Origin of the sequence: Allobosea robiniae (assembly GCF_900102525.1) — a bacterium.
GTDB classification, from domain to species: domain Bacteria; phylum Pseudomonadota; class Alphaproteobacteria; order Rhizobiales; family Beijerinckiaceae; genus Allobosea; species Allobosea robiniae.
In genome coordinates, this window is sequence record NZ_FNBZ01000005.1 from 1 (window position 1) to 55,436 (window position 55,436).

Below are 55,436 nucleotides of genomic sequence, written 5' to 3' on the forward strand. Positions count from 1 at the left end.
CAGGCCAACGGCATCGACGAGATGAGCCAGGCGGTGGCGCATCTCGACGAGATGACCCAGCAGAACGCGGCTCTCTCCGAACAGAGCGCGGCCTCCGCCAACGCGCTCTCCGGCCGGATCGAGCAGCTCAACGAACTGGTCGCGACCTTCAAGACCGATCAGGGCCAGACCTCGGCGTCGCGCGCGCCTGTCCCTGCACGCCCGGCAGCCTCGGAGCCGGACCGGTTGCGCCAGCTCGCCGAAGCGGCCTTCCAGCAATCGCGACGCCCCGCCCCTGCCGAGACCGTGAAGCGCGCGGCCAATGCCCGCAACGGCAGCACAGGCTGGGAGGAGTTCTAGCTCCTCCCGACCCATCCTGCTTCCGCGCGCTTCCCGGTTCGCGTCAGGAAGCGTTGCGTTCCAGGGTAGCCGACAGCTCGGGCTTTACATTCAGCGTCTGGAAGACCACGCAATAGCGCTCGGTGAGCTTGAGCAGCGTATCGAGCTTCTCCTGCGGCGCATCGGTCTCGACGTCGAAGGAGAGGCGGATTGCCTTGAAGCCGACGGCCGCGTCCCTGGCGACACCGAGCGTGCCGCGGAAATCGAGATCACCCTCGGCGCGGACCACGCCCTTCCTGAGATCGATCTCGAGCGCGGTCGCGACCGCCTTCAGCGTCACGCCGGCGCAGGCGACCAGCGCCTCCAGCAGCATGTCGCCGGAGCAGAGCTCGGCGCCGGAGCCGCCCGTGGCCGGATGGAGGCCTGCGAGCGCGATGGCACGGCCGGTCTCGACCTTGCAGGCGATGTGCTGGTCGTCGAGCTCGCCATGGGCCTTCAGCGTAATGACCGCCGCCTCGGGGTTGGTCCGGTATTCATCCTTGAGGGGGGCCTGCAAGGCACGCAGTGCGGTGATGTCCATGGAATTCGAGCCTCTCGTTCGTCCTGAAGATCGCTTATGCGGCTGATAGGCTGAAAGCAGGGCTGCGTGCCAGCCCGGCCGATGCGATCCGGTCCGGCTACCACCACATGCCCGCGGTCTCGGCCGCCTTCTCCTGATGCGGGGCCTCGTCGCGCAGCGAGCGGTCGAGCGCGCGCAGGGCCTCGCGCTTCGCCGCCTCGAAGGCCGGCGAGAGCCGGTCGCGCGGACGGGCGAGCGGGTTGTCGAGCTCGTCGAAGATGCGACCGGGCTTGGGCTGCATCACGATGATGCGGTCGGCCAGCGTCACGGCTTCCTCGACATCATGCGTGACCATGACGACCGTCGGTCGGCTTTCCTGCCAGAGCGCCAGCAAATGGCCGTGCAGGCTCGCCCGCGTCGTCGCGTCGAGCGCCGAGAAGGGCTCGTCCATCAGCAGGAGCTTCGGCCGGGTCACGAGGGCGCGCGCGATGGCGACGCGCTGTTGCTGGCCGCCGGACAATTCGCGCGGCCAGCGCTTCTCATGGCCTGCGAGGCCGACGCGGACGAGCGCATTGGTCACCAGCCCTTCCCGCTCGAAGGCGGAGAGATGCGACAGGCCGAAGCCGACATTCTCGGCAACGCTGAGCCAGGGGAAGAGCCGCGGCTCCTGGAAGATGACGCCGACATCGGCGCGCGGCTCGGCGATCGCCTCGCCGTCGAGGCGGATCGCGCCCTCGCTCGGCCGGTCGAGGCCGGCAATGAGGCGCAGCAAGGTGGTCTTGCCGCAGCCGGAGCCGCCGAGCAGCGCGACGATCTCGCCGCGCCCGACATCGAGCGCGATCGATGCCAGCGCATGCGTGCCGTCGGCATAGGTTTTGGACAGCCGGTCGAAACTCAGCACGGGGTTCAGCCTTCAGAGCTTGTCGCGCGCCGTATCCTGCCAGGCGAGGAAGGGCCGCGTGATGGCGACGAGCAGGCCGTCCGCCAGCTTGCCGAGCACGGCGAAGCTGATGATGGCCGCGATGATGGAGTCGGGGCGGCCGAGCTGCTGGCCGTCCACGAGCAGATAGCCCAGCCCCTCGCTCGCCCCCATGATCTCGGCCGCGACCACGAACATGAAGCCGAGGCCGAGGCCGGAGCGCAGCGCGACGATCCAGTCCGGCAGGATCGCCGGCAGGAGCACGCGCCTGACCATGGCGAGGCGCGAGAGGCGGAAGACGCGGCCGACCTCGACGATCTTGCGGTCGATGCCCTGGATCGCCGCGGCGACACCGAGATAGACCGGGAAGAAGACACCGGCCGCGATCAGCGCCACCTTCGAAGCCTCGAAGATGCCGAACCAGAGGATGAAGAGCGGCACCCAGGCGATCGAGGGGATCGCGCGCAGCGCCTGCAAGGTCGGATCGAGCAGGCTGCGGGCGACGGGCAGCGCGCCCGTCACTGCACCGAACACCGTGCCGGCGAGCGCGCCGAGGCCGAAGCCCGCCCCCACCCGCCAGAGCGTCGCCCCGGCATGGGTCAGGAGTTCGCCCGAGGCGGCGAGGCCCCAGAGCGTGCGCCCGACGACGCTCGGCGGCGGCATCAGGCGCCCGTTGGCGATCCCGGCAGCGACGAGCCATTCCCAGAGGATGGCCAGCACGATCGGCAGGACGAAGCCGGCGATCGCGAGCCCGTAGGAGCGGTGCGGGGCGGCAGGACGCCGCTCCGGCTCGTCCAGGGCATTTGCGATCTCCAGGACGCTCATCGCCTTGGGCTTATGCCGTCAGTTGGTCGCCGCGAAGCGCCGGTCGAGCAGCGCGTCGACCGCGGCCTTCACATCGGTCGAGGCCGGCAGCACGCCGGCATCCTTCAGCGCGATCCCGGCGGCGGTGATGCCGTCGATCTGGGCCTGGCCGATGCTGGAATGGGTCAGCTCCGTACGGGTGAGCTGACGCTCGATTACGGCGTCGGAGAGCTTGGTGGCGTCAACCAGCACCTTCTTGACCTCGGCCGGATTGGCGAGCGCATAGGCGCGCGCTTCCTCGTAGGCCGCCAGCACCTTCTTCACCAAAGCCGGGTTCTCGTTGGCGAAGGCCTCGCGGACATTGAGGATGCCCCAGGTGTTGTCCTCGGGCTTGCGGTAGAACAGCCTGGCGCCGCTCTCGACCTCGGCCGCGGCCATCATCGGGTCGAGCCCGGCCCAGGCATCGACATCGCCGCGCTCCAGCGCGAGGCGGCCGTCGGCATGCTGGAGCAGGACGAGCTTGACGTCCTTCTCGGTCAGCTTGGCATCGGCCAGCGCGCGAACCAGGAAGATGTGCGGGTCGGTGCCGCGCGTGACGGCGACGCGCTTGCCCTTGAGGTCGGCGACCTTGGTGATCTCGCTCTTGGCGCCGGTGACCAGCGCCGTCCATTCCGGGCGGGAATAGACATAGATCGACTTGATCGGGTTGCCATTGATCTTGCCGATCAACGCAGCGGCGCCGGCGGTCGAGCCGAAATCGATCGAGCCGGCATTGAGGAATTCGAGCGCCTTGTTCGATCCGGCGGACAGGACCCAGCGCACCTTGATGCCGTCGGCTTCGAGCGCCTTCTCGAGGATCCCGCGTTCCTTCAGCAGGAGGCTGACGGGATTATAGGTCGCGTAGTCGAGCCGGATTTCCTTGGGCGCCTGCGCGAAGGCGGGCGCGGCAAGGCCGGCGGCAGCGATGAAGGCCAGTGCGAGGCGACGGGTGATGCTGGTCATGGGGCTTATCCCTCTGTCGATGGTGCGAGGGATCGGGACGGGTGGCGTCCCTGGCCCCACGCTTTAGCTGCACTTGTTTCGCGCCCGCAAGCTGGTGGCTCAAATCGGCGCGTATCCGACCTTTAGGTCCAATCGTTCTGTTTGTCAAACAACACGGAATGAAGCGTTCTTTTCTTTATTTCACATTTTCTAGACGTTTAATTTTGCTCTCTCCCTGCCCTCGCCGCCATGTTACGAAAGGCGACGTCCGCCGCAACGGAGCTTTCGTGACCACGCCTCCCGCAAAGCCTGTCCTGTCGCTCGCCGAGATGCTGCAGAGTCCCGAGGCCGAAATCGTGCGGCTGTTCGAGACGGTCAACCGGCGCGACAAGGCCAGGATGCGGCAGCTTCTGATCGCCGGACTCCGGGAGGTGCTCGACGCAGGGCATGCCTCGGCCCGGGCGATCCTGGCCGGCCCGCGTGGCGGGCTAGCCTGCGCACGCCGGCTCTCGGCCGTGATGGATGCGGTGGTGCGCGGGCTGCACAGCGCCGCGACCAGCTATTTCTACCCGGCCGACAACCCCTCGCAATCGGAGCGGATCGCGGTCGTCGCCGTCGGCGGCTACGGGCGCGGCACGCTGGCGCCGGGCTCGGATGTCGACCTGCTCTTCCTGTTTCCGCACAAGCAGACGGCCTGGGGCGAGAGTGTGGTCGAATCCATGCTCTACCCGCTCTGGGACCTGAAGCTGAAGACCGGCCATTCCGTGCGCTCGATCGACGATTGCGTGCGCGAGGCCCGCGCCGACATGACGATCCGCACCGCCCTGCTGGAAGCACGCTTCCTGGTCGGCGACCGCCCGCTGTTCGACGAGATGGTCCGCCGCTTCGATGCCGAGGTGGTCGAGGGCACGGCCCCGGCCTTCACCGAGGCCAAGCTCGCCGAGCGCGAGCTCAGGGTGCAGCGGGCCGGCGCCTCGCGCTATCTGGTCGAGCCCAACGTCAAGGACGGCAAGGGGGGCCTGCGCGACCTCAACACGCTGTTCTGGATCGCCAAATACGCCTATCGCGTCCATGACGTGCGCGAGCTCGTCGAGGCCGGGCTGTTCGACGAGCAGGAGTTGCAGATGTTCCAGCGCTCGGAGGAATTCCTCTGGCGCGTGCGCTGCTGGCTGCATTTCATCACCGGCCGGGCCGAGGAGAGGTTGTCCTTCGACCTGCAGCGGCAGGTCGCGGCTGCGATCGGCTATGCCGGACGCAGCGGGCAGGCTCCGGTCGAGCGCTTCATGAAGGCCTACTTCCTGATCGCCAAGGATGTCGGCGACCTCACGGCCATCGTCTGCGCCGCGCTGGAGGCGCGCCAGCAGAAGCCGCGCGCGACGCTGTCGAAGCTGCTCGGCACCTTCGCCAAGCGCAAGCGCGAGCGTTCGCTCGGCCATACCGACTTCAAACTGACGAACCAGCGCCTCGATGTCGTCGACGACAGCGCCTTCGAGCGCGATCCGGTCAACCTGCTCCGGCTCTATGCCATCGCCAGCCGCGAGGATCTCGCCATCCATCCGGATGCCAGCCGGCTGGTGACGCAATCGCTGCGGCTGGTCACGCCCGGCCTGCGCAACGACCCCGAAGCCAACCGCATCTTCCTGGAGATCGTGACCGGCCGGCGCTCGCCCGAGGTGGTGCTGCGGCGCATGAACGAATCCGGTTTGCTCGGCCGGTTCGTCCCGGATTTCGGCCGCATCGTCGCGATGATGCAGTTCAACATGTACCACCACTATACGGTGGACGAGCATCTGATCCGGGCCATGGGCGTGCTGGCCGAGATCGATGCCGGCGCGCTCGAGGCCGAGCATCCGCTCTCCAACGAGATCATGCCGGCGATCTCCAACCGGCGCGCGCTCTATGTCGCGCTTTTGCTGCACGATATCGCCAAGGGCCGTCCCGAGGACCACTCGATCGCCGGCGCTCGGATCGCACGCAAGCTCGGCCCGCGCTTCGGGCTGACCAGCGCACAGACGGAGACCGTCGCCTGGCTGGTCGAGCACCATCTCGACATGTCGACGGTGGCGCAGAGCCGCGACCTCGGCGACCCCAAGACGATCGAGAGCTTCGCCGCCACCGTGCAGACGCTGGAGCGGTTGAAGCTCCTGCTGATCCTCACCGTCGCCGATATCAAGGCGGTCGGGCCCGGCGTCTGGAACGGCTGGAAAGGGCAGTTGCTGCGCACGCTCTACTACGAAACCGAGCTCGTGCTCACCGGCGGGCATTCGGCCGTCGAGCGCAAGGCGCGGGTCGCCATGAAGCAGGACGAATTGCGCCGGCGCCTGTCCGACTGGAACACCGAGGAGCGCGATGCCTATGTCGCGCGGCACTACCCCGCCTACTGGATCAAGGTCGATCCGGAGCAGCAGGAGAAGCATGCGCGCTTCCTGCGCGAGGCGGAGGCCGCCGGGCGGACCACCGCGACCATCGTCGAGACCGACCAGTTCCGCGGGGTGACCGAGCTGACCGTTCTGGCACCCGACCATCCGCGCCTGCTCGCCATCGTCACCGGCGCCTGCGCCGCGGCCGGCGGCAATATCGTCGACGCGCAGATCTTCACCACCAGCGACGGGCTGGTGCTCGACACGATCTCGGTCTCGCGCGCCTTCGACCGCGACGACGACGAATTGCGCCGGGCCGAACGCATCGCCGCCGCGATCGAACGGGCGCTGAAGGGCGAGATCAAGATCGCCGATCTCGTGGCGCAGCGGCGCGCCCCGCCGCCGCGCGGGCAGACCTTCCAGGTCGAGCCCGAAGTCGTGATCGACAACGTGCTCTCGGCCCGCCACACCGTGCTCGAAGTGTCCGGCCTCGACCGGCCGGGCCTGCTCTACGATCTCACCACCGCGATCGGGAAGCTCAACCTCAACATCGCCTCGGCCCATATCGCGACCTTCGGCGAGAAGGCGGTCGACGTGTTCTACGTCACCGACCTGACCCATGCGAAGATCGTCTCGACCGGCCGGCAGCTGACGATCCGCAAGGCCCTCATCGACGTCTTCAAGTTCGAGGCGGAGAAGCCGAGCCCGACCAAGGCGAAAGTGCCGGCCCGCGCTTGATTTAAACGACCATAAGGCCGATATCCGGCACGAACGCGGCTGCGGCCCCGCAAGGGGCGGCGCAGCCAAGTCTTTATTTGCCGCATTTTCGCTGACGCGGACCTTCGGTTCTTCACGCGAACCGGCATCCACTTCGCTCGAAAATGCTGAGAAAGGGACGTGACGATAAAATGACGCAGAACCCTGCGACGGAAGACCCCAACCTCGAAGCCGGCGCGGACGCGCCCGAGCAGGCGGCCAACGCCGAGGCAGGCCTCGACGCGCAGCTCGCCAAGCTCCAGGCCGAACGCGACGATCTCAAGGACAAGCTGCTGCGCACGCTCGCCGAGATGGAGAACCTGCGCCGACGCACCGAGCGCGAGATCGCCGATGCGAAAACCTATGCCGTGACCAGCTTCGCCCGCGACATGCTCGGCTCCTCCGACAATCTCCGCCGGGCGCTGGAAAGCCTGCCCGCCGATGCCTTGAAAGCGGCCGATGCTGCCGTCAAGACGCTGCATGAAGGCGTCGAATTGACCGAGCGCGAACTGCTCAAGACGCTGGAGCGTCACGGCGTGCGCCGCATCGACCCGCTGGCTGAGAAATTCGACCCCAACCTGCACCAGGCGATGTTCGAGGCGCCCGATGCCGCGATCGCCAAGGGGCTCGTCTCGAAGGTCGTGCAGATCGGCTACAAGATCGGCGAGCGCGTGCTGCGCCCCGCGCTGGTCGGCGTCTCCGCGGGGGCGCCCAAGGCGGACGCGTCGGCCGACGAAACCAGCCCGCACTGACGCCGTGTTCGAGGCCGCCGGCGTCGCCATCTTCGCGCTGACCGGTGCCCTCGTCGCCGCCCGCAAGGGCATGGACCCGTTCGGCTTCATCCTGCTGGCGACCGTCACAGGCGTCGGCGGCGGAACCTTGCGCGATGTCCTGCTCGGGCGCGGCATCTTCTGGGTGCGCGATCCCAGCGACGTCATCGTCTGCACCGTGGTCGCTCTCGGTTGCTGGGCCCTCGCCTATCTCAAGCCCGGCGTCCTCGAAGGCTGGGCCGGCCGCAAGCTGCTGATCTGGGCCGATGCCGCCGGCCTCTCGCTCTTCGCCGTCATCGGTACGCTCAAGGGCCTCGACGCGGCCGTGCCCGTGCTCTCGGCGATCGCGCTCGGCGCGATGACCGGGACCTTCGGCGGCATCCTGCGCGACATCCTCGCCGGCGACCGGCCGATGGTGCTGTGGAGCCGCGATTTCTACGTCACCGCCGCAACCGCCGGAGCCGGCACCACGGCCCTGCTCACCGGCCTCGGCCTGCCCGGCCCGATTGTGATGCTCGGCGGGTTCGCAGCCTGCTTCGGCCTGCGGGCGGGCTCGCTGCTGTTCGGCTGGTCGTTCCCCAGTCTGCCCGGCAAGCCGGCCGATTAGGGCTTCGGCTTCGTCACCCGCCGCAGTGTCAGGTTGATCCGCCCGCCCTCGGGCAGCAGCGTCGACGATCCCGTCAGGATGCGGTCGATGCCGTGATAGGCGAGCCGCGCCTCGCCACCAAAGATCAGGACATCGCCCGACGCCAGCTTGAGCGAGGTGGTCTTGCCGCCGCGCGTCGTGCCGCCGATGCGGAAGAGCGCGGCATCGCCGAGCGAAACCGACAGGACCGGAGCGTCGAAATCCTGCTCGTCGCGGTCCTGATGCAGGCCCATCTTGGCGCCCGCCGCGTAGAAATTGACGAGGCAGGCCTCGGGTGGATGCGGATAGCCGGCCAGCTCCGCCCAGAGATCGAGAAGCGGCGCCGGCATCAACGGCCAGGGCTCGCCCGTCTCGGGGTGCTCCGGCTGGTAGCGATAGCCACTGATATCCGAGACCCAGCCGAGCGAGCCGCAATTGGTCATGCGGACCGAGAAGGGCTTGCCGGTCTTCGGCATGCGCGGCTGGAAGAACGGCGCCTTCCGCGCCACGGCGCGCAACTCCGCCACCAGGGCGGCCTGCTCCTCCGGCGCCAGCCTCCCCGGCCAGTGGACGACGCCCGGTGCGACGGTGACGCGGGTCATCGTCAGAGCGCGTCGAGGCCGAGCACGTCGGCCATGGAATAGAGCCGCGCTTCACGCCCCCTGCCCCAGAGCGCGGCCTTGACCGCGCCCTGTGCGAAGAGGCTGCGATCCTCCGCGACATGGGCGAGTTCGAGCCGCTCGCCGGCGCCGGCGAAGATCACCTTGTGATCGCCGACGACCGTGCCACCACGCAAGGCAGCAAAGCCGATCGTGCCGGCCTGGCGTGCGCCGGTGATGCCGTCGCGACCGGCGACGCGTTGCTGTGCGAGATCGACCGCGCGCCCTTCCGCCGCCGCCTCGCCAAGCAGGACGGCCGTGCCGGAGGGGGCATCGACCTTCATGCGGTGATGCATCTCGACGATCTCGATGTCCCAGTCGGTGCCGAGCGTCGCGGCGACCTTGCGCACCAGCGCCGCCAGCAGGTTGACGCCGAGGCTCATATTGCCGGAGCGGATGATCGGCGTGCGCTTCGCAGCCTCGGCCAGCTCAGCCAGATGCGTGGGCTCAAGCCCGGTCGTGCCGACGACATGCAGGATGCCGGCATCGGCGGCGAGCTTGGCAAAGGCGACCGTCGCGTCCGGCGCCGTGAAATCGAGCACGCCATCGGCGGATGCGAAAGCTGCGGCGGCGTCGCTCGTCACCTTGATGCCGGATGCCGGCAGACCGGCGAGAATCCCAGCATCCTCGCCGAGCGCGGCAGAGCCCGGTCGCTCGATCGCGGCAACAAGCGTGCAGCCGTCGGCCTGATCGATGGCGCGAATGAGCATCCGGCCCATCCGCCCGGCGGCACCGACGACGACGAGACGCATATCACTCATGGAAGGCGGGCTCCGGGCTGGTTCTGCGACGAAAGCAGATGCCTTCGCCAGTAGCGCAATAGGCCCGGCTCCGCCAGCGGCCCACCCGAAAGCCGCGCATAGCAAAACGGCTGGGTTGCCCCGGCCGTTTCGTATTCTCACGCTGTCGGCGCTCAGGCCGCCTGCTGGATGCCCGAGAGCTTCCAGGCGGCGCCGCGCTCGCGCAGGAAGGTCCAGTATTCGCTGACCTCCTGGGTCTGCGTTGCGCTGCCCTCGACGACATTGCCGGACTTGCGGTCATAAAGCGCGTTGATCAGGCTGAAGCGCATCGCCACCGTCGCGTAATCGGCGTTGCCCTCGTGCCAGGCCTGCGACAGGTCGCCCTGCAGCAGCTTGACGTCGGAGACGCGGTCGACCACGCCGCGGCGGGCGTTGTCGCTGAGATCCTCGTCGAAATAGCCGAACATCTCGGGTGTCGTCCGCTGGCGCAGGCCGGCCTCATCCTCGTTGGAATAGGCGGTGTTGACCTCGCCGAGCAGGCGCTCGAAGGCGTTGAAATCCTCGCCCGAAAGCTCGATCGGCTGCGGCTGCACCGCCGCAGCAGCGGCACCACCGCCGAAGCCGCCCATGCGGGCGGCAGGCTGCTGCTGCGGGGCGTCATAACCCTGGCGGGCATAGGGCGCGCCCGCGCTGGCGAGCTGCGGCTCGGAACGGCGGCGGAAGAAGCGGATGGCGAGCATCACGATGCCGGCGATCAGCGCGAGCTGCAGCAGGAAGCCGAGCACGCCGGCGAGCGAAGCCAGACCGCCGAAGAAGCCGGAGCCCGACAACATGCCGAACAGACCGGCGCCGAGCAGGCCGGCACCGATGCCCATCATCATGTTGCGCGCGAAGGACGGGCGGGCCGCCTGAGCAGCCGCACCGGCGGCCGAGGGGCCAGCCATCGACGGCGACGCCGGCGAGGACGGGGCCGAGCGCTGGAAAGTCTGGGCGCCGCCCGGCGTCGTATTCGTCGACGGCGGCGCGCTATTGGTGAACGACCCACGGCTGCCCGAGCTGCGGCCGCCGCCCGGACGGGCTTCGGCAACGAGCGGCACGAGCAACAGGGCCCCGGCAACCAGGGCGACGGCACGTCCACGATGGGCAAGCGAAATCAGAGACATTGTTCCTCCCGGAGCCCCCCAATGGGCCCACCGCTGCCCAATATGGAGAGAGCCCGCATTCCACGCAAGGCCCGATCCGGCTAACAGACTGAAATTCCTGACTATTTCAAATCGGTACATAATTATTCGTTGCGATCGGGCCGATATGGTAAACTCCTGAGCCGCCTCGCCATGCGAGGCGCAGGGAGAGAGCCATGACCGGATCCGGACCGAGGCCTCACCGACATCGCGTGCTGAGCTGCATGCTCGCGCTCGCCGTGCTGTTCCTGTTCAGCGAAGCGGCAGCCGCCGGCGAGCCGGCCGTCGCGCTGGACAAGCCGCGCCTGGCCCAGGCGCCGGAGCCGCTCTGTTTCTGCTGGAACGACGGCCGCAAGATCGCTGAAGGGTCGATGTCCTGCATCAGGACTACGCAGGGGCGCCGCGTCGCGACCTGCGGACGGGTGGTCAACATGATGTCCTGGCAACTGACGGAAACCGCCTGCCCGGAGAGCTGAACGCTCCCGCCTGAGGCCTGAGCCCAAACAGAAACGCCGCCGGGACTTCTTCCCGGCGGCGTTGTTGTCATTGCTCTTGTGGTCCTAGCGACTTCGAGACTGACCCGTTGTCAGAACGCTCCCAGAACGATCGCCATCATGAAAACGAAGGCCGCACCCATGATCAATCGGTCGAGACGTAGCGTGACACTCATCACACCCTCCTGTGTCATTGACCTGTCGTGGAGGCTATCAGAACTGACGAAGGCCGCAAGGGGGCAGCATCGTGGCGGGGCCGGGACGGAGGGTACAACATCCTTAATCAGGGGTTAAACCATTGATTAGATTTGGGGATATTCCTGACTGCGAAATTTCGTCGCGAGTCTGCTCCAACGCGGCGCCACAGCTTCGCCACGGTTCGACCTCGGGGCCCATGGCCTGATCTTGGCGACATCTGGGAGATGGTTCGAGACGGCGAAATCCGCCCTGGTTAAGGCCGGGAACGGTGCATTAAGGCGCGATTCACCACGGCGCCAAAGTTAATCCGCCTGTGGCGGCCGGAGCGCAGTCGGTTGAGAAACCGTTCACCAAGCGGTTCGCATTTGAATGGTCATGCGACGCGCTCATCTCGCCCTCATCGCACTCGGCATCGCCGGCGCAGCCGGCCTGGCGGGCTGCGGCAAATTCCAGAAGCCGCAGCGCGCCGCCTGGCGCGACCAGGCGGAAGCCGCCTGCATGGCCTCCCGGCAGGTCCAGATCTCGTCCTATGTCAGCCTGCGCGGCAAGGCGATCGACGGGCCGGGAACCTGCGGCATGCAGCAACCGCTGAAGGTCTCGGCCTTCTCGAATGGCGGCATCGGCCTGACCAGCTCGGCCACCCTCTCCTGCCCGGTCGTCGCGACCACCGACAAATGGCTGGCCGAAGTGGTGCAGCCGGCGGCGATGAACGTGCTCGGCGCCCAGGTCGTCGAATTGCGCGCCGGCTCCTATTCCTGCCGGGCGATGAACAACGGCACCAGAACAACGCGCACCTCGGAGCATGCCTTCGGCAACGCTGTCGACGTCTTCTCCTTCCGGCTCAACGACAACCGCGTGATCACGGTGAAGGATGGCTGGCGCGGCTCCCCCGAGGAGCAGAATTTCCTGCGCGAGGTCTTCGTCGGTGCCTGCCAGCATTTCTCGACGGTGCTCGGCCCCGGCGCCGACCCGCTGCATTACGACCATTTCCATATCGACCTGGCGCGGCACTCGAAAGGCCGGCACATCTGCAAGCCGGTGATCAAATACACGCCGAACTACAATCTGCAGCCGCCGGACCCGGCGCGGCCCTACGCCTCGTCCCAGTCGCAGCCGCGTGACATGGCGCCGGCGGCCGGCACCATGGTCGCCGACGGCAGGCTGCTCCGGCAGCCCAGCGATGGCTTGCGGCCGCCCGGCGCGGTGCAGGGCGGCTACCCGGTCGCGAACTATGGCCGAGGCCAGGCCCAGAGCCTCGATGCGCAGCAGCGCTTCCTGGAGCAGTACGACACGCGCCAGCGGCAGGGGCACTTCCAGCCGCAGCCGCTGCCCAGCGAGAATGCCGGGCCGCTGTCACTGCCGGGCGCGGTGCCGCCGACGGAAGAGGCGGTTCTCGGCGACGAGGGCGGCACGGGCGTCGTCGACATGGAAGGCGAGGACCAGGCCCAGCCGATGATCACGCCGCAGCACGACCCCTTCGCCTACAGCTCCGGGCGCGTGCCGCCGCGGCGCTAGATCGCCATGCGTCCTATCGGGCGCAAAGTGGCGATCTAGCCCATTGCCTAGCATCAGGTTGCTCCGAAAAGTGGGTTCCACTTTTCGGTCCGATGCTGAGCCCCACGTTCAGCGCGAGACCAGCACCTGCCGGCATTCCGGCGGCAGGGCATCGAGCGACATCGGCGGCTTCGGCTTGGGTTTCGGTCCCGGCCTCGGCTTCGGCGGGTTGAAGATGGCCTTGTGCTGGCGCTCGATCCAGCCGCTGAGTTCGGCGCCGCAGCCATCGCCGAAATTCGGAGGTTCCTGGCCCTGGCAACTCGCCATGCCGGCCGGACAGGCCAGCCGGATATGGAAATGGTAGTTGTGGCCCCAGATCGGGCGCACCTTGTCCAGCCAGCTCTTGTCGGCGCCGGCCTCGCGGCAGAGCGCGACCTTGAGCGCCGGGTTGACGAAGATGCGCTCGACCTTCGGCTCGGCCGCCACCGTGCGGATCAGCCTCGTATGGGCCGGGGTCCAATGGCGTGGATCGACATCGCGCCAATCGGAGCGAGCCATGTTGACCGCCGACATGTTCTCGCGCTGCTCGCGGTCGAGCCGGCCCCGCGGCATCGGCGTCAGCCAGACATCGGCATCGAGCCCGATCTGGTGCGAGGCATGGCCGGTCAGCATCGGCCCGCCGCGCGGCTGCGACATGTCGCCGACGAGCAGCCCCGCCCAGCCGGTGATGCGCGGCACGTCGCGCGCCAGCTTCTCCAGATAGTCGATCAGGGCGGGATGGCCCCAGTTGCGATTGCGGTTGAGCCGCATGACCTGCCAGCTTGGCCCATCGACCGGCAGGGCTTCGGCGCCGGCGAGGCAGCCGCGCGCATAGGAGCCGATCGCTCGTGCCTGCATGCTCGCCGGCGCGGTCTTCTGGCCGAAGAGCGTGCGGGCGGCATCGGGCCAGGCGGCGATGTTGGCGGCGCGGTTCTTCGCCTCCTGATCCGCCGTCGACTGGGCGAGTGCTGCAACCGGCAGGAAGGCAAGTGGAACGAGGAGGGCTGCGATTCGGGAGATGGCGCGCATATCCTGAGAATCACCGCGACCAGCCATCGCGGTCAAGCGCCATGGCTGGACAAGCGGCGCGGCGAATTGCAGCCTTGCGCATCGGCGCCGCAGAGCACCTTTCAGGGAGGATACCGATGACGGCCAGGATCGACCGCCGCAGCATTCTTGCCGGCGCAGGCGCCCTTCTCGCAGCACCGACCGCAGGCCTCGGCCAGCAACCCTGGCCGCAGGGACGGGTCCTCAAGCTCGTCGTGCCGTTTCCGCCGGCGGGCGCGACCGATGTGCTGGCGCGCCTCGTGGCCGACAAGCTCGGCCGGACCTGGGGGACCAATATCGTGGTCGAAAACCGTCCGGGCGCCGGCGGCAATATCGGCACGGATGCCGTCGCCAAGGCCGAGCCGACCGGCGACACCTTCCTGATCGTCTCGGTGGGCATGGCGACCAACCAGTATCTCTACCAGAAGCTGACCTACGACCCCGCCAGGGACCTGACGCCGATCACCATGGTCGCGATGGTGCCCAATCTGCTGGTGGTCAACAAGACGGTGCCGGCGAACACTGTCGCCGAGCTGATCGCCTATGCGAAGGCCAATCCCGGCAAGCTCACCTATGGCTCCTCCGGCATCGGCACCTCGGTGCATCTCTGCGGCGAACTGTTCCAGAAGCTGACCGGCACCAAGATGGTGCATGTGCCCTATCGCGGCACGGCGCAGGCGACGCAGGACCTGATCGGCGGGCGCATCGACCTGATCTTCGACAATATCCCGCAGGCGCTGCCCCATGTCCGTGCCGGCTCGATCCGCGGCTTCGGCATCACCACGGCAAAGCGCTCGCCGACGGCGCCGGAATTCGCGCCGATCGCCGATACCGTGCCGGGTTTCGACGTCTCCTCGTGGTTCGCGCTGTTCGCGCCTGCGAAGACACCGCCGGCCGTCATCGCCAAGATCCAGGCCGACACCAAAGCGGGGATTGCCGACCCGGCCGTGCGGGCGAAGATGGATGCGCTCGCCGCGGAACCCGTCGGCAACAGCCCGGACGAGCTTGGTGCGTTCCTGCAGGCCGAGATGAAGCGCTGGGGCGACCTGATCAAGGAGGTCGGCCTCAAGGTGGAATGATCCGGAGCCGCCCGGGCGGAACCGAGGCTTCGCGGCCGGCGTTTCCCGCTAGACCTCGCCCGAAACGGGCGCTGCTTTACGGGAGTTCGCCATGTCCACCCTTCTCATCATCGTGCTGCTGATCGTGCTTCTCGGCGGCGGCGGCTATTACGGCCATCGCAGCTATGGAACGGCCGGGCTCGGCGGCGTGCTCGGCCTCGTCCTCGTGATCGTCCTGATCCTGTGGCTGCTCGGCGCCATCGGCGGCGCGCGCATCGCCTGACGCCTCGACCGGCGTGCGCCGCGATCAGCTCGCGGCGCGGCTCTCCCAGACCGCGACAGCCGCGGCCAGATCCTCGAGCGCGACGCCGACGGATTTGAACAGGGTGATGCCGCCGCCCTCGACCGGGCCGGCGATCCGGCCGTGGCAGAGATCGGCCAGCGTACCCGCCACCTTGTCGGCGCTGTAGCTGCCCTCGGCGATGGCGACGGCGACGTCGCCACCCTCGTCGATCGCCTTGCTGGAATCGACGATGACGCGGGCACGGTGCAGCGCATCGGCATCGGCCTCGCGCATCTGCATGGTGAAGCCGCCGATCAGGTCGAGATGCGCCTCACGCTTCAGCCAGTGGCCGTGGATCAGCGGTTCGGTCGCATTGGTCGCGCAGGAGATGATGTCGGCCGTGCGGGCCTCGCCTTCGAGATCAGCGGTGGCGCGGGCCTCGATGCCCTCCTTCGCCAGTTCGGCGACGGTCGCCTCGGCGGCTTCGGGCCGCCGCGCCCAGATCGCGATCTCGGTCAGCGGCCGGACGGAGCGATGCGCCTTGATGATGAAGGGCGCGAGCGCGCCGGCCCCGACCATCAGCATGCGGCTGGCCTCGGGGTTGGACATGTAGCGCGAGGCCAGGGCCGAGGCCGCCGCCGTGCGCCAAGTCGTCAGGCGATTGCCATCCATCACCGCGAGCGGCTTGCCGGTCGCACCGTCCATCAGCAGGTAGGCGCCCATGACGCCCGGCAGGTTGCGCTTGCCGTTGCCGAAGAAGACCGAGACGATCTTGGTGCCGATATAGGGATTGGCGACATCCGGCCCGCTCCAGGCCGGCATGGTCAGCAGGATCGCATCGGTCTCATCCGGACGCTGGATCGCATACTGGCCGCGCTTGGGCGCGATGACCTCGCTGCGGAAGGCGTCGTCGAGAAGGTCGATCAGGCCGGGATAGCTCAGGGCCGCATCGATCTCGGCCACGTCGAAAAGTCGCATCAATTCCGTCCGTTGGTCAGTGCCGGCAACGCCGAGTCGGGCACGGCCGAACGCAGCGCCTGGGTTTCGGAGCGCAATGCCTCCGCCTCACGGCGGTTGCGGCGCGCCGCCTTGCGGTGCTTGCCCTGCGCGACCCAGGAGGCCAGGCCGCCGACCAGAACGCCGACGGCGATCGCCGCGAGCACCACGGCGAAGAGCGGTAGCTCGAAGGAGAACACGGGTAAGTCGCGGCTGAACGGATCGAGCGAGACGCGCACAGTGCCGCGGTTGGCGACCGAAAACAGCACGATCACCAGCGCGACGGGAACCAGCACCAGCGCCTTGAAGAAGGCCTTCATCACAATCTCCGTGTGGCCGCGGGACCGGCGCCTCAGCTCAATCCTTGCCGTTGAGGCGCAGCCGCAGCTCCTTGCCCGTCTTGAAGACGGGGACGAACTTCTCTTCGACCTCCACCGCGTCGCCCGTGCGGGGGTTGCGACCGATGCGGGCCGAGCGGCCCTTGCGCGAGAAGGCGCCGAAGCCGCGCAATTCAACCCGGTCGCCCCGGGCCAGCGCCTTCACCACCTCGTCCAAAATGGCCGAGACGATGTTCTCGATATCGCGTTGGTAGAGATGGGTGTTGCGGTCGGCGATCCGCTGAACGAGTTCGGATTTAATCATCGCTGGGGCATAACCATTTGTATCAAAATCACTTTTCAGCGGCAGGCTGCCAGAGCGCCAAGGGCGCGTCAAGCCGCAAGCCAAGTGGTTGGTCCGCTGCGCGCGCGATCGTCGTGGCGAGCGCATCGAGGCCGGCGCCACGCGCCATCGCCTCGGCGAGGCTCCACAGGCCGAAGGAGGAGGATTCGCTGCGGCGGCGCCAGTCGCGGACCTTCAGGTCCTTGGCGACGCTTTTCTCGCGCTCCATCCAGGCGATCGCCTCCGGCTCGCCGCCGATCTGGTCGATGAGCTTCAGCCCCACCGCCTGGCGGCCGGAATGCACCCGCCCGTCGGAGACCGAAGCCACTTCGCCCTCGGCGAGATGGCGGCGATCACGCACCATGTCCTTGAACCAGGTGTAGTTGTCGTTGACGACACGCTGCAGCGCCTCACGCGCCTCGGGCGAGGTCGGCTCGAAGCCATTCGGCGCCGCCTTGAGCGGGCTCGACTTGACCGTTTCGACCTTGACCCCGACCGTATCCAGCAGGTTCGACACGTTGGGGAACTGGAAGAGCACGCCGATCGAACCGACCAGCGAGGTCTGCCGGGCGACGATACGGTCCGCCCCCATCGCCGCGATATAGCCGCCCGACGCCGCGAGGCCGTCGACGACCGCGACCATCGGCTTCTTCGCCGCGAGCTGGCGCAAGGCCGTATGCACCGCCTCGGAGCCGGAGGTGGTGCCTCCGGGACTGTCGACGCGGAGCACGACGGCCGAGACCGCCTTGCTGTCCTCGACCGACTTGATCAGGTCGAGCGTGCGGCGATCGCCGGAGATGAAGCCGGAGATGGTGATGCGCGCGATATGGGCGCTCGACAGGCCGGCCGGACCATCGCCCTTCCAGGCGAAACCGCCGACCACCGCGGCGACGATCACGCCGAGCACGGCGAGCACACGCCAGAGCGTCAATTTGCGGCGCAGGCTGCGGCGGTCTGCGAGCAGATCGGCATCGGACGACATCGGTTACTCCTGGAGCATGTTCGGTCCGAACATGCTCAGCTTTTTGATTTCGCGCGAATTCTTTTCGTTCGACCGGTTCCGGCCGAACGGAAAGCGCGCGGCGGCTGCGGGTCCGTGATGTAGACCTGCTGGCCCGGACGGGCAAGGCGGGAGGCGCTGCGTCAGGCCGCGACCGAGGCGCGCGCCCGGTCGAGCGCGAGCAGCGCAAGCCCGCTGGCGACCGAGCGGAAAGCATCGCCGATATGCACCTTTCCGGCACCGAAGCGGCGGTCGAACAGGCTGCGCACCGCCGGAACGTAGGAGGTGCCCCCGGTCATGAACACCGCCTCGATGCGGTCGCCGCCGAGCCCGGCCTCGGCCAGCGCGCGGTCGAGCGCGGCTTCGATGGCGCCGACATCGTCGGCGATCCAGCGCTCGAAATCGGTCCGGCGGATCGGCTTCTCGATGGTGACCCCCACCTGGCTGAAGCTCAGCGTGGTCGCCTCGTTGTCGGAGAGCGCGACCTTGGCGGCGGAGACGGCGCGGTAGAGCTCGTAGCCGAGGTCGTATTCGATCACCGTCAGCAGATCCTCGAGCTTGCCGGGCTCGACCGCCTCGCGGATCAGGGCGTTCAGCTCGGCCATGGTCTCCCGGCTCTTCATCAGCGAGAGCTTGTGCCATTGCGCGAAGGCGGCGTGATAATGCGCCGGGACAGGCAGCAGCTTGTCGAAGGAGCGGTATTCCGTGCCCTTGCCGAGTGCCGGCGAAACCGCATGCTCGATGATGCGGTAGTCGAAGGTGTCGCCGGCGACGCCGACACCGGCATGAGAGAGCGGGATCGCCTCCAGGCTGCCATTGCGGCCGGGCTCGAAGCGCATCACCGAGAAGTCGCTGGTGCCGCCGCCGAAATCGGCGACCAGCATGGTCTGCGGCTCCTTCAGGTCGCGCGCATACCAATAGGCGGCGCCGAGCGGCTCATAGGCGAAATCGACCTGGGCCATCCCGGCCTTGCCGTAGGAAGCCTTCAGGCGGCCGACCGCCAGTTCCTCGTCCGGGCGCTCGCCGGCGAAGACGACCGGGCGGCCGGAGACCAGCGGCAGCGCCTCGCGGTCGGCGAGCCCCTCGGAGAGGTCCGACAGGAAGACGCCGATCAAGTCCTCCAGCCGGAAGAGCTTGCCGAAGAGCCGGGTCTCCTGGAAGGCGCGGCTGGAAAGATGGGTCTTGAGCGATTGCAGGAAGCGATGCTCGGTCGTCATGCCCAGGGCCATGTCGAGTGCATCGGGGCCGCTGACATGGGTGATGCGGGTCTGCGGCGGGCGGCCCTCGCGCCAGAACATCAACGCCGAGCGATAGGCATCGACCGCGCCCTGCTTCGTGGCGAAGGAGCGCGTCATGACCGATCCGTCAGCGCCAGCCAGCGCGACGACGCTGTTGGTGGTGCCGAAGTCGATGCCGATGGCGGCGGGGGTCATGGCGGGCTCCTTTCACGGGACAGACGAGCCCTCACCCGAAGCGCCGCGGGGCGACGCCTCGGGTGAGGGCTGGGTAAAATCAGCCGAAACAAAAGCCCGCGCGGATCGCTCCGCGCGGGCTGTCTTGGATGTCCGGCCGCTTCACGCGGCCGAAACCTCACTTCTTGTCGGTGGCCTTCTTGAGCGCGGCGCCCAGGATGTCGCCGAGCGAGGCACCGGAATCGGCGGAGCCGTACTGGGCCATCGCTTCCTTCTCCTCAGCCATTTCCAGGGCCTTGACCGAGACCTGGATCTTGCGGGCCTTCTTGTCGAAGAGCACGACGCGGGCGTCGATGCGCTCGCCGGCCGCGAAGCGCTCGGGGCGCTGCTCGGAGCGATCGCGGGCCAGCTCGGCGCGCTTGATGAAGGTCATCATGTCGGTGTCGGCGATCTTCACGTCGAGACCGGACTCCTTCACCTCGACCACCTCACAGGTGACGATCTGGCCCTTCTTGAACTCGCCGGCATCCACGAAGGGATCGCCGCCGAGCTGCTTCAGGCCGAGCGAGATACGCTCCTTCTCGACGTCCACATCGAGAACGATCGCCTGCAGGACGTCGCCCTTCTTGTATTCCTCGATGACCTGCTCGCCCGGACGGTTCCAGTCGAGATCGGAGAGATGGATCATGCCGTCGATATCGCCTTCGAGACCCAGGAACAGGCCGAACTCGGTCTTGTTCTTGACCTCACCCTCGACCGTCGAGCCCGCCGGGTGCTGCTCCGCGAAGAGCTCCCACGGGTTGCGCAGGGTCTGCTTGAGGCCGAGCGAGATGCGACGCTTGACCGGATCGACCTCGAGGATCGCGACGTCGACTTCCTGCGAGGTCGAGACGATCTTGCCGGGGTGGACGTTCTTCTTGGTCCAGGACATCTCGGAGACGTGGATCAGGCCTTCGATGCCCGGCTCCACCTCGACGAACGCGCCGTAATCCGTGATGTTGGTCACGCGGCCCTTGAGACGGGTGCCGACCGGGTAACGCTCGGCGATGCCATCCCACGGATCGGCCAGCAGCTGCTTGATGCCGAGCGAGATGCGGTGCGTGTCCTGGTTGATCTTGATGATCTTGACCTTGACCGTCTGGCCGATGGTCACGACCTCCGACGGGTGGTTCACGCGGCGCCACGCCATGTCGGTGACGTGCAGCAGGCCGTCAATGCCGCCGAGATCGACGAACGCACCGTATTCGGTGATGTTCTTGACGACGCCGTCGATGACCTGGCCCTCTTCGAGCGAGGCGACGAGCTCGGAACGAGCCTCGGCGCGGGTCTCTTCGAGGACGGTACGGCGCGACACGACGATGTTGCCGCGGCGGCGATCCATCTTGAGGATCTCGAAGGGCTGCGGCTGGCCCATCAGCGGGCCGACGTCGCGGATCGGACGGATATCGACCTGCGAACGCGGCAGGAAGGCCACGGCGCCGTCGAGATCGACGGTGTAGCCGCCCTTGACGGTGTTGAAGATCATGCCGCTGACCTTCTCGCGGGCCTCGAAGGCCTTCTCGAGCTTGACCCAGCTCTCTTCGCGGCGAGCCTTGTCGCGCGAGATGACGGCTTCGCCGAGCGCGTTCTCGATCCGGTCCAGATAGACCTCGACCTCGTCGCCGACGTTCAGTTCCTGCTCACGGCCGGGGCCGGTGAATTCCTTGAGCGCGACGCGTCCTTCGGTCTTCAGACCGACGTCGATGATCGCCATATCCTTCTCGATGGCGACGACCTTGCCCTTGATGACGGAGCCTTCGAGGGCATCGTTCTTGCCGAAGGATTCCTCGAGCAGGGCGGCGAAATCCTCGCGACCCGCGCTGTAGCTTTCAACTGCTGACATGTAATCTCCTGGGAGCCGGCCGCGTATCCCGCGGGTGTCCGGCCTTAAGCGCCGTGGTTGGTGCTGCGTTCCGGATCGCGGCCGTCGGCACCTCCTCTCGGAGGTTTCCGCCTCCCCGTCAGGCGGGGTTGGCGGAGGCGCCAGGACCAGCGGCTCGATCCGTATCCGGACGACCTGCTTCAAACACGAAACGGGAGCAGGTCTTGCAGACCGCCCCCGGCGCATGATCGATCACGGCCCTTCGGACAGGGGCGATGTAATGCAAACCGGCCTTCAGGGCAAGGTCGAAACCAAGCCCCGAGACGCCAGTTCGATCAGGGACGCAGCAGCTTATAGCGCTTGTGCGTCAGGCAACTGTCGACGACCAGCGCATAATCGGACGAAGCCTTCTCGACCGCGGCCGCGCCGCTTTCCGCGGTCGCCCCGCCGACGGACTGCACCGCGTTGGCGGCGCTAGCCAGCACATGGGCCTGTCGAAATCCCGGCACCGGGATGTAGCTCGCCAACGTACCGGCGACCGCGATGGCGGTGCCGGTCTGCTGTTGCTGCGTCGCGCGCTTGATCGCAGCCAGTTGCGGCGCCGCCTGCTGGCGACAGGCGGTCAGATCACGCTGATAGCGGTCGGGATTGACACGATGCATGTCGACGAGCGGCTCGTAGACGGAGGTACCCGGATCCTCCATGGGCACGGTTGCGCCCGCAGCGCTGGAAGCCAGCTGCGGCCCCTGCCCCTCCGGTGGCAAGGCGGGCGCTGCCGGCAAGGCAGCCGCTACCGGCTCAGGCCCTTCCGATTGCACCGTCTGATTGCAAGCACCCACGTTCAGCGCCAGCAGCGCCGCCACAAAAACCCTCATTGCCCCATCCCCTGCTCTTTCGGATATCTTTATTCTTGAGTGTCGCGCGACCCGCCTTTCGCCACGACAGCGCTCAAGACAGAACATAACGTTACGTCACATTCAATATCCTGCCGAGCCGCTTCCCCAACACCGCCCGCCATGCCAGTCTGCGGGCAGGTTTCACGGCATTTCGCGGGAGCATTCCATGGGCTGGGCCATTCTGGGACTGATCGTCGTTCTCGTCGTCTACCTGATCATGACCTATAACGGGCTCGTCGCGATGCGGCAGCGCGTGAACCAGGCCTTCGCCGATATCGACGTCCAGCTGAAGCAGCGCCACGACCTGATCCCGAACCTGGTCGAGACGGTGAAGGGCTATGCGACGCACGAGAAGTCGACGCTCGATGCGGTGATCGCCGCCCGCAACGCGGCACAGGGCGCGACCGGCGTGCATGACAAGGCCGCGGCCGAGCAGCAGCTCTCCGGGGCAGTCGGCCGGCTGCTCGCATTGGGCGAGGCCTATCCCGACCTCAAGGCCAGCGCCAATTTCCAGCAGTTGCAGGTCGATCTCGGCAATGTCGAGGACAAGCTGGCGGCGGCGCGGCGCTTCTTCAACAATGCGGTCGGCGAGTTCAACGCGGCGATCCAGGCCTTCCCGGCGGTGCTGTTCGCGCCGCAGATGGGCTTTACCCAGCGCGAGTTCTTCGATGTCGGCCCGGAAACCCGCGCCCAGATCGAAGTTGCGCCCAGCGTGAAGTTCTGACGGCGGCAAGACGTTCACGGCAACGGGAGCGGCTGCGATGGCCGAGGCCTTCGGGCTCTATACCCACCAGCGCAACAACCGGATCAGGTCCAACCTCCTGATCGTCGGGCTTTTCCTGCTGGTCTATCTCACCGCCTGGGGTCTGCTGCTCGTCGCCTTCGGTTATGGCGGCGTGCCGCGCGGGCGCACCGCCTTCGGCGAGGCCGGCCGCATCTTCCGCTCGTGGTTCCCTTTCATCACCGCGGCGACGATGCTCTGGGTCTTCGTCGGCTTCCGCATGAATGTCGCGATGATCAACGCCGTGACGGGGTCGACGGGTCTCGCGCGCGAAGACAACCCGAAGCTCTACCGGATGCTGGAAAACCTCTGCATCTCGCGCGGGCTGCCGATGCCGAAGCTTGCCATCGTCGAAAGCGAGGCACTCAACGCCTTCGCCAGCGGCGTCAACGACAAGCAGTTCACCGTCAGCGTCACGACCGGGCTTCTCGCCCAGCTCAACGATGCCGAGGTCGAGGCGGTGCTCGCGCATGAGCTGACCCATATCCGCAACGGCGACGTCCGGCTGATGGTGATCGCGGTGGTGATCGCCGGCGTGATCTCCTTCATCGGCGAAATCGTCTTCCGCGGCTTCGGTCGCAGCCGGGTCAGGGTCTCATCGGACGATGCGAAGAAGGGCAACGGCCTTGCCATCATCATCGGCATCGCGGTGATCGCGATCTCGTGGTTCCTGGCGGTGCTGATCCGGCTGTCGCTGTCGCGCTCGCGCGAGTACCTCGCCGACGCGGGGGCGGTCGAACTGACCAAGAACCCGGATGCGATGATCTCCGCCCTGCTCAAGATCTCCGGCCGGGCCGATATCGAGGGGGTGCCGTCGGGCGTGATGGACATGTGCTTCGAGAACGACCCCGACGATTTCGCCGACCTGTTCTCGACCCACCCTTCGGTCACCAAGCGCGTGCAGGCGCTGGTCGAGACCGCCGGCGGGCGGATGCCGGCGATGCCGCCGCACCCGCCGAAGATCGGCGAGCGTCAGGACCTGCCGACCATGGTCGAGGAAACCGCGGCGCGCGGGCCATGGGCGCGGCCGCCGCAGGCGCCTGGCTCGCACTAGAACTCAGGCGACGAGCTTGGCCGGATCGATCTCGAAGACCAGCGGATAGAAGGTGCTCCAGCGGCTCCAGCGCTGCGTTCCGGCCTCGCCGACCGCCCAGAGCCTGCCATCGGGCGCGAAGCCGAGATCCTCGATGCCGCCGGGAGCGGGGTAGCGCGCAAGCACGGCCCCCGTGGCGGGGTCGAGTTGCGACAGGAAGGCCGGCCGGTTGCCGGAGCTCTGGGAAATCCAGACCTTGCCCGCCTTGTCGAAGGTTGCGCCCTGCGAAAGGAGCGGCAGCGGCAGGATGGCCCGGCTATCCGCAAGACCGATCGGCGTCTCGCCGCCGGCAAGGACGCGATCGATGGGAACCGCATGCAGGTTCGGTGCGCCTTCGCGGCGATAGGGCCCGAACCAGAGCGCATCGCCCGACGTCGTCAGGAAGGAAGGCCCCATCGACTTGTCGACGCGCATCTCCTTCAGCGGCACGCATTCGCCGCTGCGACAGGATTCCTTGAAATCGAGAGCCAGGAGCCGCCCGGAATTGGCGACGAACAGCGTATCCCGCGCTGTGGCGAGCCCACCGGGATGGCCATAGGTTGCCGGCAGCGCAAAGCTGCCGAGCAGGCGCCCGTCCCGGCGCGAGAGCCGGAACAGCCGCGCGGGGCCGTTGTCCTGGTCGCGCTCGGTGCTGCGATAGGCGGCGATCAGGACCTCGTCGCCGAAGACGGTGAGCCCCTGCGGCACGTAGCCTTCGTTGAGGCCGGGCGACCAGTAGCGCCGGCCGATCGCGGCCGCGTTGGGCACGGCGGTCAATTCACGAGCGTCATAGGTCGGCGCCTCGCCGGGCAAGGTGGGGCGCGCCCGCGCGCCCGAGGCCAGGCACAGGCCGGCGCCCGCCATCAGCATGTGGCGCCGGTTCACGATCATCGCCTCAACGCCCTTCCGTCGCCCATTCTAGAGCTTCCTCCAGACGGTCGTCGCCCCAGAACAGTTCGCCGTCGCCGGCGACGAAGAAGGGCGCGCCGAAGATGCCGATCGACTTGGCATATTCGATCTCGGCACGCAGGCGGCCCTTGACCTCCTCGCTGCGCGAGAGCGGGATCGCGACATTGGGATCGCTGCCCGCCTCTTTCAGCGCGGCGCTCAGCACGGCTTCCTCGGCCATGTTGCGGCCTTCGCAGAAATGCGCCTGGAACAGCGCCTTCGAGAAGGCAGGCGTCCAGCCGCCGTCGCGGCCGGCGAGTGCCAGCCGCGCCGCCGTCAGCGAATTCTGGGGAAAATTCTCCGGCTTGACGATGGCGACGCCCTGCCGCCGGCCGCGCCGGGCGGTATCGCGCCACATATAGCGGCCCTTGCTGGGATAGAGCGCGAAGGGCGAGGTGTTCCAGCCCTGCGCCGCGAAGATCGGCCCGAGCAGGAAGGGCCGCCAGCGCAAGGTGACGCCGGCCTCCTCGGCCAGCTTCTCGATTCTCAGGGCGCTCAGGCAGGAATAGGGCGACGCGAACTCATACCAGAAGTCCAGAACGGGACGATTCGGCATTCAGCCTCCGAACAGGTCGTCATGTCGTGTCGCGCCCGATCGAGCCTGCGCCCTTCGTAACGCGACCGCAAGCGCCGCGAATGAGCGCCTGTGGAATGGAAGGACGACGCGCTCGCCCGCATCGATCCATCAGCGGACGACGCGGGATCGATCAGAAGGTTCCGATTGCTTCGCCCCGAACGCTGGGATAGTGCGCCATTGCGTCCGAAACGCGGCCCATGGGGGCTGCCAGAAGGAAAATGAACAGATGGCTGACAGCAGCGTGAAAAAGGTCGTCCTCGCCTATTCCGGCGGTCTCGACACCTCGATCATCCTCAAATGGCTGCAGACCACCTATCGATGCGAGGTCGTGACCTTCACCGCCGATCTCGGCCAGGGCGAGGAGCTCGGGCCGGCGCGCGACAAGGCGCTGCTGCTCGGCATCAAGCCGGAGAACATCTATATCGAGGACCTGCGCGAGGAATTCGTGCGCGACTACGTCTTCCCGATGTTCCGCGCCAATGCCGCCTATGAGGGTGTCTATCTGCTCGGCACCTCGATCGCGCGGCCGCTGATCGCCAAGAAGCTGATCGAGATCGCGGAGGCGACTGGCGCCGACGCCGTCTCCCATGGTGCGACCGGCAAGGGCAACGACCAGGTCCGCTTCGAGCTCACCGCCTATGCGCTCAAGCCCGACGTGGTGGTGATCGCGCCATGGCGCGAATGGGACCTGCGCTCGCGCGAGCAGCTCATCGCCTTCGCCGAGCAGCACCAGATCCCGATCGCCAAGAACAAGCGCGGCGAGGCGCCCTTCTCCGTCGACGCCAACCTGCTGCACGCCTCCTCGGAAGGCCGCGTGCTGGAGGACCCGGCGGTCGAGGTTCCCGATTACGTCTATTCGCGCACGATCTCGCCGGAAGATGCGCCCGACAAGCCGACGATCATCACCATCGGCTTCGAGAAGGGCGACGCGGTTTCGATCGACGGCGAGAAGCTCTCGCCGGCGACGCTGCTCGCCAAGCTCAACGATCTCGGCCGCGACAACGGCATCGGCCGGCTCGACCTCGTCGAGAACCGCTTCGTCGGCATGAAGTCTCGCGGCATGTACGAGACGCCCGGCGGCACGATCCTGCATGCGGCGCATCGCGCCATCGAGTCGATCACGCTCGACCGCGGCGCGGCCCATCTCAAGGACCAGATCATGCCGCAATATGCCGAGCTGATCTATAACGGCTTCTGGTTCTCGCCGGAGCGCGAGATGCTGCAGGCGCTGATCGACAAGAGCCAGGAGTTCGTCACCGGCGACGTGCGCCTCAAGCTCTACAAGGGCGGCGTCCATGTCATCGGCCGATCGAGCGACTATTCGCTCTACGACCAGGACCTCGTCACCTTCGAGGAAGGCGCGGTCGCCTACGACCATCGCGACGCGGCCGGCTTCATCAAGCTCAATGCGCTTCGCCTGCGTACGCTCGGCCAGCGCAAGAAGAAGCTGGGTCTCTGAATCATCTGCCCACGCCGCATCTGACCATTTGCGGCGTGGGCGACACCCAACCAAGAGCAGGTTTCGACCGAGCGAGCCGACCGTCGCGATCGACACGCGAAGCCACCGGCACTCGGAACTTTGCTACTGGATGACGCTGCGAAGCATCATCCAATGATAGGATAAATTACCTATTTTGCCGTGAGCGGTCGCAGTCGGCGGGCCGACACGCAAAAGCGCTTTGTCCGGGATATGGATAAATGAGCCCGGCGGCGGCTGCGGATATTCCGACCGCCCGTGGCTGTCGGGTTTGGGCGGTGCCCATTGCGAGATCCAGGTGGCTCGCGCGTTCGTCGTCCACACCCACGGCTTCTTGCGCTCCCTCACGATCCAGCGGCTGTCAAAATCGAAGGTCTCCGCCACCAGCCCCGTACCGGCGAACAAATTCAGGAAAGCCTGCTGGAAGTAGATTCCGGAGCTGTAGCTCGCAACGCCAATCCGTTGCAGCTTGTGAGGCTGGCGAGGTCCGGTAATGGGAAGGCGCGCGGCCATCTCGCGATGCGTTGCCGTCACGATGGCGCTCAGGGTCTCGACCGGGCGAGTGGAAAACATGTTCCAGGCGGATTCGGGATCCCTGGCGGGGTCGGGCATGAAGGGCACGATCAACAATGTCGGCCGCACTGCGGCCATCTGGGTCCCGATCGTCGGAAGATAGCGCCATATCTTGTTCCATCCGCCCGCGAAGCGAGGGTAATCGCCGACCGTGGCGACAACGACCTTTCCTTGCGTCGGGGTCGGGTGGATGAAAATCTGTGCCTGGGTGAAATCACTGGTCAGCGGCGAGGCCGCGACCCCAACCCAATAATTGCGCCCATCCTTCTCGATCCGAAACCGGAATGGGTAGAAGACACCGACCACAGGAACCTGCATGGCCGGCATTCCCGGGATAAACGGCGCCAGCACCATCTTCTTTTCCACGACAGGCACGGCTGCATCGGGGTTCATCTGCTCGACGAGCATGCCATGGATCAACTCCGGATTCGTGCCGCCAGGGCCGACGGGCAGCGGGCCCGATGGCGCGCCCGCAAGCGCATCCAGCTTCCCCAGCGTCTTGCCGTTGGGATCGACAACACTGTCGACCTTCGGTATTTCGCCGGTCGGTTGCCAGCGCTGCTGAAACTGCTTGATCGCCGCGACCAAAGCGGAAGGCGGCGCATAACGCCGACCCGGCGAAGGCTTGGACCAGGCGCCGCTCTGCCCCCCATCCGACGGCCCGATCCGATCCAGCAGGTCGATAATCTTGCGCTGATCGTCAGGGGCGCTTAGCACGGCCACGCCGTTACGCCGTCCAACCGGCCCGTCCAGTGTCGTCATCGCGTTTCCTGCCCCGTACCGGAGGCAAGCGTCCGCGGCTCCCGGCAAGATGTCGTCCTTCGTTTGGCGGACTTGCGAGACGCGCCAGCAGCTCCGGCGGCCGCCATCTCGATCGCGCGATTGAACTCTCCGTGCTTTGTCGCGTTCTCGTCTCACCGTTCAATGTGAGAGGCTTCGCATGCTGCGCCTTCTGGCTCCTGCCCTGATCTCGACTGTCCTGCTGTCCGGGCCTGGATCAGCTCAGGAAGTCCCACCGAAAAGCGAGAAACCGGCAACGCCGGAGATCGCGACCTGCAAGACGGCCGCGCTGCAGGCGCTCCATGCCAAGGAACCGGAGATCAAGGACATCTATATCGACGAGGACGCCGCCACGGTCGCGGTGTCCGAAGCGAAGATCGAAAACATTCCGGTGACGCGCATCGTCATGGCCGAGGCCTATCTGCGGACCGATCGCTCGGACAAGCCGCGCCGCTTCCTCTGCCTGCTCGGCGAGAAGAACAAGGTGCTGCTGACCTTCTTTACCGCGCGCTGAGGCCTGCCGGCAGGCAAAGCGAAAGGGCCGCTCAACGGCCCTGTTGCTCTCTTGGGAACGAACTGCCCCTCAGCCGCCGTCGACGACCCTGGTTGCGGGCCGGTCATGGCCATCCGCCAGCTCCTCGTGCCAGCGGCCGTTCTGATCCTGATAGACGATCCCGTCGGTATTTCCGGCGACAGTCTGCCGGGCGGCGGCCCGGTTTGCCGCCTTCAACGCCGCATCATGCGTCGGAAAGGTCTCCGACAGCGCGCCGCCGACCTTGTAGGCCCAGCCGCCGTCATGCTCGACCACCTCGTACTTGACCATGACCATCGCGCATCCTCCTTTCAATCGAAGGAAAACCGCGCCCCGGCCATGGGGTTCCGGCTAATCGCCGTTGCCGCTATCGGCCGCGCGCAGCGAATCCAGCACCGGCATCGAGGTGATGTGGTAGCCGGCATCGACATGATGGATATCGCCGGTGACACCTCCGGAGAGATCCGAGAGATAATAGAGCGCCGAGCCGCCAATCTCTTCAAGAGAAACCGACTTGCGCAAGGGCGAATTGGCGCGCTGCCAGGAGAGCATCGCGCGCGCATCGGAGATACCGGCGCCGGCCAGCGTCCGCACCGGCCCGGGCGAGAGCGCGTTGACGCGGATGCCGCGCGGGCCGTAATCGCCGGCGAGATAGCGCACGCTCGCCTCAAGCGCCGCCTTGGCGACGCCCATGACGTTGTAGTTCGGCATGATCCGCGTCGAGCCGCCATAGGTCAGCGTGATCATGCTGCCGCCCCTGGGCATGCGCTCCGCTGCCCGCCGGGCGATCTCGGTGAAGGAGAAGCAGGAGATCACCATGGTTCGCGAGAAGTTCTCGCGGCTGGTGTCGGCATAGAGGCCCTTGAGCTCGTTCTTGTCGGAGAAGCCGATGGCGTGGACGATGAAGTCCAGCGTGTTGCGCTCGGGATCGCCGCCCCAGGCCTCGTCCAGCGCAGAAAAGGCGGCATCGACCGAAGCGCTGTCCTCGACATCGCAGGGCACGACCAGCTTCGAGCCGATGCTCTCCGCCAGCGGCCGGACGCGCTTGCCGAGCGCATCGCCCTGATAGGTGAAGGCGATCTCGGCACCATGGGCGTGAAGGGTGCGGGCAATGCCCCAGGCAATCGAATTCTGATTGGCGACGCCCATGATGAGGCCGCGCTTGTTGTGCATCAGCGGGAGCATGGCAAACTCGGAAGGGGCTTCAGGAACGGGTCCGAAGGCGGGGAAACGGAGGGAAGTCGGCTGGTCGGGTGGATCGAACTCTCGGCATATCGGCACGGCCCGGTTTTTGCGGGCACGAAAACGGCTAGTCTGTCCTGGTGATCGCGGCAGCGGCGGCCTTCGAGGTCGAAACCGGCACGATCTCGAAACGCACGAGGTCGTTCCATTGCAGGACCCATTCCTGCAGCAGCGCAACATCGTCGCATTCCATGATCTGGAAGCAGCGGCCGAGATCGGCCGAGACCCAGCTCTCGACATAGCGCACGCCGGCCGGAGCCATCCGCCCGCTATGCTGGAAGCGGGCGTAGACGTCCTTCACGCGGGCCTGATCGAAATGCTCGATCACCATGAAGAGCATGGCGCTTCTCAGGCCTCCAGGCGCTTCATCACGATGGTGGCATTGGTGCCGCCGAAACCGAAGGAATTCGAGAGCACGCAGCCCAGGCCGGCATTGTCGATGCGCTTGCGCACGATCGGCATGTCGGCGAAGGCCGGGTCGAGCTCGTCGATATGGGCGCTCTCGCAGATGAAGTCGTTGTTGAGCATCAGGAGCGAGTAGATCGCCTCCTGCACGCCGGTGGCACCGAGCGAGTGGCCGGTCAGCGATTTCGTCGCCGAGATCGGCGGCGACTTGTCGCCGGCGCCGAAGACCTCGCGGATCGCCTCGATCTCCTTGGCGTCGCCGACCGGGGTCGAGGTGCCATGCGGATTGATGTAGTCGACCTTGGCCTTCACGCCTTCCAGCGCCATCTTCATGCAGCGCACCGCGCCTTCGCCGGACGGGGCGACCATGTCGTAGCCGTCCGAGGTCGCGCCATAGCCGACGATCTCGCCGTAGATCTTGGCGCCGCGCGCCTTGGCGTGCTCCAGTTCCTCGAGCACGACGACACCGGCGCCGCCGGCGATGACGAAGCCGTCGCGGGCCAAATCATAGGCGCGCGAGGCGCGCGCGGGCGTTGCATTGAAGTCGGAGGACATCGCGCCCATGGCGTCGAAGAGAACGGAGAGCGTCCAGTCCAGCTCCTCGCAGCCGCCGGCGAAGATGACGTCCTGCTTGCCCCACTGGATCAATTCATAGGCATTGCCGATGCAGTGGTTCGAGGTCGCGCAGGCCGAGGAGATCGAATAGTTGACGCCCTTGATCTTGAACCAGGTCGCCAGTGTCGCCGAAGCGGTCGAGGACATGCCCTTGGGCACGGCGAAGGGGCCGACCTTCTTCGAGGAACCGCTCTCGCGGGCCTTGTCATAGGCGTCAATCAGGGCCCGGGTCGAGGGGCCGCCGGAACCCATGATGATGCCGGTGCGCTCGTTGCTGATCTCGGCCGTCTCCAGGCCGGCATCGGTGATCGCCTGCTCCATCGCGACCTGGTTCCAGGCCGAGCCGCCGCCATGGAAACGCATGGCGCGCCGGTCGAGCACCGTCGCGGGATCGAGCGTCGGCACGCCGGCGACCTGGCTGCGGAAGCCGTGCTCGGCGAAATCCGGAACGAAGGAAATGCCCGATTTCGCCGATTGCAGCGACGCCAGGACCTCCTGCGTGTTGTTGCCGATGGACGAGACGATGCCCATCCCGGTGACCACGACGCGTCTCATGCTCGCTACTCCAGCTCTCAGCACGCGGCGGGCAAGCCCGGCCGCTTCTGGATTCCTATCGCGCAAATGGACCGAGCGGCAGCTGCGCGCAAGGTCGGGCTGCGTTTTTCCTCAGGCGGCTTCCGGCTTGAACAGGCCGACGCGCATGTCGCTGACCGTGTAGATGCGCTTGCCGTCGGCCTCCAGCCAGCCATCGGCGATGCCGAGCACGAGCTTCGACTTGAAGACGCGCTTGAAGTCGACGCCGTAGACGACCTTCTTGACCGAGGGCAGGACCTGATCGGCGAACTTGACCTCGCCGACGCCGAGCGCCCGGCCACGGCCCGGCAGGCCGAGCCAGCCGAGGAAGAAGCCGGTGAGCTGCCAGAGCGCATCGAGCCCGAGGCAGCCCGGCATCACCGGATCGCCCTTGAAATGGCAGTCGAAGAACCAGAGATCGGGCTTGATGTCGAACTCGGCGCGGACCATGCCCTTGCCGTGCTCGCCGCCCTCTTCAGCGATCTCGACGATGCGGTCGAACATCAGCATCGGCGGCAGCGGAAGCTGCGCATTGCCCGGCCCGAACAGTTCCCCACGACCGCAGGCGAGGATCTCCTCGTAGCTGAAAGACGACTGACGCTGCATTCCCGTGAGGCTCCCTCGCACCGGCCGGATGCGGCCGGTGTCTCCTGTGCCGTGCCTAACACAGCGGAAGCCGGAAACGAAAGAGCAGCGGGCGCGTCGACCCACACCGCAACGCCGAAAACCACAACGAAACGGCGCCAGATCAATGCAGCAAGGGCCGCCCACCGCCTGGAAGCCGGCGCGACGCTTGCGACGGGAAGCCCGACGCCCTACATTTCAGTTCAAATCATTCAAGAGACGGAGCCTCCAGGACATCCGTTAGACAAAAGGGCACGCGAGCACGGCATGAGCGACCTGACCTCCCAGGACCAGGGCTATGGAACGTCGGCGCGGCAGGGGTGTCCCTTTCACGATATCCGCCAGAAGCTGCGGCGCGTCGGGTTGCGCCCGACCCGCCAGCGCGTCTCGCTCGGCTGGGTGCTCTTTGCCAAGGGCCAGCGCCATGTCAGCGCCGAGATGCTGTTCGAAGAGGCGATGAAGGAGCGCATCCCGGTCTCGCTGGCGACGATCTACAACACGCTGCGCCAGTTCACCGAGGCCGGCCTGCTGCGCGAGCTCACCCTCGACGGCGCCAAGGCCTATTTCGACACCGCCGACCATGATCACCATCATTTCGTCGTCGACGGCGAGAACCGGGTGATCGACATCCCGGCCGACGAGATCGACGTCGCCAGCCTGCCGGTGCCGCCTGCGGGCTACGAGATCGCGCGAGTCGACGTCGTGGTGCGGCTGCGCAAGATCGACGGCTGATCGCCGCTCCGCCGCTTCCGGAGACGATATTCATGCACTTCACCGATTCGCCGCTCTCGCGCCGCGCGCTTGCAGGCCTCCTGCTCGCAGCGGCCGTTCCCGCCACGCCGGCGCTCGCCGCACCGCGCGTGCTTCGGGGCACCGTCGCCTATCGCGAACGCATGGCACTGCCGCCCGGCGCTGTCGTCGAGGTCAAGCTGCTCGACGTCTCGCTGGCCGATGCTCCCTCCCGCACGATCGCCGAGACCCGCGTTTCCGGTCGGCGCATCCCGGCGCGCTGGACCCTGCGCTTCGATTCGCGGCGGATCGAGCCCCGGCACAGCTACGCGCTGCAGGCGCGCATTCTCGACGGCGACCGGCTGCTCTTCATCACCACGGAACGGCACAGCGTTTTCACGGGCGGGCCGGACAAGACCGATATCTGGGTCCAGCGCGTCTCGGGCGATGACCGGCCGCCCGCCGCCGCCCCCTCCCCAATCGGAAGCTGGCGTCTCGCAAGCCTCGGCAGCAAGGACGTTCCCGGCTCGATCGTCACGACCCTCGCCATTGCGGCGGACGGCAAGGTGTCAGGCCGGGGCGGTTGCAACGGCTTCGGCGGCAATGCGACGCTCAAAGGCCGGACGATCCGCTTCTCGCGCATGGTTTCGACGATGATGGCCTGCGCGCCGGATACGATGGCGCAGGAGCGCGGCTTCCTCGACGGGCTTGCCAAGGTCCGCCGCTGGGATATCCATCGCGGCTCCGGCCTGCTCGCGCTGCTCGACAGCCGCGGCCGGCCGGTAATGGTGCTGACTGCGCAGTAGCGCAGGCGGCCAGCGTCAGTCGACCTTCTCGTTGGGATAGACGCCCCAGAGACGCTCCTGGCGGATAAAGCCATCGATGTTGCCGACGCTGATGCGACACCAGGCATTGACGCAGGACGAGACGCTGGTGACGACGCCCGGCTGCAGCCTGGCGACGACGGCTGACTCCTCGTTCGCAGCGCTGCGCATCGGGAAATTCTCGTCTTTCTTCTTCGACCAGGGCGCAACGAGCGCGGTGCGGCGGCCGGAGAGCAGGCTGTGCAGCACCCAGCCCTCGGTGCCGTCGGCATCGCGCACGCGGCGCCAGGTCTCGAATTCCGCGGTGACTTCCATCGGCAGGCCGGCGCGCTGATAGACCCAGCGCGTCCGGTGCTCCTTCGAGGGGCCTTCGCGCAGGTTCACGCGATCCGTCTTCAGGCTGACATAACGCGGCACCGGCAGCCCGGTGACGGAGCCTGCCTGCATGTCCTGAGCAGAGGCGACCGCCGGCAAGCCGAGGAGGGCGAACGTCGCCAGGGCCTGGCAGCGCATCGACGAGATTTTCATGCCGCCACTCTCCTTCGCGTCCGCTTACCCCCGGCGAAGGGGCAAGTTGTCATCCGCCGCGCCGCCGCCTAGACAACGATCATGGTGCCGCGCAACAATTCCCATTCCTGGGCCACCAGGGTTAATGGCGGGTTGAGGATATCAGGCCGATACGGCCAATGACGGAAGGGTGACCGCCATGTCGAAGAAGAAGCCCTTGGTGGTGGTGACGCGCAAACTGCCCGCCGTGGTCGAGACCCGGATGCGCGAACTCTTCGACGCACAGCTCAACATCGACGACAAGCCGATGTCGCAGGCCGCCCTGGTCGAGGCCGTGAAGACCGCCGACGTGCTCGTCCCGACCGTGACCGACAAGATCGACGCCGCCGTGATCGCGCAGGCCGGCGACCAGCTGCGCCTGATCGCCAACTTCGGCAACGGCGTCGACAATATCGACGTCGCCAGCGCCGTGCAGCGCGGCATCACGGTGACCAACACGCCGGGCGTCCTGACCGACGACACCGCCGACATGACGATCGCGCTGATCCTCGCCGTCGCCCGCCGCATTGCCGAGGGCGCGCGCGTCATCCCCGATGACGACTGGGCCGGCTGGTCGCCGACCTGGATGCTCGGCCGGCGCATCACCGGCAAGCGCCTCGGCATCGTCGGCATGGGCCGCATCGGCCAGGCACTGGCGAAGCGCGCCGCCGCCTTCGGCCTCTCGATCCACTACCATAACCGCCGCCGGGTCGATCCGCGCACGGAGGAAGCGCTCAACGCGACCTATTGGGATTCGCTCGACCAGATGCTGGCGCGGATGGACATCGTCTCGGTCAACTGCCCGCACACGCCGGCGACCTATCACCTGCTCTCGGCCCGCCGCCTCAAGCTGATGAAGCCGGACGCGATCCTGGTGAACACCGCCCGCGGCGAGGTGGTCGACGAGACCGCACTTGCCCGCATGCTGGAAGCCGGCGAGCTCGCCGGCGCCGGGCTCGACGTGTTCGAGAGCGAGCCGGCGGTCAATCCGCGCCTGCTCAGGCTCGCGCGCCAGCACAAGGTCGTGGTGCTCCCGCATATGGGCTCGGCCACGCATGAGGGCCGCGCCGACATGGGCGAGAAGGTCATCGTCAACATCAAGACCTTCATGGACGGCCACAAGCCGCCGGACCGCGTGCTGCCGAGCATGCTCTGAGGGCACGCTTCAGGCGGCGCGCAGCCCCGCAAGGCGCGCCGCTTCCGCGGGCCATTCCCTGAAATCGTCGACGACCGCTGCCGCTCCAGCAGCCAGCAGGCGCTCGCGCATGCGCCCCTTGTCATGGGCGACGCCGGTGAAGCCGGCGACCTGCATGCCGGCTGCCCGCGCCGCCAGCACGCCCGGCACCGAATCCTCCAGCACCAGGCAGCCCCCGGCCTCGGCGCCCATCTGCGCAGCCGCGAACAGGAAGACATCCGGCGCCGGCTTGCCGCGCGCCACCTGCGAGGCCGAGAAAACATGGGGATCGAACAGGTCGATCAATCCCGCCAGCGCGAGATTGCGGCGCAGCGGCTCGAGCACGGTGGAGGACGCCACGCAGCGGCGCCCGGCCAGAACGGTCAGCGCCTCCCGCACGCCGGGAAGCGCGCGCAGTTCGGTTTCCAGACGCAGCGCGACCGCATCCTCGATGCGCGTCTCGAAATCGGCAGGGAGAGACCGGCCCAACGCGATTTCGATGATCTTCATGCCGTCGGCCCAGGGGATGCCGACGAGCTGCTCGACATAATGATCGAGTGTCCAGTCGCTCAGCCCGACCTCATGGCACATGGCGAGACTGACCTCGCCATAAAGCGTCTCGGTATCGATCAGCGTGCCGTCGCAATCGTAGATGACGAGGTCGAACGACACGAGCCTTGCCCCGGCCGCTCAGCGGGCCTGGAGCGCGTCGAACTGGCCGGTCTTGCGGAAACGCCAGAGATAGGAGGTGATGACCGCCTCCGACGAGGTCGGCGCCAGCCCGAGCCCGGCGAAGTCGCGGCCCTCGGCCTTGGCCTCCGCAGAGACCACGTTGTCGCTGGCGAGCAGCGTAACCTGATCGCGCGTCATGACGAGTTCGTCCGGGATCAGGCCGAGCGTCAGCGTGTCGGCGACCTGCAGCACGCTGCCCATGATCCGGGCCAGCGGGAAAGGCAACGGCGCGAGCAGGCGCTTGCGGCCGGTCACCTTGCAGACTTCCTCGACGATCTCACGCAGGCTCTGCACCTCCGGCCCGCCGAGCTCGTAGACGCGACCGCCCTGGACCGTGCCGTCGACGGCGCGGGCGACGATCTCGGCGACGTCGCCGACGAAAGCCGGCTGGAACTTCGTCACGCCATCGCCGACCAGCGGCACCACCGGCAGCATCCGGGCGAGCGAGGCGAAGCGGTTGAAGAAGGTATCCTCCGGCCCGAACATCACGGACGGCCGCAGCACGACCGCGCCCGGCACGGAGGCGAACATGGCGGCCTCGCCCTCGGCCTTGGAGCGGGCATAGGCCGAAGCCGATTCGGCGGAGGCGCCGAGCGCCGAGACCTGGACCACGCGGGCGATGCCGGCAGCGGCGCAGGCCTGCGCGACGGCGCGAGCGCCATTCGCCTGCACGGCCGGGAAGCTCTGGCGACCCTGCTCCTGCATGATGCCGACGAGATTGACGACGGCGTCAGTGCCCTTCACGGCGGCCGCGACCGAGGCGGGATAGCGCAGATTGGCCTGAACGGCGTGGATCTGGCCGACAGTGCCCAGCGGCTGGAGGAAATTGGCGAGATCCGGCCGACGCACGGCGACGCGCACCCGGTAGCCGCGCTTGACGAGCGCGCGCACGACATGGCGGCCGACGAAACCGGAGCCGCCGAAAACCGTGACGAGTTGCTGGGCCGGGGCTTGGGAAGCCATCGTGAAAGCTCCGTTTAGAATGCTTCTGCCCTCCTAGATCATGTTCCGCCAAAGTGGAAATGCCTTTTGCGGCAGAGACCTCCTGCGCCCAGGCCCTGCGGCGTTCCGCCCTACTCTCAGACGCGGCATCCCCCATTCAACGTCGATCGGCCGCTTTCGCACCGGAACGGCCCGGAATTCGCTATGGCCGCTGAGACCCTTTCCACAGGACCGCAAAAACAAATTCATTTCGCCGCGACAGGGCCGTTGACAGGACGACTCGGCCCCCGTAAACGAACCGCCGTTGCCCAGGTGGCGGAATTGGTAGACGCACCAGCTTCAGGTGCTGGCGCTCGCAAGGGCGTGGAGGTTCGAGTCCTCTCCTGGGCACCACTCAGCTTTCTACCGAGCTGAAAACATTATGGTTTGTTACGCAAAATCCCGCACCTGATCACAGGGTGCGGGATTTTGCGTTCATGGGCTGTGCTTCCTCGTCGGGAATTTCGTCCTCCGCCTTCAGTGCCGGCCGGAGCATCTGGACGGCAGCCGCGACACGTCGCGCCCGGTCAGCCTTCTTGATGTAGGCGGAGCTCTCCTGGCTCCCTTGGGCTCATCCGAAGATGGCATTCATCCGCGCCTCGGTTGGCGCCGCGCCCGGGAGCCTCATGCATCGCTGAAAAGCTGCGGCTGGGCAGCCAGGAGGATAATTTCCGCGGCGCAATCACAGGCCGCCAGCCAGCCCAATCCAGTAGCCAGGCTGATACTGGATTGGCAGAAAGCGCTCGTGCAGCTCCCGCAGCGTTGCCTCTGCATCGATATCGCCGAAAAGCTCCGGGTGAAGCCAGCTTGCGATGCGCTGCAGTGCCACGAACTGGTAGGGGCTGTTGTAGAACTGGTGCCAGATCGCAAAGACGCGCTGTTCGGCGACCGCTTTGCCATGCGCGAATGCCGGACGCTTCGCCAGCGCCTCGAGCTTGCTGCGAGCTGCCGACAGGTCAGCCCCCGGGCCGAGGCCGACCCAGCCGCCGCCGGGAGCCAGCGCGTCCCAGTTTCCGCCCGTTACGATGACGACGTCCGGGTCCCGGGCGATGATCGTTTCAGGATTGATCGTGCCGAACGTTCCCGGAAGGAGTTCGGAGCCGAGGTTATGGCCGCCGGCCATTTCGACCATGAGGCCGAAATTCTCCTTCCCGAAGCTCATGCAGCAGGCATCCGAATATCCGGGGATGCGATCCAGCATGACGAGCGGCCGCTTGAGGTCCAAGTTTCTCGCTATCGGAGCCGTCACGCGGGCGATCTGGTCTCTGCGGAAGGTGAGCAATTCTTCCGCAATCGCCTCGCTTTCAAACAAGCGCCCGAGCAGACGCAAGGATAGCTCCGTGTTTCGGAGCGGTGCATGGCGGAAGTCGACATAGAGCACCGCGATCCCCACGGAGGCGAGCTTGTCGACGAGCTGCATCTCGGCACTGGCCCGCTCGGCTTCGTAGTTGAGGAGAAGCACGTCGGGCTGAAGCGAAATCGCCTTCTCGATGTCGAAATTGCCAGCTCCCACGCTGCCGAATTTCGGGATGCCGGCGACCTCCGGAAAGCGTTCGGCATAGGCGCGGTAGCTGTCGGGGTCGGATTTTTCCAGGTCCTCCCCCCAGCCGACGATCCGCTCAAATGGGTTGCCGCGGTCCAGCGCCGCAATGGCGTGGATCTGCCGCCCTTCGCCGAGCAGCACCCGCCGAACAGGAAGCTGCACCGCGACCTCCCGTCCAAGGATGTCGGTGACCTTGATCGGCGCGGCTGACGGCCGGCTGGCCGCGATGAGCGGCAGGCCCAGGCCGACGGCACCGAGAAGGCCGCGGCGAGAGAGACGGAGGCGCGCCATCACAGGTCCATGGACATGGACAGGAGATATGTCCGCGGCGCCCCTTGCGTGAACGTCCCGAAGGAAGCGGCTCCCGCCCAGTATTTCGTGTCGGTCACATTCACGACATTCGCCCGGAACGTCGTCTTGCGGCCGTTGAGTTCGGTCGCGTAGCGCAGCCCGAGGTCGAGGCGCGTCCAGTCCGGCAAGGCCTGCGTGTTGGCGGCATCGACGTACTGCTTGCCGGTATGGATGATCGCGGCATTGAGAGTCAGGCCTGCAATCCAGGGCAGATCCCATTCCGCGCCGAGATTGAGCTGAATGCGCGGCACGCCGATGGGCGTATTGCCGATATTGGCGATGGCCGCCGTCCGGGTCAGCTCCCCATTGAGAAGGGTCACGCCACCAAGCACGCGCCATTGCGACGAGATCTGACCGAAGGCCTGGAGCTCGAGGCCCCGGACCCTCTGCTCTCCCGTTTCGGCGAACCTGCCGGCAGGGCTAAGTTCGCCAACAGGCCGCGTGATCTGGAACGCCGCGAGCGAGGCTCCGAAGCCATTGTAGTCCAGCTTGACGCCGGCCTCGATCTGGCGGGCCACGTAGGGAGCGAGTATCTCGCCGGCATTGGTGGCCGTAACCGGCGCAACGTCGCCGCGGCTCAGCCCTTCGATATAGTTTCCATAGAAGGAGACGTGCTCCCAGGGACGGATGACCAGTCCGACGAACGGCGTCGTGGCGCTCTTGTCATAGGACGAGGCCAGCGTCCCGACATTGGACACATAGTTTCGTGCCTGAATGTTCTGACGCCGAACGCCGAGCGTCAGCAGGACGCGCTCGTCGAAAGCCGAAAGGGTATCGGCCGCCGAGAGGCTGGTCAGCGTGCTGTCGGACAGCGGCGCCTGCCGCCCCACGCGCAGAGCCGCAATTTCCGGCACGCGCACGGGATTGTAGATGTTCGAGATGTAAGTCCCGCCGACAGCGCCGAACTCGCGCTTGGTCTCCTCATGATAACGGGATGCCTGCACGGTCAGGTTATGACGAATGAAGCCTGTCTCGAACTTCGCCCTGATGCCACCCTCGAAGGTGTGGCGATCGATACCCATGCCGTAGAATTGCGGTGAGGTGCTGGTCGTCCCCAGCACGCTGGTGATCATCGGCGCGGAAGCGAAGAAGCGCTCGACATTGCTGTGCGAGGCACCGGCGTTGCCGAACACGGTGATGGCGTCAGTGACGTCGTATTCCAGCTTGAGCAAGCCGCCACGATCATCGACGTCTGAATATTCCCAGGGCTGAGTGACGTTGCGGCGACCATCCGCAGCTTTGGGAACCGGCACTCCCGCGCGCATGAAGAATGGCCGGGCAGGCGCGTTGAAGCGGTCGGATTGAGCGAGGACATAGGCCCATGCGCGGAACCGCTCGCCCTGATAGTCGATGGCCAGAGCTCCGACGCCCGACTGCTCCTTCTGATGGTCGACAGCTGTCCTGCCGTCATTCAGGCTCGTGATGGCCCGCACACCCCATTCCCGGTTGACACCGAAGCGTCGGGAAACGTCGAGCTGCCCGCCGCCTCGTGCGTTCGAACCATAGTTCAGCGTAAAGCGCGTCAGGTCGCCTTCAGCACGCTTCGGAACGATATTGACGACGCCGCCGATCCCGCCATTGGGTGAAACGCCGCTGATCGCTGCCGAAGGCCCCTTCAGCACCTCGATGCGCTCAGCGTAATCGGAGAAAACGCGGAAGCTCGGCGCGACGCCGTAGACGCCGTCGAACGCGATCTCGCCGCTGGTGCCCTCGTTGATCGGGAACCCGCGGATATAGAGCGAATCGAACGGCGCGCCCGTGCCCTGGGTTGCCCGGACCGATGGATCGAGCGCGAGGGCCTCGGAGGCCGTCCTGGCCTGGCGGTCGCGGATGAACTGTTCGGTGTAGCTGGTGACGCTGAACGGCGTCTTTGCAATGTCGGTGTTGCCGAGAGCGCCGATGCGAGCCCCGGTCGCAACCTGTCCGCCTGCGAACGGCGCCGGAACCTGCGAGGGACGCGTCCCTTCGACAATGATCTCGTCGAGTTGGACCTGGCTCTGCTGCTGAGCGACGACTGGCGTGCAGGACAGGGAAAGGCTCGTGGCGACAATCGCCGTCGCGCTCACCGCCGGCAGTGCCGTAAGCTTTCCTCTTCGCACCATCATAACGATGGAGAATTTCGTGACATTCATTCCAGCACCACAAGCCGTAATCGAAACTAAAACGCTCCGACCTGATGATATCTGCGATGCAGTCTTGTCAATAATCCAACCGAATATCTGATTATAAACTCAGTGGCAGTCCAGATACGCGCGCCGTAATTTTTAATTAATCAAATTAACACCCGGAACCGAGGCACGCCCACAGGGATGCGCCATTGACACACGCTGCAAAGTACTTGTCACAACATAGCGAGGTCGAGCTGGCCTTCATCGATGGCAGTTTCGGGAGGCCTGCCTCCAAGAGCCTGACTGCTGCCTCATAAGCCGCGCTGGGCCGTTGGCCCTGCTGGAATGAGAGCAAGGTCTACCGGCTGATATTGTGCCAGGCGGCGCAATCCTGCGATGTCCGGCAGCTCCATGAGACGCGAGGTGCTGACGATCAGCCGCTCGGCACGCAGTTCCTGCATCACGCGATTGAGGTGCGGAACGCTGAGCCCCAGCACATCGGCCAGGATACCTTGCGAAAAGGGAAGATCGAACCGCGTCTGTTCGGCGCATCCGACCTCCAGCAGGCGGTCGTGAATCTCGAGCAGGAAATGCGCGAGCCGCTCGATCGGCGTGCGCCGGCCGAGATTGACGATGTGCTCCGCACAAATCGCGGCTTCCCGGGCTGCGAGCCAGGTCAGGACGAGGCCGAATTGCGGCCGCTCGTAGCAAAGACGCACATAGGAACTGAGCGGGCAGACGCTGTAGCTGAGATTGCTCACCGCCACGACCGCATAGGTCGCGCGGTCGAAGAAGCTGACGGGAAAGCCGATCACATCGCCCGGCAAAATCACGTTCAGAATCTGCCGCTTGCCGTTCCGCAACAGCCTGTAGCGGATCGCGTAGCCGCTCCGGACGAAACACAGGTCGCGATGCTCCGCCCCGTGGACGATGAGATCGTGCCGCTTCGCCGCCGTACCCTCGCGCTCCATGATCGCCTCGAGGCTATCGAGGTTCCCGGCGTTCATATCCATGAGGCGAGAAATCTTTGTGACGAAGGGATGTCCGGTGAGCGGCATGATGCGGTTTACACCCCTTATCGATTGGTTCTCATGGAGTATTCTGCGGCCGATTATTAATCGATATCAATAATCAATATTATCGGACGAAAGTGGCATTGACCATATAGCCAATGCAGCGGGGAATGGCCGCGACGTGTCTTCAGATATTCGGTGCCGACAGCACGTCCAAACCCCCGCATGACGAAGGGGAGGATCGGACACCAGAGGGGAAGGACGCACATGACATCCGACAATCGCAAGCTCACGAACCTGTCCCGGCGCACGCTGATCCAGGGCGGCCTTAGCGTTGCGGGCGGCGTGATCCTGCCGGCGGGCCTGTTCCCGGTCCACGCGGCCGGCCAGACGGCGATCGGCACCTGGCCCGAAGGGTCCAAGGGCGACACCGTCAATATCGGCGCAGCCGTGCCGCGCACCGGCGCCTATGCGGTGCAGGGCGAGGACGAGCTCAAGGGCTGGCAGCTCGCCGTCGAACACATCAACACCAACCATGAGCTGATGAAGAAGCTCGCGCCGAAGATCAACAACGGCGTCAACGGCAAGAAGGTGAACCTGCTCGCGGCCGACTCCGCCGCCAAGCCGAACCAGGCGGTGCAGGAGCAGCAGACCTTCATCAACCAGAACAAGATCATCCTGATGACCGGCTCGACCTCGTCGGCCGTCGCGGTGGCGCTCAACAAGTTCGCGCAGCGCGAGAAGGTGCTCTACGTCGCCGCCATTTCAGGCTCGAACGACACCACCGGCAAGGATTGCGTGCGCTACGGCTTCCGCCAGAATTTCTACGGCGAGACCGCCGCGAACGCGATCGGCCCGCAGCTCGTTAAGGCCTACGGCAAGAACCGCAAGGCGGCGTTCATGACGCCGGACTACACCTACGGCCACACCGTCACCAAGTCGGTCAACGACTACCTGACCGAGAAGGGCGGCTGGACGCAGGTGACCAACCAGGTCTCCCCGCTCGGCACCCAGGATTTCAGCCAGTACCTGACCAACATCGCCAATTCCGGCGCCGAGTTCATCATCAACGTCAACTGGGGCCGCGACGCGGTGCTCTCGGTGCAGCAGGCCAAGCAGTTCGGCCTGACGCCGGCGATGAAGATGGTGATCCCCTACCAGATCCCGTTCCTCGCCAAGGAAGCGGGGCCGGAGCTGATGGAAGGCGTCTTCGCCGCGACCGATTACTGGTGGACGCTCGAGGACAAGTATCCGCTGGCCAAGATGTTCAACGAAGCCTTCGTGAAGAAGTTCGGCTATCGCCCGGAATGGGGCGCTGAGAACGCCTATGTCAGCTTCGCGCATTGGGCGCGCATGGTGACGGAGGCCGGCAGCTTCTATCCGCCGGATGTCATCAAGCAATACGAGAAGGGCGAGACGATTCCCTCGCTGCTCGGCGACGTGCGCTATCGGCCGGAAGACCACCAGTGCATCCGCCCCGTCGTCATCGTCCGCGGCAAGGCCGTCAAGGACATGAAGAACAAGGAAGACTTCTGGGAGGTTCTCGAGGTCCTTCCGGGCGAACCGCTGATGCAGAAGCCGGATGCGTTCGGCTGCAAGCTCGGCGACTACACCTGACCGATCGAACCCGCCGCCGCGCTGGCTGAGAAGGCGGGTTCTCCGGATTGCGGGAGGGGGTGCGGGGGACCGAGCGTCGGTCTCCCGCGGCTCCCTGCCCCAGCCCCCGTCCGACGACAAGACAAGCGCAGAAGCCGGCGCGAGGCCGGACTCTACCCGCGTTCAGGCAAACGGATAGCATCGTGGTCAACTGGGCGAACTTCATCTCGCAATGCTTCAACGGGCTCGTGCTCGGCGCGCTGCTCGCGCTGATCTCGTCCGGCCTGACGATCATCTACGGCACGCTCGGCGTGCTGAATCTCGCGCATGGCGCGATGTTCATGCTCGGCGGCTATGCCGGCTGGGTCGCCTACACCTATAGCGGCTCGTTCCTGGTCGCGGTGGCGGCAGGCTCGCTCTTCGTGATGCTGGTCGGCATCGTGGTCGAGCGGCTCATCATCCGGCATTTCTACACCCGCCCGCATGAGGACCAGCTCCTCGTCACCTTCGGCCTCAGCATCGTGTTCGTCGAGGCGGTCCGGTTCTTCTTCGGCAGCCTGTCGAAGATGGTGCCGCCGCCGGGCCCGCTGGTCGGCATCACGCCGCTCGGCTTCATGATGTATCCGACCTACCGGCTCGCCCTGCTCGGCATCGTCGCCGTCGCGCTGCTGGCGCTCTATTTCGTACTCTACCGCACCCGGATCGGCATGATCGTGCGCGCCGGCATCGAGGATTCGGTGATGGTCGATTCGCTCGGCATCGACGTCTACAAGATCTTCATGCTGGTGTTCGGCATCGGCGCCATGGCGGCGGGCTTCGCCGGCATCGTCAATGCGCCGGTGGTCTCGATCGCGCCGGATGTCGGCGAGGCGATCCTGGTACAGACATTCGTCGTGGTGGTGATCGGCGGCGTCGGCTCCTTCCCCGGCGCGATCCTCGGCGGCCTGATCGCCGGCCAGATCATCTCCATCACCTCCATGTTCAACCCCGGCTACGCCTATATCATGCTGTTCGTGGCGATGACGCTGGTCCTGGTGCTGAGGCCCTACGGGCTACTCGGCGCAGCCGGCCGCGAGTGACGCCGATGCGCAGCCAACGCCCCTTCCTCGTCGAGACCATCACCGCGATCGCGCTGATCCTGGCGCCGTTCGTGCTGCCCCATCTCGGCTTCACGCCGAACACTATCAACCGCATCCTGGTCTGGGGCCTGTTCGGCCTCGGCTTCGATATCCTGTTCGGCTATACCGGCCTCCTCTCCTTCGGCCAGTCGGCCTTCTTCGGCACCGGCGGCATGTTCGCAGCCTATCTGCTGACGGAAGCCGGCTTCGGCTATGTGATGGCCGCCGTCTTCCTCGGCACGATCGTGGCTGCGATCGTCGGCTATCTGATCGGCCTGATCGCGTTGCGCCGCACGGGCATCTATTTCGCGATGATCACGGTCGCGATCGCGGAGGTGTTCTTCTTCGTCGAGTTCAATCCGCTTTCCGCCTTCACGGGCGGCGAGAACGGCCTGCCGGGCGTGCCGAGGCCCAGCATCTTCCTCGGCTTCACGACGCTGGAATTCAACACCGATTTCCAGGTCTACGGGTTCCTGGCATTCTGGTATTTCGTCGGCCTCGTCATCGCGCTGCGCATCGTGCGCTCGCCGGTCGGCGCGATCCTCTCGGCGATCCGCGACAATCCGCAGCGCGCCGCCGCGCTCGGCCACGACATCCACAGCTACAAGCTGACCGCCTTCGTCGTGGCGGCGGCCTATGCCGGCTTTGCCGGCGGCATGCTTGGCCTGATGCAAGGATTCATGCCGCCGGATGCCTTCATGTTCGAGACCTCCGGCCAGCTCGTGATGCAGACGGCGATCGGCGGCGCCGGCACCTTGTTCGGCCCCCTGGTCGGGGCGGCGGTCTGGCTCTATCTCAGCGACTTCTTCCAGAACACGCTGCATCTGGGAGCCACCTGGAAGCTCGTCCTCGGCATCGTGTTCGTGCTGCTGGTCTGCTTCCTGCGCCACGGCATCGTCGGGGCCGTGATCGATCTCTACCGTCTCGTCGCCGGCCGGTGGGCGGAGACGGCTCCCGGGGCGGGCGTTGTCCCTCCCGCGAGCGTGCCCGCCACCCCTCCGACTGTCGCGATGATGCCGGCCCGCCGCCGCGACAGCGACCGCTCCTCCGGCCCCATCCTCCAGGCCACCGGCCTGACCAAGCGCTATGGCGGCGTGGTCGCCAACAGCGACATCGACTTCACCGTCAACCACGGCGAGTTGCGCGGCATCATCGGCCCGAACGGCGCCGGCAAGTCGACCTTCTTCAAGATGCTGACCTGCGAGGTGCCTCCGACATCCGGCCAGATCCTGTTCGAGGGCAAGGACATCACCGGAATGGGCGTGGCCGATGTCTGCCAGCTCGGCCTCACCAAAAGCTACCAGATCAACCAGCTCTTCAACCGGCTCACCGTACGCGAGAACCTGATGATCGCCGCGCTCGCCGAAACCCGCGGCAAATTCAAGCTCGACCTGTTCAGCAATCCCAGGAACAGCCCCGAGCTGACCGAGCAGGTCGACCATGCGATGGCGCTGGTCAATCTCGCCAGCCGGGGCGATGCCCAGGTGTCCGAACTGGCCTATGGCGAGAAGCGGCGGCTCGAGATCGGGCTGGCGCTCGCCACCTCGCCGTCGCTGCTGCTGCTCGACGAGCCGCTTGCCGGCATGAGCCCGGCCGAGCGCATCGAGACGGTCAAGCTGCTCAAGTCGATCAGCCGGGGGCGTACGATGATCGTGATCGACCACGACATGGACGCGCTGTTCGAGCTCGCCGAGCGCGTCACCGTGCTCCAGGAGGGGCGCGTGCTGGTCGAAGGCACACCCGACGAAATCAAGGGAAACACCAAGGTGCAGGAAGCCTATCTGGGCGGCGTGCACGATGTGTTGGCGGCCCAATGAGCATGCTCGACGTCACCGGCCTGAATGCCCATTACGGCGACAGCCACATCCTGTTCGATGTCGCGCTGCGCGTCGATCGCAACGAGGTCGTCGCGCTGCTCGGCCGCAACGGCGCCGGCAAGAGCACGATGCTGAAGAGCCTGATGGGCGTGGTGAAGCCGAGCAGCGGCTCGATCCTGTTCGACGGGGAGCAGATCGCCGGCCGCAAGAGCCACACGATCGCGCGCGCCGGCATGCAGCTCGTGCACGAGGACCGTCGCATCTTCGGCAGCCTGAATGTCGAGGAGAACCTGGTGCTGGCCGGGCTGACCGCCAAGGGCCGCTGGCCGCTCGATCGCGTCTACGAGATATTTCCACGCCTGAAGGAGAGGCGCACGAGCCGGGGCACCGATCTTTCCGGCGGCGAGCAGCAGATGCTCGCGATCGGGCGGGCGCTGGTGCGCGACCCCAAGATCATCCTGCTCGACGAGCCGTTCGAGGGTCTGGCACCGGTGATCGTGCAGGACCTCGTCAGGACCTGCCGCGAGCTTGCGATGGCCGGCCAGACGATCATTCTGGTCGAGCAGAACATCGCGGCCGCGCTGACCCTGGCGACGCGCGCCTACATCATCAATAACGGCCATATCGCCCATGAAGGCCCGACCGGCGAGATTCGGGCCCAGCCCGAACTCCTGCAGCGGTATCTGGGGGTCTAGGACATCGGACTGAATACGGTATTCAGTCCGATGTCCTAGGCTTTTGATTTGCATCGGCATTTTCCGAAAACCGCGTTCCACTTTTCGGGCCGATGCTCTAGGCGTCTTGCCCGGCCATCGCGCCTGACGCGCGACAGGCGAGTGTGGGCGCATCACATCGGCCCGTTCGGGGGCGGTTCGCCACGATGCGCGGACGTCGTCTCGTATCCGGCGAGCTCTTCGCGCACGACGGCAAGAAAGCCATCGACGAGAGGATCGGCGCGGTAGTGGCTCGGGAACATCGCGTGGCCGTGGAACATGACCTCCGGCTTGAACGGGCGGAAGGCGATGCCGCTGCGCCGGTAATCGTCGGCGGCAATCGGATTGACGATGCCGATGCCGAGCCCTTGCTCGACAAGCGCGCAGATGGCGGCGCTGAAGGGCGTCTCGATCGCGAGATGGCGGCGCACGCCCGCATCCTGGAAGATGCGATCGACACGTGCCCGCGCACCGTCCTCCAGCGAGAGCGAGATGAAGGCCTCGCCTTCGAGATCCTTGGCCGTGATGCGATCCCGCTTTGCAAGCCGGTGCCCCGGCGGGAGCGCGCAGACGCCGGGGATCATGTAGAGCGGACGATGCTCGACGAGCGGAATGTCGATCACGTTCGCGATGAAGCCGATGTCGCAATAGGATGACGACATCCAGCGCGTCACCGTGCCGTCATGCCCCATCTGCAAGGAGACGCTGACCTGCGGAAAGCGCTCCTTGAAGCGCCGGATGCAGCGGGGGACGAAGCCCAGCGCCATCACCGGCATCGCCGCGATGCGCAGGCGCCCGGTCCCGAAGTTGCGGATGTCACGCGCGGCGTAGGAGAGCGTCTCCAGCCCGATATAGCTGCGTTCGACCTCGCGATAGAAGGCAAGGCCCTCCTGGCTCGGTCGAATCCGCCCGGCTTTTCGCTCGAACAGCTTGAGTCCGATCTCGGCCTCCAGCTCGGCGATCAGCCGGCTGATACTGGGTTGCGAGGTCCGCAATTCCTGCGCGGCCGCCGTCATCGAGCCGCGCAGGATAATGGTTCGGAACGCGTCCACCTGCCTCAAATTCATAGGCCTACTCATATCAGGAGTGAATAGAAGAGCCAAAAACTGAGATTTGACCAGATAGATGGCCGCGGCAATACTTTTGGCCATGTCAACGCGCCCAAACACCGCTGTGACGTCCCGCCTCACCGGCATGGTCTGCCTGCGCTGCGCAGAGCCCTGGCCGGTTGCGGATTACGAGTCCGGGTGTCCGCGCTGCGCGACCGAGGGGCATGCATCCAATCTGCAGCTGACCTACGCACCCGGCGAGCGCGGCGTCTCGCTCCCCTATCCTGACGCGCCATGCCTGGGGGAAGGCGCGACCCCGCTGGTCGAGCTGCCCGAACTGGCGCGCGCGCTGAAGCTCGGCAGGCTGTCCGCCAAGATCGAATGGTGCAATCCGACCGGATCTCACAAGGACCGGATGAGCGCGCAATTGATCGCGCGGGCTCTCGATCGCGGCGCCCCGCGCGTCGTGGCGGCATCGAGCGGCAATGGCGGCCTCTCGGTGGCAGCCTATGCGGCGCGCGCAGGGCTCGCCGCGGAGATCGCAACGACCGATGCCCTGCCGCAGGTTTACCGCAGTGCCATCACCGCCCATGGCGCGAGCATCGCCAGCTTTGCCGGCAGCATGGCGCGCTGGCAGCATCTCGCGAAACGCGTCGGGCAAGGCGCCTTCGCTGCGACGAACTACAAGGTGCCGGCTATCGGCACCAACCCGTTCGGCATCGAAGGCTACAAGACGATCGCGGCCGAGCTCGCGTCGGAGACGATGCCCGATCTCGTCGTCGTGCCCTGTTCGCGCGGGGACCTCCTGTCCGGCATCCGCCTCGGCTTCGAGGAGATCGGCGCAGGCTTGCCGATGCTGGTCGCAGCCGAGCCCTTCGCGCGCCTCGAGCGGGTGCTCGCCGGCGCCGATTATCGCGAGCAGTTCGCGGGCGATACCGCCCAGGCTTCGATCGCCGGCAGTACGGTGACATGGCAGGCCGTCGCGGCCCTGCGCGCCAGCGCCGGCCGTGCCGTTTCTGTCGATGATGACGCGGCGCGGGCGGCACAGCGTCGTCTCGCAGCCTGCGGCCTCCATGCCGAGCTGTCCGCGGTCTCCGCCTTGGCTGCGCTCGCCGCCATCGCCGCGGATGGTGGGCTTTCCGGCCGCCACGCCGTGATCGTGCTCACGGGAGCAGGCTCCCGTGATCCCGGCGACACCGACCTGGCCGCAAGGCCCTGGAACGAAGCTGCCTCCGAAGAGGCGCTCGCGCAGCCGGCAACGACCGGCGCCTTACCACAGAGAACCGATCCATCGGTCCAACAGAAGAGGGAAAACGGATGACCACCCATGTCTCGCACCTGTCGGCGCTCTCGGCTGCCGCAGCCGCCGTCTTCGCGCTCTCGGTCGGCGCTCAGGCCCAGGGCCTGCCCCCGCTGCCGGAAGCGATCAAATCCGCAGGCGTCCTGAAGGCCGGCGTGCGCTGCGACCAGCCGCCCTATGGCTACAAGGACGAAACCGGCAAGTTTGCCGGCGTCGAGACCGACATGGCGATCCAGATCGCCGCCTGGGCCTTCGGCTCGCCGGACAAGATCGAGCTGACCTGCGTGACGGCCGAGAACCGTATCCCGCAGCTGGCGGGGAAGAAGGTCGACATCCTGATCGCCACGCTCGGCGTCACGCCCGAGCGCGCCCGCGTGGTCGATTTCTCCAAGCCTTATCGCTGGGGCGGCTCGGACATGCTCGTCGCCAAGGACAGCCCGATCAAGAAGCTCGACGATGTCGCCGGCAAGACCGTGATCATGCTCAAGGGCTCGACCCAGGCGAAATGGTTCGAGGACAACATGCCCAAGCTCGAGAGCATGCGGCTGAACACGGCGTCCGATGCGCTGCAGGCGCTCAAGCAGGGCCGCGGCGACGCCTATACCCATGATGCCGCGACGCTCGTCGTCATCGCCGCCAAGGATCCGAGCCTGCGCCTCGTCGGCGAGTCCTTCGCAGTCTCGGACGCTGCCGTCGGCGTGCGCAAGAACGAACCCGAATGGCTCGCCTATGTCGATGCAGCCCTCGATCGCATGAAGGCCGAGGGCCTCTACGCGAAATGGGTCGAGAAGTGGATCCCGGCCGAGATCAGGCCCTTCTACGTCGACGCCTTCACCAAGCCGAAGCCGACCGCGCGCTGAGCGAAAGGCAAGCGCCGGGAGCGGTCTGAGCTCCCGGCAACCCGATACCTGGCAGCGGAGGAGCGCGTGCCATGGAATTCGACGTCGCCTATCTCAACGCGCAGTGGCCTGCACTGATGCGCGGCCTGTGGCTGACAGTACAGGTCAGCGCGCTCTCGATCGTGCTCTCCATCCTCGTCGGCGTGCTCGGCGCGGCGGCGCGCGTGCTGCAGGTTCCCGTGCTCGGCAAGCTCGTCGTCGGCTATGTCGAGTTCATCCGCAACACGCCGCTGCTCGCCCAGCTCTTCTTCATCTTCTACGGCCTGCCGGGACTGGGCCTCAGGCTCTCGCTGTTCTGGTCGGGCGTGCTCTGCCTCACGGTCTGGGCCGGGGCCTACCAGATCGAGAATGTCCGCGGCGGGCTTGAAACCGTGGGCAAGGGGCTGCGCGAGGCCGCCTTCTCGCTGGGCTTGTCGCCCTGGCGCTTCTTTCGGCTCGTCGCTGCGCCGATGGCGATCCGCGTCGGCCTGCCGTCGATGCTGAACACCTCGATCTCGCTGCTGAAGAACTCCTCCTATCTGCAGGCGATCGGCCTTGCCGAGCTGACCTATGTCGCGATCGACCGGATCTCGATGGATTTCCGCACCATCGAGATGTTCGCCGCGATCTGCGTGATCTACCTCCTGCTGGTCCTCACCCTCTCCTTCTTCGCGAGCCGGCTGGAATACCGGCTCAACGCCCCGTTCAGGCTTTGAGGGGGGCGAGATGGACCTGCTGATCCGCAACCTCCCCTTCATCCTGCAAGGCCTTGCCATGACGCTGGGCCTGGCGCTGGCGACGCTGTTCTTCGCGACGATCATCTCCTTCCTGCTCGGCACGCTGGCGACGCTGCGCTTCGGCTGGCTGCGCGTGCTGGTGAAGATCTATGTCGAGCTCTTCCGCGACATCCCGCTGGTCGTGAACATCTTCTTCGTGTTCTTCGTGGCGCCGCTGTTCGGGCTGGAGCTCTCGCCCTTCGCGGCGGTCACAGTGGGGCTTTCGGTCTGGGGCAGCGCCAACGGCATCGAGATCGTCCGCGGCGGCTTCAATGCGGTCCCGCGGCATCAATGGCAGAGCGCTGCCGCGCTCGGGCTGAAGACCTGGGAAATCTATCTCTTCATCACCGGTCCGCAGGCGCTGCGCGCGATCCTGCCGCCCTTCGTCGGGCTGCTCACACTGCTCGTGCAGGCGACGTCGCTCGGTGCGCTCGTCGGGGTCAACGAGTTCTTCAAGGTCGGCCAGATCATCGTCGAGCGCACCACGATGATGGAGGGCTGGAATCCGGCCTTCACGGTCTATGCCGCGGTGCTCCTCACCTACTTCGTCATCTGCTCGACGCTGAGCTGGTTCGGCCGCTGGCTGGAGCGCCGGCTGAAGAGCGACCGCCCGCAAACCCGGCCGGAGGCGATCTCCCCGGCCGAGCCGGCAACGCAATTGCCCTGATCCTTCGCAAACTCACCTGCATACCGGGAAAGCCGCCATGGAATCGAAAGTCAGCCGCCGCCTGACCGAAAAGGTCGCCGAAGAAGTCTGCGAGCACATCTATGCGCCGCGACTTGCACGGGATTTCCGCACGGTCTTCGACCATATGAGCGACCTCAACCAGGCGCATGTGCTGATGCTTGCCCGTTGCGGGCTGATCTCCCCGCAGGCTGCCAAAGCGCTCGCCGGCGGGCTCCTGCGCATGGAGGAGGAAGGGCCCGAGGTCGTCGAGCTCGACCCGCAGCGCGAGGATGCGTACTTCAATTTCGAAGCCCATCTGATCAAGCTGATCGGCACCGAGGCCGGCGGGCGGATGCATATCGCCCGCAGCCGCAATGACCTGACGGCCGCGATCGACCGGCTGCGGGCCCGCGACCTGCTGCTCGATGCGAGCCAGGCGCTTCTCTCGGTCGAGGAGCATGCGCTCGACGGTGCCTTCCGCTTCCGGGACGTGGTGATGCCCGGCTACACCCATCTCCAGCCGGCGCAGCCCATCACCTACGGCTTCTATCTCGCCGGCGTCGCGCAGTCGCTCGAACGCGACCATGGCCGGCTCGCGGATGCCTGGGCGCGCACCAATATCAGTCCGCTCGGAGCAGGCGCGCTTGCCGGCACGACCTTCGCGATCGACCGGGAGGCGGTGGCGCGTTCACTCGGTTTCGAGGGGCTGGTGGAAAATGCCCTGGATGCCGTTGCGACCCGGGATTTCGGATTGGAGATCCTGTCGGCGCTCACCCAGATCGCATTGGGCTGGAGCCGCGTGGCGCAGGACTATCATGTGATGGTCTCGCACGAATTCCAGACGATCGAGTTCCCCGACCGCGTCACCGGGACCTCGAGCATCATGCCGCAGAAGAAGAACCCGGTGGTGCTCGAACACCTCAAGGGCAAGGCCGGCCATCTGCTCGGCCTCTATGTCGCGTCCGCGACGGCGGTGAAAGCGACGCATTTCACCAACACCATCGACGGCAATCGCGAGGGGATGCGCGGTGTCTGGGAAGCGGGCGAGGAGACGCTGCGCTGCCTCTCGCTGTTCGACCTCATCATCGCGACGGCCCGGCCGAACGCGGCGCTGATGAAGCGACGCGTCACCGAGGATTTCGCCTCCGCGACCGATCTCGCCGACCTGATGGTCCGGGAAGCCGATCTCTCGTTCCGCGAGGCGCATCATGTCGTGGGCGGGGTCGTCCGCGCCGCGATGGATACCGGCCTGGCGGCTGACGGCATCACCTCCGCGATGGTGGACGCGGCGGCCCAGGAGCAGCTCGGCCGGCCGCTCGGCCTGCCGGCGGACCATGTCCGCGAAAGCCTCGACCCGGCGGCAAGCGTCGCCGCGCGCCTCGTCCCCGGCGGGCCGGCCCCGGACAGGGTCGCGGAGGCGGTCGAGGCGGCGCAGGCGCGGCTCGAAAATCGCCGCGGCATTCTCGCACGCAAGCGCAGTGACCTGAAGGATGCGCGGGAAGCGCTGAAACGCGCGATGCGGGAACTCGCCGCATGAGCGCCTCCCCGCTGATCAGCCTGCGCGGCATCGCCAAGCGCTTCGGCGCGCATCAGGCGCTGCACGGCATCGACCTCGATGTCGAGGCCGGGAGCGTCGTGGTGCTGATCGGGCCGAGCGGCTCCGGCAAGAGCACGCTGATCCGCTGCATCAACGGCCTCGTCAGGCCGGACGAAGGCACGCTCCATATCGCCGGAAGCCCGGTCGACATCCACCACGAGCGCGCCTGGCAGCAGATGCGGACCGAGGTCGGCATGGTCTTCCAGGACTACGCCCTGTTCCCGCATCTCACCGTCCTGCGCAACATGACGATCACGCCGGAGCGCCGCCGCGGCGTTCCGCGCGCCAAGGCCGAGGAGGAGGCACGCGCGCTGCTGACGCGCGTCGGCCTCGCCCACAAGGCGCAGGACTATCCGTCCGCCCTGTCGGGCGGGCAGCAGCAGCGTGTCGCCATCGTCCGCGCGCTCGCCATGCGGCCGAAGGCGATCCTCTTCGACGAGCCGACATCCGCACTCGATCCCGAAACGATCGGCAGCGTCCTCGACGTGATGAAGGACCTCGCCCGCGAGGGCACGACCATGGTCGTGGTCACCCACGAGATGGGCTTTGCCCGCGAGGTCGCCGATCGCGTCGTGTTCATGGCCGAGGGGCGGATCGTCGAGGAGGCGCCGCCGGGTGCGTTCTTCGACGCACCCCGCCACGAACGCACCCGCGCCTTCCTGTCCAGCATCAGATCCTTCGGAGAGGCCGCCCATGCCTGAGCCTGCCGGCGTGCTGGCGCCGAACTTCACCACCGATCCCTACTGGTGGGATGCAGCCCCGCCCGAAACCGCGCGCGACCCGTTGCCGGAAGAGACCGATGTCCTGGTCGTCGGCTCCGGCTATTGCGGGCTCTCGGCGGCGGCCGAGCTGGCGCGCAACGGCGTCGACGTCACCGTCGTCGATGCGGAGGAGCTCGGCGCCGGTGCCTCGACGCGCTCGGGCGGCATGGTCTCAAGCGGTCAGAAGCTGGTGATCGGCGGAGCGATCAAGGGCGTCGATGCCGCCCGCATGGAGCGGCTCCTGGAGGATTCGCTGTCCTCCTACGAGCATCTCAAGTCGCTGATCCACGAGAAAGAGCTCGATGCCGATCTCGGCGTCTTCGGCCGCTATTTCGGCGCCCATGTCCCCCGTCACTACGACCGGCTGCGCCGCCATGGCGAATTGCTGGCAAGGCATACCGGCGTCACCGTCCACGAGATTCCGAAGTCACGGCAGCACGAGGTGACGAAGACGGATTTCTACCATGGCGGCATCGTCATCGACGACTATGGCGGCCTGCATCCGGCGAAGTACCATCGCGCCCTGCGCCGCCTCGCGCAGGCCAATGGCGCCAGGCTGCGCTCGCATGCGCCCGTTCTCGGAGTCGACCCCGTCGCCGATGGTTTTCACGTGGTACGGACCGGCCGCGGGATCGTTCGCGCTCGCCACGTCTTCTTCGGCACCAACGGCTACACCGACAAGGCGAGCGGCTTCCTGCACAAGCGCATCGTCGGCGTGCGCAGCTACCAGATCGCGACCGAACCGCTGCCGCCGGATCTGATGGCCGAGATCAATCCCGGCCGGCGCATGATCACCGATTCGAAGCGCGAGCTGATCTATACGCGCCCGTCGCCGGACGGCACGCGCATCCTGT

At 66.5% G+C, this 55,436-nt stretch carries 55 protein-coding genes, 1 tRNA gene and 1 pseudogene (1 of these 57 running past the window's edge); 27 read left to right on the forward strand and 30 right to left on the reverse strand.

Annotated elements, in window-relative coordinates; genetic code table 11:
- Positions 1-339, forward strand: a pseudogene (locus BLQ70_RS25655) (hypothetical protein); the annotation flags it as partial.
- 43 nt (positions 340-382) lie between these two features.
- Here the strand turns inward: BLQ70_RS25655 and BLQ70_RS14580 are convergent.
- The 4 genes from BLQ70_RS14580 to BLQ70_RS14595 all read right to left on the reverse strand — a co-directional run bounded on the left by BLQ70_RS14580 (position 383) and on the right by BLQ70_RS14595 (position 3,602).
- Positions 383-898 (reverse strand): OsmC family protein, encoded by a 516-nt coding sequence (locus tag BLQ70_RS14580; RefSeq protein WP_091857846.1) that lies wholly within the window; start codon positions 896-898, stop codon positions 383-385.
- Positions 899-995: 97 nt separating this feature from the next.
- Entirely contained in the window at positions 996-1,778 is a 783-nt protein-coding gene (locus tag BLQ70_RS14585; protein WP_091857850.1) for an ABC transporter ATP-binding protein, read from the reverse strand.
- 12 nt (positions 1,779-1,790) lie between these two features.
- Entirely contained in the window at positions 1,791-2,621 is an 831-nt protein-coding gene (locus BLQ70_RS14590) for an ABC transporter permease (RefSeq protein WP_091857853.1), read from the reverse strand.
- 18 nt (positions 2,622-2,639) lie between these two features.
- The gene (locus BLQ70_RS14595; protein ID WP_091857855.1) at positions 2,640-3,602 is read right to left on the reverse strand and encodes an aliphatic sulfonate ABC transporter substrate-binding protein; all 963 of its coding nucleotides are present in this window, start codon (positions 3,600-3,602) and stop codon (positions 2,640-2,642) included.
- A gap of 308 nt (positions 3,603-3,910) precedes the next feature.
- Here BLQ70_RS14595 and BLQ70_RS14600 point away from each other — a divergent pair, with 308 nt between their 5' ends.
- From BLQ70_RS14600 to BLQ70_RS14610, 3 genes are all read left to right on the forward strand, one after another.
- Positions 3,911-6,679 (forward strand): [protein-PII] uridylyltransferase, encoded by a 2,769-nt coding sequence (locus BLQ70_RS14600; protein ID WP_091858770.1) that lies wholly within the window; start codon positions 3,911-3,913, stop codon positions 6,677-6,679.
- A 170-nt stretch (positions 6,680-6,849) separates the two neighbouring features.
- Entirely contained in the window at positions 6,850-7,449 is a 600-nt protein-coding gene (gene grpE / locus BLQ70_RS14605; RefSeq protein WP_091857858.1) for a nucleotide exchange factor GrpE, read from the forward strand.
- 4 nt (positions 7,450-7,453) lie between these two features.
- The gene (locus BLQ70_RS14610) at positions 7,454-8,074 is read left to right on the forward strand and encodes a trimeric intracellular cation channel family protein (protein ID WP_244512028.1); all 621 of its coding nucleotides are present in this window, start codon (positions 7,454-7,456) and stop codon (positions 8,072-8,074) included.
- Here BLQ70_RS14610 and BLQ70_RS14615 read toward each other — a convergent pair.
- The 3 genes from BLQ70_RS14615 to BLQ70_RS14625 form a co-directional block, all read right to left on the reverse strand.
- Entirely contained in the window at positions 8,071-8,694 is a 624-nt protein-coding gene (locus BLQ70_RS14615) for an alpha-ketoglutarate-dependent dioxygenase AlkB family protein (protein WP_091857861.1), read from the reverse strand. The two genes, BLQ70_RS14610 and BLQ70_RS14615, sit on opposite strands and share 4 nt — an antisense overlap.
- A gap of 2 nt (positions 8,695-8,696) precedes the next feature.
- On the reverse strand, positions 8,697-9,503 hold the full coding sequence (gene dapB / locus BLQ70_RS14620) for a 4-hydroxy-tetrahydrodipicolinate reductase (RefSeq protein WP_091857864.1): 807 nt from the start codon (positions 9,501-9,503) through the stop codon (positions 8,697-8,699).
- Positions 9,504-9,664: 161 nt separating this feature from the next.
- Positions 9,665-10,654 carry a Tim44 domain-containing protein gene (locus tag BLQ70_RS14625; RefSeq protein WP_091857866.1) on the reverse strand — a complete coding sequence of 330 codons (990 nt, stop codon included), beginning with the start codon at positions 10,652-10,654 and terminating at the stop codon, positions 9,665-9,667.
- Positions 10,655-10,896: 242 nt separating this feature from the next.
- Here BLQ70_RS14625 and BLQ70_RS14630 point away from each other — a divergent pair, with 242 nt between their 5' ends.
- Positions 10,897-11,148, forward strand: coding sequence for a hypothetical protein (locus tag BLQ70_RS14630; RefSeq protein WP_061968375.1), 252 nt, complete (start codon positions 10,897-10,899; stop codon positions 11,146-11,148).
- 591 nt (positions 11,149-11,739) lie between these two features.
- The gene (locus BLQ70_RS14635; protein WP_162260105.1) at positions 11,740-12,879 is read left to right on the forward strand and encodes an extensin-like domain-containing protein; all 1,140 of its coding nucleotides are present in this window, start codon (positions 11,740-11,742) and stop codon (positions 12,877-12,879) included.
- 108 nt (positions 12,880-12,987) lie between these two features.
- Here the strand turns inward: BLQ70_RS14635 and mepA are convergent, their stop codons facing one another.
- Positions 12,988-13,926: a penicillin-insensitive murein endopeptidase gene (gene mepA, locus BLQ70_RS14640; RefSeq protein WP_061968378.1), complete on the reverse strand. Its 939-nt coding sequence runs from the start codon at positions 13,924-13,926 to the stop codon at positions 12,988-12,990.
- Between the two features lie 116 nt (positions 13,927-14,042).
- Between mepA and BLQ70_RS14645 the strand changes: the two genes are divergently transcribed.
- Positions 14,043-15,023 (forward strand): tripartite tricarboxylate transporter substrate binding protein, encoded by a 981-nt coding sequence (locus tag BLQ70_RS14645; protein ID WP_091857870.1) that lies wholly within the window; start codon positions 14,043-14,045, stop codon positions 15,021-15,023.
- Positions 15,024-15,114: 91 nt separating this feature from the next.
- The gene (locus BLQ70_RS14650; protein WP_082617459.1) at positions 15,115-15,285 is read left to right on the forward strand and encodes a DUF3309 family protein; all 171 of its coding nucleotides are present in this window, start codon (positions 15,115-15,117) and stop codon (positions 15,283-15,285) included.
- A gap of 24 nt (positions 15,286-15,309) precedes the next feature.
- Here BLQ70_RS14650 and lhpI read toward each other — a convergent pair whose 3' ends face one another.
- From lhpI to BLQ70_RS14685, 7 genes are all read right to left on the reverse strand, one after another.
- On the reverse strand, positions 15,310-16,263 hold the full coding sequence (lhpI, locus tag BLQ70_RS14655; RefSeq protein WP_091857872.1) for a bifunctional Delta(1)-pyrroline-2-carboxylate/Delta(1)-piperideine-2-carboxylate reductase: 954 nt from the start codon (positions 16,261-16,263) through the stop codon (positions 15,310-15,312).
- Positions 16,263-16,601, reverse strand: a complete 339-nt coding sequence (locus BLQ70_RS14660) for a LapA family protein (protein ID WP_061968383.1) — start codon at positions 16,599-16,601, stop codon at positions 16,263-16,265. The genes lhpI and BLQ70_RS14660 overlap by 1 nt, the downstream gene beginning before the upstream one ends.
- A 37-nt stretch (positions 16,602-16,638) precedes the next feature.
- Complete coding sequence (gene ihfB, locus BLQ70_RS14665; protein WP_047576935.1) at positions 16,639-16,923, reverse strand: integration host factor subunit beta; 285 nt, start codon at positions 16,921-16,923, stop codon at positions 16,639-16,641.
- Between the two features lie 28 nt (positions 16,924-16,951).
- Positions 16,952-17,923, reverse strand: a complete 972-nt coding sequence (gene sppA, locus BLQ70_RS14670; RefSeq protein ID WP_091857875.1) for a signal peptide peptidase SppA — start codon at positions 17,921-17,923, stop codon at positions 16,952-16,954.
- 161 nt (positions 17,924-18,084) lie between these two features.
- Entirely contained in the window at positions 18,085-19,374 is a 1,290-nt protein-coding gene (locus tag BLQ70_RS14675) for an Hsp70 family protein (protein ID WP_061968388.1), read from the reverse strand.
- 157 nt (positions 19,375-19,531) lie between these two features.
- The gene (gene rpsA, locus BLQ70_RS14680; protein ID WP_061968390.1) at positions 19,532-21,235 is read right to left on the reverse strand and encodes a 30S ribosomal protein S1; all 1,704 of its coding nucleotides are present in this window, start codon (positions 21,233-21,235) and stop codon (positions 19,532-19,534) included.
- 314 nt (positions 21,236-21,549) lie between these two features.
- On the reverse strand, positions 21,550-22,089 hold the full coding sequence (locus tag BLQ70_RS14685) for a hypothetical protein (RefSeq protein ID WP_091857876.1): 540 nt from the start codon (positions 22,087-22,089) through the stop codon (positions 21,550-21,552).
- A 187-nt stretch (positions 22,090-22,276) separates the two neighbouring features.
- On the opposite strand from BLQ70_RS14685, the gene BLQ70_RS14690 reads away from it, so the two are divergent.
- Both BLQ70_RS14690 and BLQ70_RS14695 read left to right on the forward strand, forming a co-directional pair.
- Positions 22,277-22,834 carry a LemA family protein gene (locus tag BLQ70_RS14690; protein ID WP_061968393.1) on the forward strand — a complete coding sequence of 186 codons (558 nt, stop codon included), beginning with the start codon at positions 22,277-22,279 and terminating at the stop codon, positions 22,832-22,834.
- 37 nt (positions 22,835-22,871) lie between these two features.
- Positions 22,872-23,945, forward strand: coding sequence for a M48 family metallopeptidase (locus BLQ70_RS14695; RefSeq protein ID WP_091857879.1), 1,074 nt, complete (start codon positions 22,872-22,874; stop codon positions 23,943-23,945).
- A 3-nt stretch (positions 23,946-23,948) separates the two neighbouring features.
- On the opposite strand, the gene BLQ70_RS14700 is transcribed toward BLQ70_RS14695, so the two are convergent.
- Positions 23,949-24,848, reverse strand: a complete 900-nt coding sequence (locus BLQ70_RS14700; protein WP_139163550.1) for an NHL repeat-containing protein — start codon at positions 24,846-24,848, stop codon at positions 23,949-23,951.
- A 10-nt stretch (positions 24,849-24,858) separates the two neighbouring features.
- Positions 24,859-25,467 (reverse strand): 2-hydroxychromene-2-carboxylate isomerase, encoded by a 609-nt coding sequence (locus BLQ70_RS14705; RefSeq protein ID WP_061968398.1) that lies wholly within the window; start codon positions 25,465-25,467, stop codon positions 24,859-24,861.
- Between the two features lie 247 nt (positions 25,468-25,714).
- Between BLQ70_RS14705 and BLQ70_RS14710 the strand changes: the two genes are divergently transcribed.
- Positions 25,715-26,947, forward strand: a complete 1,233-nt coding sequence (locus BLQ70_RS14710) for an argininosuccinate synthase (protein WP_091857885.1) — start codon at positions 25,715-25,717, stop codon at positions 26,945-26,947.
- Between the two features lie 123 nt (positions 26,948-27,070).
- Here the strand turns inward: BLQ70_RS14710 and BLQ70_RS14715 are convergent, their stop codons facing one another.
- Positions 27,071-28,300 (reverse strand): hypothetical protein, encoded by a 1,230-nt coding sequence (locus tag BLQ70_RS14715; RefSeq protein ID WP_061968402.1) that lies wholly within the window; start codon positions 28,298-28,300, stop codon positions 27,071-27,073.
- 178 nt (positions 28,301-28,478) lie between these two features.
- On the opposite strand from BLQ70_RS14715, the gene BLQ70_RS14720 reads away from it, so the two are divergent.
- A complete protein-coding gene (locus BLQ70_RS14720) occupies positions 28,479-28,832 on the forward strand; it encodes a hypothetical protein (protein WP_061968404.1) in 354 nt (117 codons plus the stop codon).
- A gap of 69 nt (positions 28,833-28,901) precedes the next feature.
- Here the strand turns inward: BLQ70_RS14720 and BLQ70_RS14725 are convergent, their stop codons facing one another.
- From BLQ70_RS14725 to fabA, 5 genes are all read right to left on the reverse strand, one after another.
- Positions 28,902-29,147 (reverse strand): DUF2188 domain-containing protein, encoded by a 246-nt coding sequence (locus BLQ70_RS14725; RefSeq protein WP_061968406.1) that lies wholly within the window; start codon positions 29,145-29,147, stop codon positions 28,902-28,904.
- A gap of 54 nt (positions 29,148-29,201) precedes the next feature.
- Positions 29,202-30,035 (reverse strand): enoyl-ACP reductase FabI, encoded by an 834-nt coding sequence (fabI, locus tag BLQ70_RS14730; protein WP_091857889.1) that lies wholly within the window; start codon positions 30,033-30,035, stop codon positions 29,202-29,204.
- Positions 30,036-30,159: 124 nt separating this feature from the next.
- Complete coding sequence (locus BLQ70_RS14735; protein ID WP_091857892.1) at positions 30,160-30,432, reverse strand: DUF3303 domain-containing protein; 273 nt, start codon at positions 30,430-30,432, stop codon at positions 30,160-30,162.
- Between the two features lie 8 nt (positions 30,433-30,440).
- Positions 30,441-31,667 carry a beta-ketoacyl-ACP synthase I gene (gene fabB, locus BLQ70_RS14740; RefSeq protein ID WP_091857894.1) on the reverse strand — a complete coding sequence of 409 codons (1,227 nt, stop codon included), beginning with the start codon at positions 31,665-31,667 and terminating at the stop codon, positions 30,441-30,443.
- 111 nt (positions 31,668-31,778) lie between these two features.
- Entirely contained in the window at positions 31,779-32,291 is a 513-nt protein-coding gene (fabA, locus tag BLQ70_RS14745) for a 3-hydroxyacyl-[acyl-carrier-protein] dehydratase FabA (protein ID WP_061968412.1), read from the reverse strand.
- Between the two features lie 285 nt (positions 32,292-32,576).
- Here fabA and irrA point away from each other — a divergent pair, with 285 nt between their 5' ends.
- Together irrA and BLQ70_RS14755 are read left to right on the forward strand one after the other, a co-directional pair.
- On the forward strand, positions 32,577-33,041 hold the full coding sequence (gene irrA, locus BLQ70_RS14750; RefSeq protein ID WP_061968414.1) for an iron response transcriptional regulator IrrA: 465 nt from the start codon (positions 32,577-32,579) through the stop codon (positions 33,039-33,041).
- Between the two features lie 32 nt (positions 33,042-33,073).
- Positions 33,074-33,844, forward strand: coding sequence for a YbaY family lipoprotein (locus BLQ70_RS14755; RefSeq protein ID WP_091857896.1), 771 nt, complete (start codon positions 33,074-33,076; stop codon positions 33,842-33,844).
- A 15-nt stretch (positions 33,845-33,859) separates the two neighbouring features.
- Here BLQ70_RS14755 and BLQ70_RS14760 read toward each other — a convergent pair whose 3' ends face one another.
- Entirely contained in the window at positions 33,860-34,390 is a 531-nt protein-coding gene (locus BLQ70_RS14760) for an SH3 domain-containing protein (protein ID WP_244512029.1), read from the reverse strand.
- Between the two features lie 178 nt (positions 34,391-34,568).
- Between BLQ70_RS14760 and BLQ70_RS14765 the strand changes: the two genes are divergently transcribed.
- Positions 34,569-35,564, forward strand: a complete 996-nt coding sequence (locus BLQ70_RS14765; protein WP_061968419.1) for a 2-hydroxyacid dehydrogenase — start codon at positions 34,569-34,571, stop codon at positions 35,562-35,564.
- Positions 35,565-35,573: 9 nt separating this feature from the next.
- Here the strand turns inward: BLQ70_RS14765 and BLQ70_RS14770 are convergent, their stop codons facing one another.
- Positions 35,574-36,254 carry an HAD family hydrolase gene (locus tag BLQ70_RS14770; RefSeq protein WP_091857899.1) on the reverse strand — a complete coding sequence of 227 codons (681 nt, stop codon included), beginning with the start codon at positions 36,252-36,254 and terminating at the stop codon, positions 35,574-35,576.
- Positions 36,255-36,272: 18 nt separating this feature from the next.
- Positions 36,273-37,277: a complex I NDUFA9 subunit family protein gene (locus tag BLQ70_RS14775; RefSeq protein ID WP_091857902.1), complete on the reverse strand. Its 1,005-nt coding sequence runs from the start codon at positions 37,275-37,277 to the stop codon at positions 36,273-36,275.
- Between the two features lie 285 nt (positions 37,278-37,562).
- On the opposite strand from BLQ70_RS14775, the gene BLQ70_RS14780 reads away from it, so the two are divergent.
- A tRNA-Leu gene (locus tag BLQ70_RS14780) sits at positions 37,563-37,649 on the forward strand.
- A gap of 328 nt (positions 37,650-37,977) precedes the next feature.
- Here the strand turns inward: BLQ70_RS14780 and BLQ70_RS14785 are convergent.
- The 3 genes from BLQ70_RS14785 to BLQ70_RS14795 form a co-directional block, all read right to left on the reverse strand.
- Positions 37,978-39,129, reverse strand: coding sequence for an ABC transporter substrate-binding protein (locus BLQ70_RS14785; RefSeq protein ID WP_091857905.1), 1,152 nt, complete (start codon positions 39,127-39,129; stop codon positions 37,978-37,980).
- The gene (locus BLQ70_RS14790) at positions 39,129-41,321 is read right to left on the reverse strand and encodes a TonB-dependent receptor (RefSeq protein WP_244512030.1); all 2,193 of its coding nucleotides are present in this window, start codon (positions 41,319-41,321) and stop codon (positions 39,129-39,131) included. Before BLQ70_RS14790 ends, BLQ70_RS14785 begins: the two co-directional genes overlap by 1 nt.
- Positions 41,322-41,608: 287 nt before the next feature.
- Positions 41,609-42,355 carry a Crp/Fnr family transcriptional regulator gene (locus BLQ70_RS14795; RefSeq protein WP_091857908.1) on the reverse strand — a complete coding sequence of 249 codons (747 nt, stop codon included), beginning with the start codon at positions 42,353-42,355 and terminating at the stop codon, positions 41,609-41,611.
- Between the two features lie 222 nt (positions 42,356-42,577).
- Here BLQ70_RS14795 and BLQ70_RS14800 point away from each other — a divergent pair, with 222 nt between their 5' ends.
- The 4 genes from BLQ70_RS14800 to BLQ70_RS14815 all read left to right on the forward strand — a co-directional run bounded on the left by BLQ70_RS14800 (position 42,578) and on the right by BLQ70_RS14815 (position 47,536).
- On the forward strand, positions 42,578-43,927 hold the full coding sequence (locus BLQ70_RS14800; protein ID WP_091857911.1) for a substrate-binding protein: 1,350 nt from the start codon (positions 42,578-42,580) through the stop codon (positions 43,925-43,927).
- Positions 43,928-44,109: 182 nt separating this feature from the next.
- A complete protein-coding gene (locus tag BLQ70_RS14805) occupies positions 44,110-44,985 on the forward strand; it encodes a branched-chain amino acid ABC transporter permease (RefSeq protein ID WP_061968432.1) in 876 nt (291 codons plus the stop codon).
- 5 nt (positions 44,986-44,990) lie between these two features.
- The gene (locus tag BLQ70_RS14810; RefSeq protein ID WP_091858779.1) at positions 44,991-46,841 is read left to right on the forward strand and encodes a branched-chain amino acid ABC transporter ATP-binding protein/permease; all 1,851 of its coding nucleotides are present in this window, start codon (positions 44,991-44,993) and stop codon (positions 46,839-46,841) included.
- Positions 46,838-47,536, forward strand: coding sequence for an ABC transporter ATP-binding protein (locus BLQ70_RS14815; RefSeq protein ID WP_091857914.1), 699 nt, complete (start codon positions 46,838-46,840; stop codon positions 47,534-47,536). Before BLQ70_RS14810 ends, BLQ70_RS14815 begins: the two co-directional genes overlap by 4 nt.
- A 152-nt stretch (positions 47,537-47,688) precedes the next feature.
- Here the strand turns inward: BLQ70_RS14815 and BLQ70_RS14820 are convergent, their stop codons facing one another.
- Entirely contained in the window at positions 47,689-48,606 is a 918-nt protein-coding gene (locus BLQ70_RS14820; protein ID WP_200959644.1) for a LysR substrate-binding domain-containing protein, read from the reverse strand.
- Positions 48,607-48,727: 121 nt separating this feature from the next.
- On the opposite strand from BLQ70_RS14820, the gene BLQ70_RS14825 reads away from it, so the two are divergent.
- From BLQ70_RS14825 to BLQ70_RS14855, 7 genes are all read left to right on the forward strand, one after another.
- Positions 48,728-49,924: a pyridoxal-phosphate dependent enzyme gene (locus tag BLQ70_RS14825; RefSeq protein ID WP_210184301.1), complete on the forward strand. Its 1,197-nt coding sequence runs from the start codon at positions 48,728-48,730 to the stop codon at positions 49,922-49,924.
- Complete coding sequence (locus tag BLQ70_RS14830; RefSeq protein ID WP_091857919.1) at positions 49,921-50,763, forward strand: transporter substrate-binding domain-containing protein; 843 nt, start codon at positions 49,921-49,923, stop codon at positions 50,761-50,763. Before BLQ70_RS14825 ends, BLQ70_RS14830 begins: the two co-directional genes overlap by 4 nt.
- 71 nt (positions 50,764-50,834) lie before the next feature.
- Positions 50,835-51,497, forward strand: a complete 663-nt coding sequence (locus tag BLQ70_RS14835) for an amino acid ABC transporter permease (protein ID WP_061968440.1) — start codon at positions 50,835-50,837, stop codon at positions 51,495-51,497.
- 10 nt (positions 51,498-51,507) lie between these two features.
- The gene (locus BLQ70_RS14840; RefSeq protein ID WP_091857922.1) at positions 51,508-52,224 is read left to right on the forward strand and encodes an amino acid ABC transporter permease; all 717 of its coding nucleotides are present in this window, start codon (positions 51,508-51,510) and stop codon (positions 52,222-52,224) included.
- Positions 52,225-52,261: 37 nt separating this feature from the next.
- On the forward strand, positions 52,262-53,761 hold the full coding sequence (gene argH, locus BLQ70_RS14845) for an argininosuccinate lyase (protein ID WP_091857925.1): 1,500 nt from the start codon (positions 52,262-52,264) through the stop codon (positions 53,759-53,761).
- On the forward strand, positions 53,758-54,522 hold the full coding sequence (locus BLQ70_RS14850; protein ID WP_091857929.1) for an amino acid ABC transporter ATP-binding protein: 765 nt from the start codon (positions 53,758-53,760) through the stop codon (positions 54,520-54,522). Before argH ends, BLQ70_RS14850 begins: the two co-directional genes overlap by 4 nt.
- Positions 54,515-55,436, forward strand: the 5' portion of a protein-coding gene (locus BLQ70_RS14855) for an NAD(P)/FAD-dependent oxidoreductase (protein WP_091857932.1). The gene runs 404 nt beyond the window's last position; 922 of the gene's 1,326 nt are visible here — the first part of the coding sequence; the start codon lies at positions 54,515-54,517; its stop codon lies beyond the right edge, outside the window. Before BLQ70_RS14850 ends, BLQ70_RS14855 begins: the two co-directional genes overlap by 8 nt.

Coding starts and splice junctions, on each gene's coding strand:
- BLQ70_RS14580 (WP_091857846.1), bottom strand. CDS start 898: ATGGACATCACCGCACTGCGTGCCTTGCAGGCCCCCCTCAAGGATGAA.
- rpsA (WP_061968390.1), bottom strand. CDS start 21,235: ATGTCAGCAGTTGAAAGCTACAGCGCGGGTCGCGAGGATTTCGCCGCC.
- BLQ70_RS14690 (WP_061968393.1), top strand. CDS start 22,277: ATGGGCTGGGCCATTCTGGGACTGATCGTCGTTCTCGTCGTCTACCTG.
- fabA (WP_061968412.1), bottom strand. CDS start 32,291: ATGCAGCGTCAGTCGTCTTTCAGCTACGAGGAGATCCTCGCCTGCGGT.
- BLQ70_RS14595 (WP_091857855.1), bottom strand. CDS start 3,602: ATGACCAGCATCACCCGTCGCCTCGCACTGGCCTTCATCGCTGCCGCC.
- fabB (WP_091857894.1), bottom strand. CDS start 31,667: ATGAGACGCGTCGTGGTCACCGGGATGGGCATCGTCTCGTCCATCGGC.
- BLQ70_RS14760 (WP_244512029.1), bottom strand. CDS start 34,390: ATGAAAATCTCGTCGATGCGCTGCCAGGCCCTGGCGACGTTCGCCCTC.
- ihfB (WP_047576935.1), bottom strand. CDS start 16,923: ATGATTAAATCCGAACTCGTTCAGCGGATCGCCGACCGCAACACCCAT.
- BLQ70_RS14660 (WP_061968383.1), bottom strand. CDS start 16,601: ATGAAGGCCTTCTTCAAGGCGCTGGTGCTGGTTCCCGTCGCGCTGGTG.
- BLQ70_RS14840 (WP_091857922.1), top strand. CDS start 51,508: ATGGACCTGCTGATCCGCAACCTCCCCTTCATCCTGCAAGGCCTTGCC.
- BLQ70_RS14720 (WP_061968404.1), top strand. CDS start 28,479: ATGCTGCGCCTTCTGGCTCCTGCCCTGATCTCGACTGTCCTGCTGTCC.
- BLQ70_RS14650 (WP_082617459.1), top strand. CDS start 15,115: ATGTCCACCCTTCTCATCATCGTGCTGCTGATCGTGCTTCTCGGCGGC.
- grpE (WP_091857858.1), top strand. CDS start 6,850: ATGACGCAGAACCCTGCGACGGAAGACCCCAACCTCGAAGCCGGCGCG.
- BLQ70_RS14735 (WP_091857892.1), bottom strand. CDS start 30,432: ATGCTCTTCATGGTGATCGAGCATTTCGATCAGGCCCGCGTGAAGGAC.
- BLQ70_RS14835 (WP_061968440.1), top strand. CDS start 50,835: ATGGAATTCGACGTCGCCTATCTCAACGCGCAGTGGCCTGCACTGATG.
- BLQ70_RS14705 (WP_061968398.1), bottom strand. CDS start 25,467: ATGCCGAATCGTCCCGTTCTGGACTTCTGGTATGAGTTCGCGTCGCCC.
- BLQ70_RS14635 (WP_162260105.1), top strand. CDS start 11,740: ATGCGACGCGCTCATCTCGCCCTCATCGCACTCGGCATCGCCGGCGCA.
- BLQ70_RS14590 (WP_091857853.1), bottom strand. CDS start 2,621: ATGAGCGTCCTGGAGATCGCAAATGCCCTGGACGAGCCGGAGCGGCGT.
- irrA (WP_061968414.1), top strand. CDS start 32,577: ATGAGCGACCTGACCTCCCAGGACCAGGGCTATGGAACGTCGGCGCGG.
- mepA (WP_061968378.1), bottom strand. CDS start 13,926: ATGCGCGCCATCTCCCGAATCGCAGCCCTCCTCGTTCCACTTGCCTTC.
- BLQ70_RS14695 (WP_091857879.1), top strand. CDS start 22,872: ATGGCCGAGGCCTTCGGGCTCTATACCCACCAGCGCAACAACCGGATC.
- BLQ70_RS14765 (WP_061968419.1), top strand. CDS start 34,569: ATGTCGAAGAAGAAGCCCTTGGTGGTGGTGACGCGCAAACTGCCCGCC.
- BLQ70_RS14775 (WP_091857902.1), bottom strand. CDS start 37,277: ATGGCTTCCCAAGCCCCGGCCCAGCAACTCGTCACGGTTTTCGGCGGC.
- BLQ70_RS14625 (WP_091857866.1), bottom strand. CDS start 10,654: ATGTCTCTGATTTCGCTTGCCCATCGTGGACGTGCCGTCGCCCTGGTT.
- BLQ70_RS14850 (WP_091857929.1), top strand. CDS start 53,758: ATGAGCGCCTCCCCGCTGATCAGCCTGCGCGGCATCGCCAAGCGCTTC.
- BLQ70_RS14630 (WP_061968375.1), top strand. CDS start 10,897: ATGCTCGCGCTCGCCGTGCTGTTCCTGTTCAGCGAAGCGGCAGCCGCC.
- BLQ70_RS14675 (WP_061968388.1), bottom strand. CDS start 19,374: ATGACCCCCGCCGCCATCGGCATCGACTTCGGCACCACCAACAGCGTC.
- BLQ70_RS14600 (WP_091858770.1), top strand. CDS start 3,911: ATGCTGCAGAGTCCCGAGGCCGAAATCGTGCGGCTGTTCGAGACGGTC.
- BLQ70_RS14715 (WP_061968402.1), bottom strand. CDS start 28,300: ATGACGACACTGGACGGGCCGGTTGGACGGCGTAACGGCGTGGCCGTG.
- BLQ70_RS14810 (WP_091858779.1), top strand. CDS start 44,991: ATGCGCAGCCAACGCCCCTTCCTCGTCGAGACCATCACCGCGATCGCG.
- BLQ70_RS14800 (WP_091857911.1), top strand. CDS start 42,578: ATGACATCCGACAATCGCAAGCTCACGAACCTGTCCCGGCGCACGCTG.
- lhpI (WP_091857872.1), bottom strand. CDS start 16,263: ATGCGACTTTTCGACGTGGCCGAGATCGATGCGGCCCTGAGCTATCCC.
- dapB (WP_091857864.1), bottom strand. CDS start 9,503: ATGCGTCTCGTCGTCGTCGGTGCCGCCGGGCGGATGGGCCGGATGCTC.
- BLQ70_RS14615 (WP_091857861.1), bottom strand. CDS start 8,694: ATGACCCGCGTCACCGTCGCACCGGGCGTCGTCCACTGGCCGGGGAGG.
- argH (WP_091857925.1), top strand. CDS start 52,262: ATGGAATCGAAAGTCAGCCGCCGCCTGACCGAAAAGGTCGCCGAAGAA.
- BLQ70_RS14830 (WP_091857919.1), top strand. CDS start 49,921: ATGACCACCCATGTCTCGCACCTGTCGGCGCTCTCGGCTGCCGCAGCC.
- BLQ70_RS14685 (WP_091857876.1), bottom strand. CDS start 22,089: ATGAGGGTTTTTGTGGCGGCGCTGCTGGCGCTGAACGTGGGTGCTTGC.
- BLQ70_RS14785 (WP_091857905.1), bottom strand. CDS start 39,129: ATGGCGCGCCTCCGTCTCTCTCGCCGCGGCCTTCTCGGTGCCGTCGGC.
- fabI (WP_091857889.1), bottom strand. CDS start 30,035: ATGCTCCCGCTGATGCACAACAAGCGCGGCCTCATCATGGGCGTCGCC.
- BLQ70_RS14645 (WP_091857870.1), top strand. CDS start 14,043: ATGACGGCCAGGATCGACCGCCGCAGCATTCTTGCCGGCGCAGGCGCC.
- BLQ70_RS14725 (WP_061968406.1), bottom strand. CDS start 29,147: ATGGTCATGGTCAAGTACGAGGTGGTCGAGCATGACGGCGGCTGGGCC.
- BLQ70_RS14710 (WP_091857885.1), top strand. CDS start 25,715: ATGGCTGACAGCAGCGTGAAAAAGGTCGTCCTCGCCTATTCCGGCGGT.
- BLQ70_RS14755 (WP_091857896.1), top strand. CDS start 33,074: ATGCACTTCACCGATTCGCCGCTCTCGCGCCGCGCGCTTGCAGGCCTC.
- sppA (WP_091857875.1), bottom strand. CDS start 17,923: ATGTCGTCCGATGCCGATCTGCTCGCAGACCGCCGCAGCCTGCGCCGC.
- BLQ70_RS14795 (WP_091857908.1), bottom strand. CDS start 42,355: ATGCCGCTCACCGGACATCCCTTCGTCACAAAGATTTCTCGCCTCATG.
- BLQ70_RS14815 (WP_091857914.1), top strand. CDS start 46,838: ATGAGCATGCTCGACGTCACCGGCCTGAATGCCCATTACGGCGACAGC.
- BLQ70_RS14790 (WP_244512030.1), bottom strand. CDS start 41,321: ATGAATGTCACGAAATTCTCCATCGTTATGATGGTGCGAAGAGGAAAG.